Below are 57,383 nucleotides of genomic sequence, written 5' to 3' on the forward strand. Positions count from 1 at the left end.
GGAAAAGCCGCTGGGCGGATAATATCATGATTGAACGGTGGTTCCGCAGCTTTAAGTATGAGGAAGCCTACTTGACCCAATACAATAATATCAGAGAAGCGCGGGTCGCCATCGGACACTACATCCATACCTATAATTTTGAGCGGTGCCACTCCTCCTTGGATTATAAAAGACCTGCTGAATGTTACTACCCTGCCATGCTTCTGCCTTATGTTGTTTGATTTATTTAGCCGTATCAAGATCTCATTTGTTTGCCTTCCCACACCTTACTAACACACCTGCCTATTATTCATTATAAATCCTTCGGATTTTTGTCTTGACAAGCGCACCATTATATTACACCCCTATATGTTAGTATTTCAAAGATGGTAGAGGTACTACGTGTTGGGAATAATACTCATTTAGATGATGAGTTTCTTGAATTTAAAAAAAGCCTAAAAAATCTGACTGATATTTTAGAATGTGTGTGAATCTTAAATAAAGTCATTTCTGTCAATGTTTAAACAATAAAATATTATTTTTGAACAAGTGCTCTTGGATGGAGCAAATAGTTGGTGTATAGTTAAAACATCGGCTAAAGTAGGAAAGAAAACTGATGTTTGTTTGGGTTTTAAGGAAAGTATTAAAACCTGAGAGGCGCTGAATTCAGCGCTTTTTTTATTTTAAGATAAAAAATCGAGTTGTTCGTATTTTTCAAGGCAGTTTTTTTCCAAAAGATATGGTTCTCCATACAGCAATTCATGGGCAGCGTTAATATCAAAGAGCCATTGATCGGTCTGTGAATTGGGAAGGATAACAGGCATACGATTATGAACTGAAGCTGGTGTTCCTGCGGCAGGTCGGGTTAAAACAACAAAATGAAAAAAGTCATCGTCCACAGGATGAAAAATACCACAAAGATAGGCATCCGCAACTTTGGGTGAAAATAAGTAAAGATTTTTTTTGAAATCCCACTCATAAAAGCCAGCCATCGGTAGAAGACATCGTCGATATTTAAAATCCGATGAAAAAATCGGCTTTTTTTGAATTGTTTCGCTTCTTGCATTAATGATTAATCCAGAGGGTGTGGTTGATTGATATCCCCAGCGCATGAGAACGGTTTTTTTGACACCCCCTTGTAGAATCAAACCCAGAGTAAGATCCTTGGGATGAATATCTCCTTCATGGATTGGGATGTTGTGCCGCTGCGAATCATCTAAAAGGGTCTTTAATTCAGGAATTGTCGTTCTAAAGATATATCTGCTGCACATACTGACATCCTTTCTGAATAAAAACATCCACGTAAAAAAGCCTCTACCATGTGATAGAGACCCATATTTTCAAAATGGTGCGGATGAAGGGATTCGAACCCCCACATCGAAAGATACTAGATCCTAAATCTAGCGCGTCTGCCAGTTCCGCCACATCCGCAGGACTTGTCTGAAAGGTCTTATCTATGCGGTTTTCATGGTTATCCCAATCAAAATCTAGATGCTAGAGCTTTGAAGACATTAATTTTTCGAATTATTTGCATTATACCTTTTTTATTAAAAATTGTCAATTAAATTGTAAAATCACTGTAGAATTTCAGTTTTTTCATTATAAGATTTAAGATTTTATTTGAATTATCCATAAATTCTCACATCCATTATTTTATGCGCAAGCAATTCATGTATAATGTCACCATAGAGGTGGATAATGCCACAGAGTGAAAATATCATTTAATAAATCTATCTCAAATTTGTTTATAAAAAATTAAGAGGGAATACAATGGGATTTAATATAATAAAGCAAAATGAATGGAATCGAAAAAATACATACAATGAATTTTTCAATAATTCGCCTTGTACGTATAGTATGACTGTAAATATTGATATAACATCTCTTTATAAAACGGCTAGATGCCATAACTTAAAGTTATTTCCAACAATTTTATTTGGACTTTCTCATATTGTGAATTCAGAAAGAGCCTTTCGAATGGATTTGGATGGGAATGGTCAACTTGGTTATTATGATGTGAGCAATCCTTACTATACTATTTTTCATAATGAAACTGAAACTTTTACCAATGTCTGGACAGAGTATACTCCTGACTATATTGCTTTCATAGAAAATTATAATCAAGATATGTTGAAATATAAGAATGATTGCATAAATTCTAAAACCACTTTAGGTACAAATCTTTTAATGTTTCCTGTATCCCTTGGACTAGTTTCACAGGATTTAATTTGAATTTGCAGAAGGGATACGACTATTTTCCGCCAATCTTTACCATTGGAAAGTTTTACAAAGAAGGGAAAAAATATATTCTTCCTCTAGCAGTACAAGTTCATCATGCTGTTTGTGATGGGTTTCACACGGCGAAATTTGTAAATGAATTTCAAAAATGGGCAACTACATTTGGAATATGAATTTATTGAAAACAATTTACTATATTACGAGAGGAAACAAAATACAATTGCTAGAATGGCTTTTGTGAAGTACGGATATAGGTAGTCGGTGCAGTTATTACCAAAATGCATATTTAAAATGGAAAGCTTAAAAAAAAATAAAATAGTTCTTAAAAATATATAAAAACACTTGCAAAAATGATGGGTATCAGCTAATATTATGTTAGCACTCAGAGATAGCGAGTGCTAATAATAACTCAAAATATAATGGAGGCGTTGATAATGAGTCTTAAACCATTGGGAGACAAAGTTGTTATTAAAGTGAAAGAAGAAGAAGTGACAACCGCTAGCGGTATTGTGTTGCCAGGTACAGCAAAGGAAAAACCCCAGCAGGGAACTGTTGTGGCTGTTGGCTCTGGTGAAGTTGTGGATGGCAAAAAAATCCCCCTGGATGTTGCCGTTGGGGATGAAGTTATCTACTCAAAATACTCAGGATCTGAAGTCAAAGTTGGCGAAGAAGAGTTTTTGATCATCAAACAGAATGATATTCTGGCAATTGTAGAATAATAAAAAAAGATCGCGTTACAAGGAGGCAATAAGAATGGCAAAAGATATCAAATTCCACATGGAAGCCCGCGAATCATTAATCGCTGGCGTTGATAAATTGGCAGATGCAGTAAAAGTGACCCTTGGACCTAAGGGGAGAAATGTTATTTTAGCAAAGAGCTATGGTGCACCCACTATCACGAATGATGGTGTCACCATTGCGAAAGAAATCGAGTTGGAAGATGCTTTTGAAAATATGGGTGCTCAACTGGTAAAGGAAGTCGCAACGAAAACCAACGATGTCGCTGGTGATGGAACAACCACCGCAACCCTGTTGGCCCAGGCTATCGTTCGCGAAGGAAACCGCAACGTTGTTGCCGGTGCCAATCCCATGGTTCTGAAAAAAGGAATCGAAAAAGCAGTCGATGTTGTTGTTGAAGGCCTGAAGGAACTGAGCCAACCGGTTGAATCTGCAGAATCAAAGGCACAGGTTGCTTCAATCTCTGCTGCCGATGCTGAAATCGGACAGCTCATTGCAGAAGCTATGACAAAGGTTGGAGATGACGGTGTCATCACTGTTGAAGAAGGCAAGGGCATGGGAACCGAGCTGGAATTCACAGAAGGGATGCAGTTTGACAGAGGATACCTCTCCGGTTACATGGTAACCGACACTGAAAAAATGGTTGCCGAAATGGATAGCCCATACATCCTCATCACTGACAAAAAAATCAGCAATATCCAGGAAATTCTGCCCGTACTGGAACAAATCGTACAGCAGGGTGCAAAACTCTTAATCATTGCCGAAGATGTTGAAGGTGAAGCCTTAACGACTTTGGTACTCAATAAATTAAGAGGAACCTTCAATTGTGTCGCTGTTAAGGCCCCTGGCTTTGGTGATCGCCGTAAAGAAATGCTCCAGGATATCGCAATCCTTACCGGTGGCCAGGTCATTTCGGAAGAAGTTGGCTTAGAACTCAAGGAAGCCACCATCGATCAGTTAGGCCGTGCCCGTCAGGTTAAGGTTGACAAGGAAAACACCATCATCGTCGATGGACAGGGAGATCGCACCGCTGTTGAAGAACGGATTGGGCAGATCAAAGCTCAGATTCCTGAAACCTCTTCTGACTATGACAAAGAAAAATTACAGGAACGTTTAGCAAAACTTTCCGGTGGCGTTGCCGTTATCCAAGTTGGTGCTGCAACCGAAGTTGAGCTGAAAGAACGGAAATACCGTATCGAAGATGCTTTAAACGCAACCCGTGCCGCCGTTGAAGAAGGCGTTGTCCCTGGTGGTGGAACCGCATTAATCAACACCTTAGACAAAGTGGAAACCTTAGTCGACACCTTAGATGGCGATGAAAAAATCGGTGCATCCATCATTCGCCGTGCTATCGAAGATCCAGTGCGTCAGATTGCTGAAAATGCAGGTTACGAAGGATCCGTCATTGTCAGCGAACTCCGCAAAAAAGACAAAGGGATCGGCTTCAATGTTCTCAATGGCAACTATGTGAATATGGTGGACTCTGGAATCATTGATCCTACCAAAGTGACCCGTACAGCCATTCAGAATGCAGCCAGCATTACTGCAATGCTCTTAACCACCGAAGTAGCCGTTGCAGATCAGCCCGAAGAAAACGCCCCCGCCATGCCTGCCGGCATGGGTGGCGGAATGCCGATGATGTAACGCAAACTAAAGCCGTGCAAAGATAAAAAACATGCAGTTCTGACAGAAAGCTCGCTTTCTGTCAGGGCTGTATTTTTTTAGCTTCAGAGGGCGCAGCTCGATATGAGCATAGGGCGCAAAGCGCCCGGAGCGAATACACGGCTTTACAATTCTCCCAAAAACAAAAAGGTAGCGAGGATCAAGAGCGAAGCGACTTGATCCAGCATACAGCCCCCAAAGTAGCGAGGACCAGGTGCAACGCACCGAGGTCCAGCCTACCTCTCACTCCTTTCACACAATTTCCCCACATCCCCAAAAGAAAACACTAAACTCTTAAAGGACTTTGTGTTAAAATAAACCGTGAATAACTAAAGATAACCGAATTAATTAATTTCCATAAGCATACAAAGGAAAGGAGCATCTGATGAAGAAGAATTGTTGTGAAAAATGTGGTAAGGAATTGGGGTTTTTAGGACGAAAACACACCATCAATAATGACCGCATCGAGATTCATTACGATTCCCTTTGCAGTGATTGTTATCAGGTCATCAAAGGTGGCATCAATCAAATTGAGACGATGTACCAGCGCATGATTCAGAAGTTGAAGAAGGACTATGGCTTTGATAACATGGCATCGGTGGATATTGATACCTTGATCTTTTTGGCCGTCGAAGCCGTGATGGCGGTTGAGCCAAATTATGATGATGTGGGGACGTACTTAAATCAGACCATCATCAATCGGACTAGTCGGTCAGTCAACCCTATGGAAGATATGGCAAAGATTGTGGAACGCATTATTGATTACGGCTTTTCCCTTAACAAGAAAAATGCTCAGCTTGTTGATTTCCATGGCTATTTCATGCGGACGACCACCTATTTAGAGCAAATCGGGATGAACAGCAGTGATGATATTCCAAGATCCTATCATTACCTTTTTTTAAGTTGTCGAGGAATGATCGCAAAAAATATGGAAACCGGGCGGGTTTTATCCATTCCGGTTGAAGAGGACATGGAGGTGGAATACACCTTGCGTCAAGAAAATGGGGTGTTAGAAATCTTCCTGCGCAATGTCTTTTACCTGGAGGATGCCAATAAAAATCTGGTACTCTCAGCAGTGGATGAGGAACAGGTTAAAACGATCCGACGCATTTTAGATCAGTTTAATGAAGTGGCTAATCGCCGGAAGGATCGGCGGAAGCGCGATACCATGACTATTATTAAGCGCAATGTTTTTCGGGATTTAAGCAAGGTTCAGCCGGAAACTAAAACCGAGGATATCGCCCTGGATTGTATTCTGCTTTGCGTGGTTAAAAATCTGATGAACGATCCAGAAGGACGGAAATCGGAACTCTACGATCCCCAAGGCCTGGCCATTGAATTGCTGGAAGAAAACTTTGAAATCAATCTTAGGCTTTTGGGCCTGAATACCCGGGAGGATATTTTAGATTTTCTTACTAAAAATACCCTATTAGCCGAAGGCTTCAATGTTCGATATGAGGATGCCAATGAAAAGGCCTGGGCCTTCTTCACAACAAAGGGTTATATCCTGTGTTTCACAAAGACCCGGAAATTCATTTATATCTTTGAGGATCAATTCCCCAACGATATCTACTATCCCTGTAATGATCTCATTTATAAGGGGTATCGCTTCCTTCAGTTGGCGGAAAACCAGGAATCGGCTGAAGGCTCCGGGGATTACCGGACCTTTGACGGCATGATTTTCTACAGTGAAAATATTGAGCTCATGGGGAGAATGAATCGATTCTTCAGCTTGAATAATATCTTTTATGTGATGGACAAATACATTGAAGCGGAAACCCAGGTTTATCGGGATCGGGATAGCCTCATGGAAGTCAAGCGGGTGACGGACCGCCTCTTTGGTGATTTTAGCTATCTGCCCTTCTGTCAATACGATGAGTGGGCCGCCATCCGTGAGAAAATGAAGGAGGATGATTTCCTCCTGTCCCAGCTCATTGATGAAAAAACCGGTGGAAGGGATCGTCATCCTACGGGGGACACCACCTATACCATTCGGATTATGGATGCCTTTAACCGAGGGGCCCGGGAACTCAATAATGCCTTAAAATTTGGGGATCTGAGTGTGGCCAAGGGAATCCTTTGGGGATATTTCAATGAATCCCTGGTGGACACCTTATCCAGAGAATGGGTCCGTGTGGCAGGGGATATCGTCAGAGAAGGGGATTCCCTGGAGGATGCCTTTTCAAAATACTTTAACATGGCCGACATTGAGTCGGACAAGGCCTACTATCTGGGGTTATTCATTTATTACCTGATGGATAAGATGGTCTTACCGGCAGATGATTTTCTGGAAAACTACGAACGCTGTGTCCCAGTTTATAAGAATTTAGGCAAACGTATCCTGGAGGAGGAAGAAGAACCGGCCCCGGATTTGGAGTTTGTCAAAAAAGAGGATATTCAAGCTCCTGGGACAGTATCTGAGGACCCAAAGGAAGTAGTGGCAGAGGAAGCAGCCTCTGATATTGGAGAGGATGAGCCTGCTGCGGACACCGCCTTGGAAGATGAGGGATTGAAGGACCCGGCTGAAATCCTGGCTGAAAAAGCAGCGGCTGAGGCTCGGGTAGAAAAGCCCATCCGTCGCGTCATTGATGATGCCGCATCCCAGGAAAGCGAAGAATCCTGATGCGGGTATTATTAGTAGAAGATGAAGTATCCCTGGCCTCGGCCATTGGAAAAATCTTCGAGAAAAACAAGATCCTAGTGGATGTGGTCAATGATGGCATTGAGGGCAAGCTTTTGTCTGATAATGACGTCTATGATGTGATTATTTTAGATATCATGCTTCCGGGGATGAGTGGATTAGAAATTTTGCAGCATATCCGTTCCCAGGGGAAAAACGTCCCCGTCCTGCTGTTAACCGCAAAGGATAGTACAGCAGACAAGGTGGCTGGCCTCAATATGGGGGCAGACGATTATCTGGTAAAGCCCTTTGTGACTGATGAGCTCATTGCCAGGGTACGTGCCCTGGGACGGCGGCCCTGGGATGTCTACTCCGACAGTGTGTTGACCTATGCGGATCTGGCCCTGAATATCAACAATGGGGAGCTGACCATTGGGACCAAGCCGGTGCGCCTGACTTCCAAGGAGGCCCAGCTCATGGAGATGTTCATCCGAAATCCAGGTATAACGATTTCCAAGGAACAAATCCTCGATCGGATATGGGGGATTGAAAGCAACGCCATGGATAATTCCGTGGAGATCTATGTCCATTATCTGCGAAAGAAGATGAAGGATTCCCGGACCATCATAAAAACCATCCGAGGTCTGGGATACGTATTAAAGGAACCGGACAATGACCGGCCTCAATAAACTGCGCATGAATCTGACGGTGATGAATACCATAGTCCTATTGGGATTATCGGTGTTCATCGCTGTCGTGCTTTATGCCACCATCAGCCTAAATCGGGATTCGGATATCAATAACAGCTTGGAAATTTATTGCGCCCAGCTGGCTGGTAATTTGGATTATTTAGAATCGGAGGATCCGGAGTCGCCGGAGCTGGAAGAGGATCGGGTGAATTTTCAGGCTTTTTTAGAAGGCTTGAACAAAAATAACGTAACGTACATGGTTTGGAATGAGAATTTTGAAGCGGTTTCAGCATCAACTCATTTGAATATTGATCCCCAGGAGCTAAAAAATTTGATACTCCGGTACGTGGCGGAGAAGCAAAGCAAATACTGGGTGGCAAATTACCGTACGGATACCCAAAACCTAAAGGTTTGTACCTACACCATTATTGGGAAGGACGGTGGTTTAAAAACCTTTCAGGTGATTAAAGATATGTCCAGTGAATCCAGTGTGCTGGCCAATGCCGTCAATATCATGTCCATTGTGGTCATTATTGGGGCGGTAGCCTCGGGGTTGTGTGGCTATTTCTTATCGGGACGCTCCCTTGTCCCCATCAAAAAAGGGATGGAGCACCAGCAGGAGTTTCTGGCGGATGCCTCCCATGAGCTAAGAACCCCCATTGCCGTTATCCAAACGAATTTAGAGGTTGTACGGGGAGACGGGGAGGAAAGCGTTAATAGTCAGATGGAGTGGCTGAATAATGCCTACGACGAGACCAAACGAATGCACCGTATCGTAGAGGATCTGATGTTTCTGGCACGGGCAGATGCAGGGGAGGTCCATATTGAGGATTCAGAGGTCGATCTTGGATTCTTGTGCTGTGAGGTCGCAGAACGAATGCTGACAGTAGCCGCAGGGAAGCAGATCAATCTTTTGGTGGACGTCCCTGATACCCCATTAACGGTCTTTGGCGACGAAAGCCAACTCACCCAGCTGTTGGTGATTTTAATTGATAATGCCATCAAATATAGTGAATCCGGTACTTACATTACAGTGAGTGCTGAAAAGGCTGGAACCATGGTGGTGATGAAGGTGGTGGATCAGGGGATTGGTATCCCGGAAGCCGATTTAAAAAAAGTATTCCAGCGGTTTTACCGTGTGGATAAAGCCCGCTCCCGGGAAGAAGGTGGAACGGGACTGGGTTTGTCCATTGCCCAGTGGATTGTAGAGCGACATCGGGGCGTCATTGATGCCAGTAGTGAAGAAGGTCGGGGAACGACGATGGTGGTGAAGTTTACCGCTTACTCTTCAACAGATAAGGAGGCTAGTTGTGAAAGAACTGAAGTTTAATGGGAATAAAATGATTATTGGTCCAGGGTCCATTCAGGCGATTGAAGGTATCGAAGGCCAGCGCTTTTCCATTATCACCGGAAAGCGGGCCATGTTCGATAATGGAACCATTGATGGAATTACGGGGATTTTAAAGGCCCAGGGAAAAGCCTACGATGTGTATTCAGGCATTGGGGCTAACCCCACGGTGGCTGAGGTCGAGGAGGGGGCAAAGCGTCTGAAGGCCTTTGATCCTGATGTCGTGCTGGCAGTAGGTGGTGGCTCGGCCATCGATGCTGCCAAGGTGATGACCCTTCTGTGTGAGTATAAAACCTTAACCATAGAGGAAATTCGAAATGGCAAGGCCCCGGAGGCCCGCCGGAAGATAACCTTAGTGGCCGCGCCCTCAACATCGGGGACAGCCAGCGAGGTCACCCGGGCGGCGGTTGTGACCTTTGAAGATGAAAACATCAAGGTGGGCTTAAAAACCCTGGCCTTCATTCCGGATATTGCCATTCTGGATGGAAATCTGACCCTATCTATGCCAAAGAGCGTTGTTGCAGAAACGGGGATGGACGCCCTGACCCACGCTCTGGAAAGCTACATTAACCCTAACGCCGATGATTTCTGTAAGCCCATTAGCCGGGCGGCGGCGGAAGGTTTGTTTAAATGGCTGCCCCTCTCCTTCCAGGATGGGGATATCAAAAGCCGTCAAAAGGTCCACGATTTCCAGAGTCTGGCGGGAATGTCCTTCCAAAATGCTGGCTTGGGAATGAGCCATGGGATCGCCCATGCCTTTGGGGGAACCTTTGGTACCGGCCATGGTTTGCTGAATGCCATCGCTTTACCCGTGATCTTAGCCTATAATGCCCAGGATCCCCAGGTCAAAGCGGATCTTGATGCATTGGGACAAATCATTGGCGGGGATGTGATCCAGGAGATCCATCGTTTAAATGCCATTTTTGAAATACCCCAAACTTTTAAGGAAGCGGGAATCACAGAAGAAGAATTTGTTAAACACTACGACGGCTTGTTGGCAGGGTCCCTTAAGGGTTCTACCGCCAGAAACCCCATTCCCATGGATGAAAAGACCATGGATGGTGTGTTAAAGCAATTGTATTACGGAACAGAAAGAACAGAGGTAGAATGAGCTTACTAGACGGACTGAATACAAGGCAACGGGAGGCCGCGGCGACCACAGAAGGCCCATTACTGATTTTAGCAGGGGCCGGATCGGGGAAAACCCGAACCATCATCCATCGCATCGCCCATATTATTGAGGAGGGGATGGCCTGGCCATCCCAAATCCTCGCCATCACCTTTACCAATAAGGCAGCCGGTGAAATGCGGGAACGGATAGCGGCCATGAATATCGAAGAGAGTAATCGTATCTGGATTCACACCTTCCATGCCATGTGTGCGCGGATCATGCGACAGCACAGTGCCTGGCTGGGATACAGCGATAATTTTGTCATCTACGATACGGATGATCAGAAACGCCTGTATAAAACCTTGGCTAAGGAGATGAATCTCAATGATAAAATGTATCCCTTCAACTATATGGCCGGGGAAATTTCCAATGCTAAAAACGCTTTCCAGTCACCAAAGCAATACGCTAAGGAAGTCCAGGGTGATTTTAGGAAGGAAAAGGTTGCCGAATACTATAATCTTTACGAAGCGCGGATGAAGAGTAATAATGCCATGGATTTTGATGATCTAATTTTCAATACCCTGGTACTTTTTGAGGGCTATCCCGAGATTTTAGAACAGTATCAAAAGCGGTTTAAGTATATTCTGGTGGATGAATATCAGGATACCAACCACAGTCAGTATCAACTGGTCAATTTATTGGCCGCAGGACATCACAACCTGTGTGTCTGTGGGGATGATGACCAGAGTATCTATATGTGGCGTGGTGCGGATATCAGCAATATTTTGGACTTTGAGAAGGATTATCCCGATGCCAAGGTGGTGAAGCTAGAGCAAAATTATCGCTCCACCAGCGTCATTTTGGATGCGGCCAATGGCGTCATTGCCCATAACACCGGCCGAAAGGAAAAAAATCTATGGACGGATAATCCCGGGGAGGACAAGCTGGTGTTATCCTCCTACGACCAAGGCTACGACGAAGCCCGTTCTGTGGCAGATACCATTTCGAAGCTGCGCCGGGAGCAGCATTATAAATTTGGGGATTTTGCGGTTTTATACCGAACCAATGCCCAGTCCCGTCTTTTTGAAGAAGCCCTGCTGCGCAGTGGCATGCCCTATCAGCTCATTGGCGGCACGGGGTTCTATTCCCGGCTGGAAATCAAGGATATCATTACCTATCTCCATGTGCTGGTCAATCCGGCGGATGACTTGGGCTGTGTGCGGATCATTAATACTCCCAAGCGGGGAATCGGTGGGGTCACCATTGAAAAGGTCATGGAGTTCGCCAATTTTAAGGGATGGAGCCTCATGGAAACCATCTATCATTATCGAGAAATTCCAACCCTTGGGGCCGGCGTTTTAAATAAAATCAAGGATTTTGCAGAAACCATGACAGAGCTCAAGGAATGGGCGGAAACCGAGGGGGTTGCAGACCTCATCCAGCGTGTCATCGACCGCACCGGATACATGGAAATGCTGAAGCTGGGTAAAATGGAAAACTCAGAAAGCCGCATTGAGAACCTGGAGGAATTGGTCTCCTCGGCGGTGGAATTTGAGCGAACCAGCGATGACCAGAGCGTAACGGCCTTTCTGGAAACCGTAGCCTTAGCCTCGGAGACGGATAAATACGATGGGGATGAGGGAAAGGTTCTGCTGATGACCCTTCATAACGCCAAGGGCCTGGAATTCCCAGTGGTATTCCTTCCCGGGATGGAGGATGGCATCTTCCCTCATATGCGTTCCCTGAACTCTGGGGACGACGAGCAGCTTGAGGAAGAACGACGCATCTGTTATGTGGGGATTACCCGTGCCAAGGAACGGCTATACCTGTCCTGGGCCGCAGAACGAACGGTGTTCGGCCAGCGGCGGCCCCAAATCCAGTCTCGGTTTTTAAAGGAAATCCCCAAGGACTGCTTGGAAGTCAACGAGGCCCAGACCCGGAGCACCACCGTACGTGATGCCGGAATAAAGGAAAAACAGCGTCAAAGCTTCGAGCAGCATATAAACCTTGGGAAGAAGGCTTATCAATCAGCCATTCCGGTGCGACCGGCCAGTGCGGCTGGCTTTGCCCCGTCGGATAAGGTCAAGCATAAAAAATTTGGGATCGGGACCATCGTTGAAGTCAAGACGAACCAGCTCTCCATCGCCTTTCCGGGGGTAGGTATTAAAAAATTGGACCCGGGATTCGTAACGAAGGTAGACTAAAATGGATACACCGAAGCAGGCAAAACAGCGTATTGCAGAATTAACAAAATACCTGGAAACCCAGAATCGTCACTATTACGAGGAGGATGCCCCCCAGGTATCGGATTTTGATTATGATCAGGCCATGGGGGAGCTCCTTTCTTTGGAAGAAGCTTATCCCCAGTGGGCGGCGGCGGATTCCCCCACAAAGCGCGTAGGGGGGCGCCCTCTGGAAGCCTTTCAAAAGGTGGTGTACCAAACCCCGAAGCTCAGTCTGTCCAATGCCTTTAACGCTGGGGAACTCATTGAGTTTGATCAACGGGTCCGAAAAATCTGCCCAGATGTGGTGTATTGCCTCGAACAGAAATTTGATGGCCTGACCGTTGTTTTAAACTATGAGGAAGGGCTTTTCGTTCGGGGTTCCACCCGGGGAGATGGCCAGATTGGAGAGGACGTCACCGAAAATTTACGGACGATTCCTTCCATTCCATTAAGGCTGACAGAGCCCGTTACCCTGGAGGTTCGGGGGGAAGTGTTAATGGATAAGGCTGGCTTTGAAAAGCTTAATGAGGCCCGTGCACTGGCCGATGAGCCCCTTTTTGCAAATCCACGAAACGCTGCGGCTGGGTCCATCCGCCAGCTGGATTCCAAGCTGGCAGCTTCCCGTCCCTTAAAAATCTTTGTTTTTAATTTGGAGCGGATTGAGGACCGACAGTTTGAAACCCATGAAGAAGCCTTTTCTTTTTTAAGTCGTTGCGGCTTTCACACCAGTCCCATTACGCGATGCAGTACAATGGATGCGGTGATCACACATATTGAAGCCATGGAAGCCGGTGGACGCAATGCCCTTCCCTATGAAATTGACGGAATGGTGATTAAGGTGGACGACCTTCGGGATCGGGAAGAATTGGGCGACACCTCAAAAAGTCCAAGATGGGCCATTGCCTATAAGTTTCCACCGGAGCAGACGGCGACGAGGCTGCGGGATATTACTGTTCAGGTTGGACGTACCGGGGCATTAACCCCAGTCGCGGAGCTGACCCCGGTTCCTTTAGCGGGGTCTGTTATTGCAAGGGCAACACTGCACAATGCGGATTACATCACCGAAAAGGATATTCGAATCGGAGATGAGGTTATTATTCAAAAGGCCGGGGACGTCATTCCAGAGGTCGTTCGCTCCGTTGCGGATAAACGCAATGGATCAGAGAAGATTTTCGAGATGCCGGCCCATTGTCCGGTCTGTGGATCGCCGACCTTTCGGTTAACCGGAGAGGCCGTGACTAAGTGTGTGAATTTTGATTGTCCGGCCCAGGTGTTTCGGCGGATGGCACATTTTGTATCCCGGGATGCCATGAATATTGACGGCATGGGCCCGGCCATCATCCGTCAGATGATGGATGCAGAGCTTTTAACTAATGTGGTGGATATTTACCATTTAAAGGAGCATCAGCCAGAGCTGATAGCACTGGAAAAAATGGGTGAAAAATCCGTTGATAACCTTTTGGCAGCTATTGAAGCCTCCAAGGCCCAGCCCCTTTCTAAATTAATTTTCGCCCTGGGCATTCCCCTGGTAGGGGCCAATGGTGCTAAGCTTTTGGCCCAGGCCTTTGGCAGTATGGATACCTTCATGGCAGCGGACGAAGAGGCCCTGCTTTCGGTGGAGGATGTTGGGACGAAGATGGCGGCAGAGGTCCGGGATTTTTTTGCAACGGAAGCTAACCGGAAAATGATTGCGGCTTTGAAAGCGGCCAAGGTCAATATGACAGAAAAAAGTGAAAGCACGTCTAGTATCTTGGAGGGCCGGACCTTCGTTCTGACAGGAACACTGCCGACCATGGGACGGCGGGAGGCAAAGGCCTTGTTGGAAGCCAATGGCGCCAAGGTTTCAGGCTCCGTTTCGAAGAAAACGGATTTTGTGCTAGCTGGCGGTAAGCCAGGTTCCAAAGAGGCGAAAGCCCAGGAACTTGGTATTCCAATTATTGATGAGGAAGCATTGATGGCAATGCTTGCACAGCCTTAGGCCCAGGACTTTGACCAGGGCTTAGAAGGGAGGATGGCAGGATGAACAGAACGCGAATGATTCATGGGGCAAAACATGAGATACCCGCAGATTTGGTCATTAAAAATGGCCGAATTGTCAATGTGTTTACCAAAGAAGTTCTAGAGGGTGATGTGGCTATTGTGGATGGGAGCATCGTCGGCATTGGAACCTATGAAGGCCTTAAAACTATTGATGCCAAAGGACAATACCTGATTCCAGGGCTTATCAATGCCCATGTCCATATCGAATCGAGCATGATGACCCCCTCGGGTTATGCGGGTTTGATTGCACCCCGGGGAACAACAACCATCATTGCAGACCCTCATGAAATCGTCAATGTTGCAGGGGAAACAGGGCTGTCTTTCATGCTGGAGGACAGTGCAAATTTAGCGGTGGATATGTTTTTCATGATCCCCTCCTCGGTACCGGCTACAGCCCAGGAAACCAACGGTGCTGGTGAATTTTCGGCAAAGGATATGTCCCCCTTCCTGGACCATTCCCGGATTCTTGGCCTTGGCGAGGTGATGTGCATCGATGATGTCCTCCAGGCGAAGGCGCATATCCTCGATAAAATCCAAAGCTGTGAGGGACGGGTGATCGACGGCCATGCCCCGGGTTTATCCGGTGCTGCCCTCCAGGCTTATCGGGCCGCTGGGATTGAAACGGACCATGAAGCGGTAAATGGTGAGGAAGCTGTGGAACGCCTGCGGGCAGGCTTTTATCTACAGGTTCGGGAGGGATCAGCGGCCCATGATTTGGTGCCAATCCTAGAAGCCGTGAAAGGTCAGAACCTTCCGACAGAGCGTATCCTTCTGTGTACTGATGACCGCCATAGCAGTGATATTCGGACTCAGGGTGATATGGATCATTGCGTCCGTTTGGCCATGGCAGTAGGCTACGATGCCATCACGGCAATCCAGATGGCCACTATTAATACCGCCCAGGCCTATGGATTAAGACGGCATGGCGCCATTGCACCAGGCTATCAGGCCGATATTCTTTTCTGTGACGACTTAGCATCATTCCACATCACGGCGGTGTATAAAAAAGGAAAGAACATCCAGCCCCTTTTATCGGAAACCAAGATTTTGGCGGCTTGTCCAACCTTGTTAAATAGTGTTGTGCTGGATGGGATTAAGCCTTCCGATTTTGCCTTCCCTGTGGAAGCTGGTAAAGAAAGTCTTGGCATTGAGATCATCCCGGGAGATATTCGGACCCTTGCCTTTGAAGCCGAATTGCCGGAGGAAGACGGCCTTTTCAAAGCCTCTAAGCTTTACTCCAAGCTGGCGGTCATTGAGCGTTATGGCAAAAATGGCAATCGAGCGGTTGCACCCATTAAGGGCTATGGTATAGAGGGGGGCGCTGTGGCCATGACCATCGCCCACGATTCCCATAATATCATTGTCTGTGGTGATAACGATGGGGATATGGCTGTGGCCGTGGAAAAGATCCATGAGATCCAAGGGGGAATTGTAGTGGTATCGAAAGGCACGGTGTTGGGCAGCCTGGCCCTTCCCGTAGGGGGCCTGATGTCCACCGCCTCCTGGCCTGAAATGGAGGAGGCGCTGACAGAGCTCCTGATGTTAGCCCATGATCTGGGGGTACCGGAGACCATTGATCCCTTCATCACCCTGAGCTTTATGGCGCTTCCGGTTATTCCGGAAATCCGCCTGACGGATCAGGGATTGGTGAGGGTTTAGGGATAAATTGTCCCATGAATTGCTGGATTGTAATTTACATTACAATCCCTTTCCATTATAATAAAAGAATCAACGATAAAATCATAACATAAATGTAATTTTTTCAGGATTGGAGATAGAGTATGAGTATTTCGAGAGAAGAAGTCACCTATGTGGCTGACCTCGCGCGGATTGAGTTTGATGGAACGGAAACTGATCGCCTGGCCGATGAGCTGGGTGCCATCCTCAATTATATGGAAACATTAGATCAATTGGATACATCCGGAGTAAAACCCACGGAGCATATCCTCCCGGTACAGAATGTATTTCGCAAGGATGAGGTTAAACCCTCCCTCCCCATTGAAGAGGTCCTTGCCAATGCACCAGTAGTTGAAGCGGGATGCTTCAAGGTCCCCCGGGTTGTGGAATAGGAGGGGATTATGGAACTGACACATTTAACGATACATGAAACAAAGGATGCCATTGCAAAAGGGGACACCACCGCTTTTGAGGTGACCAAGGCTTATGCCAAGCGGATCAATTCGGTGGAAAAGAAAGTAGATGCTTTCCTTCAGATCAATACAGAGGCAGCTTTGGAACAGGCGAAAGCCATGGATACCACTGATGGTCCCCTGGCTGGAATCCCATATGCCCTGAAGGATAATCTATGTACACGGGGAATCCGGACCACCTGTGCGTCTAAAATTCTCGATAACTTTGTACCACCTTACAATGCAGATGTGTACGATCGCCTGCAGGCCCAGGGTGGCATTTTGTTGGGGAAGGTCAATATGGATGAATTTGCCATGGGCTCCTCCACGGAGAACTCGGCCTATCAGCAGACTAAAAATCCATGGGACTTAAGCAAGGTCCCCGGTGGTTCCAGTGGCGGCTCAGCTGTTTCAGTGGCCGCTGATATGGCATGCTACGCCCTAGGTTCGGATACGGGCGGTTCCATCCGTCAGCCAGCCTCCCATTGTGGTGTGGTTGGTATGAAGCCAACCTACGGACTGGTTTCCCGTTATGGCCTGGTGGCCTATGCTTCCTCCCTGGACCAGATTGGTCCGGTGACTAAGGATGTGGAGGATGCCGCCATTGTCTTAAATGCCATTGCCGGCCATGATGCCAAGGATAGTACCTCCCTTACCGTTCCCCAGGTGGATTACACCCTGGGTCTGAAGGATGGCGTAAAGGGTATGAAAATCGGCGTGGCACCTGCTTTTGCTGGTGAAGGAATCCAACCCGAGGTCCAGGCCGCCATGGACGATGCTCTAAACGCCTTAAAGGATGCCGGCGCTGAAATTGTCAATGTCGAGTTTTCCCTTTTGGATTATGCCTTAGCCGCTTACTACGTTATTGCCTCTGCTGAAGCCAGCTCAAACCTGGCCCGTTACGACGGCATTCGCTATGGTGTCCGCGCGGAAGAGTATGAAGGCTTAGTGGATATGTACCGGAAAACCCGGACCCAGGGATTTGGGGACGAGGTCAAACGGCGGATTATGCTGGGAACCTATGCCCTAAGCTCCGGATATTACGATGCCTATTACAAGAAAGCCATGCAGGTACGGACCTTGGTCATGGAAGAATACGCCACGGTGTTTAAATCCTGTGATGTCATGCTGACACCTACCAGTGCGAGCACCGCCTTTGGCCTGGGTGAAAAAATAGGGAATCCCCTGGATATGTATTTGTCCGATTTATTTACGGTTCCTGTGAATATTGCCGGGATTCCTGGAATCTCGGTTCCTGTGGCCCTGGACCAGAGTGGTATGCCCATTGGGGCACAGCTTATTGGCCCGGTACTCAGTGAAAGCCGCCTGCTTCAGGCCGCCTATGCCTTAGAGCAGCAGGTCAGCTTCAGAAGCCAGCACGCACCACAATTCAAATAGGAGGAGGAAGAATGGAATACGATATCGTCATCGGGATGGAAATCCATGCCGAGCTTGCTACAAAATCTAAAATTTTCTGCTCCTGTTCCACAGAATTTGGAGCGGATGAAAACACCCATGCTTGTCCAGTGTGTTTGGGGATGCCGGGGGTCCTGCCCGTCCTGAACGAGCAGGTGGTGGAATTTGCCACAAAGGCAGGGTTAGCCTTGAATTGCCATATTGCCAATTTCAGCAAAATGGATCGTAAGAACTATTTTTACCCTGACCTGCCCAAGGCCTACCAGACCTCCCAATTCGACTTGCCCATCTGTACCGGTGGGACGGTGGAAATCGAGGTCAATGGGGAAACCAAGCCCATCGGCATCACACGGATTCACATTGAAGAGGATGCTGGAAAGCTGCTCCACGAATCGGCAGATGGCACCCTGGTGGATGTCAACCGATGTGGCGTACCCCTTATTGAAATTGTCACCGAGCCCGATATTCGCGGGGCGGAAGAGGCCCGGGTCTTTGCGGAAAAGGTTCGAAATATCTTAGAATACGTTGGGGTTTCTGACTGTAAGATGCAGGAAGGCTCCATCCGTTTTGATGTCAATCTTTCCATTAAGGAAAAGGGGACCGAGGTACTGGGCACCCGGACAGAGATGAAAAACCTTAACTCCTTCCGGGCATTGCAGCGGGCGGTACAATATGAAAGCAAAAGACAGATCATCGAGCTCAAAAAGGGACACCGCATCATCCAGGAAACCCGTAAATGGGATGATGCCAAAGGGGCGAGTGCCTCCATGCGTTCCAAGGAGGAAGCCCAGGATTATCGTTATTTCCCAGAGCCGGATCTGGTTCCCATTGTCATTTCGGACGAACAGATCGAACGGACAAAATCGGAGCTGCCGGAGCTTCCGGAAGCCAAGCGCAACCGTTATGTGTCGGAATTAGGCCTGCCAGAATACGATGCCGCTGTTTTGACCACCTCTAAATTCACCTCTAAATATTTTGAAGATACCGTTGCCCTCTTCAATGAGCCGAAGTTGATCTCCAACTGGCTGATGGTGGATATTCCAGCCCTTCTGAAGGAAAATGAATTAACCATGGAAACCATCTCCTTCAGTCCTGAAAAATTAGCAGAGCTATTGACTCTGATTAAAGAGGGAACCATCAGCGGTAAAATTGGTAAAAGTGTCCTGGAAGAAATGTTTAAAACCAGCGCATCACCTAAAGAGATTGTTGAAAAGAATAACTGGGGACAGATGAGCGATACCAGTGAGCTTCAAGGGATTATTGAGAAAATCGTCGAAGAAAATCCCAAATCTTTGGAGGATATTGCTGCCGGGAATAAAAAGGCCTATGGCTTCTTAACCGGACAGGTTATGAAAGCCACCAAGGGACAGGCCAATCCCCAGGTTGCCAACGGGATTATCCGTCAGGTGGTCGAAGGGAAGCTCAATGGATAAGCCTGGCATTGAACGTATTGACGGGCGGCTTTACAATGAAGGCCGCCCTGTAAAGGTCACCCGGCATTTCACCAAGCACGCCCATGGCTCTGTGTTAATGGAGGTGGGTGAGACCAAGGTGATCTGCACCGCAATGGTCGAGGAAAAGGTTCCTTCCTTTATGCGGGGAGAGGGCCGGGGCTGGGTCACCGCAGAATATGAGATGCTCCCAAGCTCTACCGGCTCCCGGAAAAGCCGGGACCGGAACCGGGGGAAGGTGGATGGCCGCACTGTGGAAATCCAGCGTTTAATCGGCCGAAGCCTACGGTCAATTGTCGACTTAAAGGCCTTGGGGGAACGGACCATTTGGATTGACTGTGATGTTATCCAGGCCGATGGTGGTACACGGACCACTTCAATCACTGGGGCATTTATCGCCCTGTACGATGCGCTGCTCAATCTCAAGGACCAGGGAATGATTACAATCATGCCCCTTACTGGCTTTGTCGCGGCGACCAGTGTCGGTATTTGGCAGGACCATCCCATACTTGATTTATGCTACCATGAGGATTCAGCAGCAGCAGTAGACATGAACGTCGTTATGACCAGCTCTGGTGAAATCATTGAAATCCAGGGGACCGGTGAGGATCGTCCTTTTACACGCAGTGAATTTAATGATCTGATGGCCCTGGGAGAACAGGGAATCCAGGACCTCATCCGTATCCAAAAGAAAGCATTGGAGATAGAAGCATGAAAACCATCATATTGGCCACAGGAAATCCCAATAAAGCCATTGAGTTAAAGGAAATGCTGGATAACGCCTACGCGGTTAAAACCATGGGCGAGGTGGGCATTGATCTTGATATTATCGAGGACGGGGAGACCTTTGAAGATAACGCCCTCATTAAAGTGCGGGCCATTGCACCCTATGTCGGAGATCAGGACATTATTATGGCCGATGATTCCGGACTGTCGGTGGATGCTTTAAAGGGTGCACCGGGTGTTTATTCTGCCCGTTATGCCGGTGAACATGTCACTTATGCTGATAACAATGCCAAGTTGTTAAAGGAAATGGCCGCTGTACCGGATGGTGAGCGAGGAGCAGCATTTATTTGCTGTGTTGCACTCATCCTCCCGGGTGGAGAGGAATGGACCGGCCGGGGAACCGTTCGTGGAACCATCGCCCATGGGCTTCGAGGTGCAGAGGGCTTTGGCTATGACCCCTTATTCATTGAAGAAACCACGGGCCAAAGCTACGCTGAAATGGGTGATGCAGCAAAAAATAAAATCAGCCATCGTGGCCGGGCCATTGCCCTGGCCAAAGCGAAGCTGGATAGCCTGGCTTAGGAGGTGCTCATGCGTATAGGTGTTGTAAGTGACAGTCATGGCAATAGCCGGACCTTAAAGCAAGCTATCGATGCCATGGGGCCGGTGGCGGTTATTTTCCATCTGGGAGATTATGTATCGGACGGTGAATCCATCAAACGGATGGTGGATATCCCGGTCATTACCCTGAGGGGAAATATGGATATCGGCTATGAAGAGGGCGAGGATTTTGTGAAAACCCAATTTGGGGGAAAGACAATCATTGCCTGTCATGGTCATGAATTTGGAGTAAAGGGGTCGTTAAACACCCTCTTTTATAAAGCAAAAAGTGAAGGGGCGGATATTGTTCTCTACGGACACACCCATATGCCCCTGGTTGAAAAAGAAGAGGGAATCCTGTTTATGAACCCAGGAGCCCTAACCTATAGCCATCCCGGTGTCGATAAATCCTATGGGGTTCTTACCATTGAGGATGATGTGGTGAATGGAGAGATCCATTCCGTTAAATAGGAAAACCATAATTGACGGTTTCATTGTTAATTCGTGATAAAACAATTGACAAAGCGCCTGAAAAAAGGCTATAGTAGGACTATGATATTAAAAATTGCCAAATTGTAGATTTGGACGAGGAGGTTGGATTAATGGACGCGGACCCTGGAGAGAAAAGCACAAAAATGAACACAAAATATAAATTCAGGCGGTCATAGTTCAATCTCTGGCCGCCTTTTAGAGGAGGTCAGAATGCTAAATATCTACAAAAATATCGGTGGGCTGATTACAGAGGTGGATACCATTGAAAAGGACACTTGGATCAGTTTGGTGGCACCCACAGAGGAAGAATTACAAATCGTTGGAGAAACCCTCCACGTTGATGATGATTTTCTGAAAGCGGCGTTGGATGAAGAGGAAGTATCCCGTGTGGAGCTGGATGATGAAACCGGCCAATCCCTGATAACGGTGGATGTTCCCCTAGTTGACAAACATGAAGACTTGCTGCTGTACAGCACCCTTCCTGTGGGGATTATAGAAACCCAGGATAACATCATCACCGTTTGCCTGCAAAACAATACGGTACTGGATGATTTCGCCAGGGGGCGGGTTAAGCATGTCTTCGTCAATCTGAAAAGTCGATTCATCTTCCAGTTTTTATACCTGGTGGCAACCCGTTTTTTGATTTATCTGCGGCACATCAACCGTATCAGTAACCGGATTGAAAAAGAATTACACCGGTCCATGAAGAACAAAGAGCTGTTTCAACTTTTGGATTTGGAAAAGAGCTTGGTGTATTTTTCCACGTCCCTTAAGTCCAATCAGCTGGTGGTGGAAAAGCTCCAGCGTGGTCGGGTGGTTCAGCTTTACGAGGACGATCGGGATCTTCTGGATGATGTCCTCATTGAAATGGAACAGGCCATTGAGATGTCCAATATTTATGGCAATATCTTAAGTGGAACCATGGATGCCTTTGCGTCGATTATCTCCAATAATCTAAATATCGTTATGAAGATTCTAACGGCGATTACGATTTTAATGGCCATCCCCACGATGATTTCCAGTTTTTATGGTATGAATGTTACAGGGCTGCCCGTGGCGAGCTTCACCCCCGTCATTATCATGATTTTAGGGGCTACCGCCGTTTGCGCCTTTGTCCTGTACAAATTTAATATGTTTAATTAACAAAAAGGATAAAAAACGGACCGATGGAAGTGCCGAGACCTTTTCAAAGGGCCTCAGCGCTTCCATCGGTTCGCTTCATAATCGTTATAATTTTGCTTTGGAGGTAAGAATTTGGCATTAACTAAACAAGAACGCACACGGAATTTTTCCATTATTGCGCATATCGACCATGGCAAATCAACTCTGGCAGACCGTCTCATTGAAAAAACAGGACTACTGAGCAAACGGGATATGTCAGAGCAGATTTTGGATAATATGGATATTGAACGGGAACGGGGAATCACTATCAAGCTCCAGGCGGTACGTCTGTTGTATAAAGCCCAGGACGGCGAGGAGTACATTTTAAACCTTATTGATACACCGGGCCATGTGGACTTTACCTACGAGGTTTCCAGGAGTCTGGCGGCCTGTGAAGGAGCGATTTTAGTGGTGGATGGTTCCCAGGGGATCGAGGCCCAAACCATTGCCAATGTTTATTTGGCCCTGGACAACGATTTAGAGGTTTTACCGGTTATCAATAAAATCGACTTGGCCAGTGCCCGTCCCGATATGGTTAAGGAAGAAATTGAAAATATCATCGGGCTGGATGCAGAGAATGCTCCCTTAATCTCAGCCAAGGCCGGCATTGGTATTGAGGATGTGTTAGAGGATATCGTAAGGCATGTACCGGCACCAAAGGGAGACACAGAGGCACCCCTCCAGGCCCTCATCTTTGACTCCTATTATGACCAATACCGGGGTGTCATTGCCTCGGTCCGTGTGGTACAGGGGACCATTCGGGCGGGAATGAAAATTCACCTCATGGCGGTCGGCAAGGATTTTGAAGTGGACGAAGTGGGCTTTTTTGAAAATGCTCTGATCCCTGGAAAAGAGCTGACCGCTGGAGACGTTGGCTATGTGAGCGCCGGGGTTAAAAACGTCCGGGACACACGGGTAGGGGATACCATAACCGGAGCGGAGAATCCGGCAGCTTCCCCCTTGCCAGGATATAAAAAGGTCACCTCCATGGTATTCTGCGGGATTTACCCAGCAGATGGCGCACGATACGAGGATTTAAAGGAAGCGTTAGCCAAGCTGCAGCTCAACGATGCTTCCTTGCTTTATGAGCCAGAAACCTCTGTAGCTCTGGGCTTTGGATTCCGATGCGGATTTTTAGGACTCCTTCATATGGAAATCATCCAGGAGCGGCTGGAGCGGGAGTTCAATCTGGATTTAGTCACTACAGCCCCCAGTGTTATTTATAAGATTATAAAGAACGATGGAACGGAAATGTGGGTTGATAACCCCACGAATCTGCCGGATCCCACGGAAATCGATGTGATGGAGGAGCCCATCGTCGATGCGAATATCATGGTGCCCTCAGAATACTTAGGCTCTGTGATGGAGCTCTGCCAGGAGCGCCGAGGCATTTACATGAACATGGATTATATTGAGGAGAATCGGGTGAATCTTCATTATGAGCTGCCCCTCAATGAGATTATCTATGATTTCTTTGATGCCTTAAAATCCCGGACCCGGGGCTACGCATCCTTGGATTATGAAATTAAAGAATATCGCCCCTCGGACTTGGTGAAAATGGATATTCTCTTAAACAGTGAAATGGTGGATGCTCTTTCCTTTATCCTTCATCGGGATAAGGCCGCAGCCCGGGGCCGGGCCATTGCTAAAAAGCTAAAGGAAAGCATCCCCAGACAGATGTTCGAAATCCCTATCCAGGCCGCCATCGGTTCAAAAATCATTGCCAGACAAACCCTATCTGCCCTCAGAAAGGACGTTTTAGCCAAGTGCTATGGGGGGGATATCTCTAGAAAGCGCAAGCTCCTTGAAAAGCAGAAGGAAGGGAAGAAACGGATGCGCCAGGTTGGTAATGTGGAGGTCCCCCAGGAGGCCTTTATGGCAGTGCTTAAGCTGGATAGCTAAACTGCGGACTCTACGCTGCGTGGGTTGCAGGATGAAAGGTCTAAGGTTATCCTTTTAGTATCAAAAGAAATGTACCAATGAAGGGAGATAACCAATGACAGAGTATGTAACCGGAAAGACGATACGGCGGTTAAGGGAGGACAAGCACCTGACCCAAAGAGAATTGGCGGACCAAATCGCTGTCAGTGATAAAGCAGTTTCCAAATGGGAGACCGGGAGGGGATTGCCGGATATTACCCTCCTTGAGCCCTTAGCTTTAGCACTGGGGGTATCCGTGGCAGAGCTATTATCCGGAGAGTGTATGGTGAATCGCAATAAGCGCTCTAATATACGCCACAGCGGATTTTACGTCTGCCCGGTTTGTGGTAATATCATCCATGCCATGGGTGAAGGGGCGTACTCCTGCTGTGGCATCAGCCTGCCGAAGCTCGAAGCCGAGGCGGCAGATGATTGCCATGATATCCAGGTGAAGGCCATAGACGGTGATTGGGTGATTACCATGGAGCATCCCATGGGGAAGAAGCATTATATTTCCTTTTTTGCCCTGATGACCTACGATGGCCTGCAGATGGTCAAGCTTTACCCGGAACAGGAATCCCAGATTCGCTTTTCAGGCACACGCCCTGGGACGGTTTATGGGTATTGCAATCGCCATGGATTATTTAAATGGGATTTAAAGCGACAGAAAAGCCTTTAATTATGAAAAGAAAATAGAAAAATCGCCGTGATGAAGGAGGTGTACTCCCCATCACGGCGTTTTTTTAACGCTTGTACAATTGATTTAATGCTTTGATAAACGAAACGTCGATGCTCTTAAGGGCTTCCGGAGCGACCCGGAAAGCCCAATTTCCATCGGCCTGTCCGGGCTTGTTCATCTTGGTATCCCCGCCGAAGCCACAGAGGTCCTGGATCGGGACGATGGCGATGCTGGCGCCGCTTTGCCATAAGGCTCGGATAAAGGCACGGCAGGAGGGGCTTTTGGGCCCACCCACCTGCCAATCATCCCCCTGGCCGGTGTAGCCCACATAGGCCAGGGCGTTTTCTCGCTGGCAGGGGAGGAGCTCCCACAGCCAGCCCAGAAGTGTATTATTGTCGTGGGTGCCGGTGTAGGCAACGGTCTTTTTACTATAGTTATGGGGAAGGTGCTGGTTGTCCCCATCCTCTATAAAGCCAAATTGGAGAACCCCCATGCCAGGCAGTCCGGAGTCGGCCAGTAGGGAGATGACGCCCTCGTCCATAACCCCTAAATCCTCGGCAATGATTCGGGGCGTTGAGAAGTCAATGGCATCGGTAAAGGCATCAAAAAGCTTCATCCCCGGCCCAGGCAGCCATTTTCCCTCCCGGGCGGTTGGTGCATCCCCAGGGACGGCCCAATAGGCAGAAAAGGCCCGGAAGTGATCGATTCGGACGGCGTCGAAAAGGGTGAGGGTGTGTTTAAGCCGCTGAATCCACCAGGCATAGCCTGTTTTTTCCATATTTGGCCAATGGTACAGGGGATTCCCCCAGAGCTGGCCATCCTCACAAAAATAATCCGGAGGAACCCCTGCAACGCTGATGGGATGGCCCTCTGCATCAATTTCAAAAAGCTGGGGATGTACCCAGACATCTGCGCTCTCAATATCCACGTAGATGGGCATGTCCCCCATGATCTGGATGCCCTTAGTGCCGGCGTACTCCTTAATGGATTGCCATTGGGTAGAGAAAATATATTGGAGGAAATACTGAAAGTGTATCTCATCCTCCAGGCGTTTTGTGGCAGCGTCCAGTGCCTTGGGATCGCGCCGCTTTAAAAAATCATCGGTCCACTGGGTCCAGGGCCGTCCGCTTTGTTCTTTTTGGATGGCTTGACAAAGGGCATAGTCTGTCAGCCAGTGGTCATTGGCCTGGACAAAATTGGCAATATTCTCCTTGCGTTCTTCGGTCAGGCGGGTGTAAGCCAACCGAAAAAGGGACATCCGGGTTGCTTTGATGGTGGTATAATCCACGCTGTAGGGATTGTGGTTGATCTTTGCGCCTTCAACCTCCGCAGCAGTGAGCAGGCCTGCTTCTCCCAGGCCTTGGGGGTCGATAAAGTAAATGTTCCCGGCGAAGGCGGACAGGCTTTTATAGGGTGAGTTAAAGGCATCAATGGGCCCGAAGGGGAGGACCTGCCACCAGGTACAGCCCATTTCGGACAATTGATCGACAAATGCTCGGGCCTCCTTGCCAAAGGTGCCGATTCCAAAGTCTCCGGGGAGGGAAGAGACATGGAGAAGCACACCTGAGGATCTGGGGAATAATGTTGTTTTTGAAGATTCCTTTTTTCTTTTCATCTTTTCAAATCCTTTCCGTATTTATGGATTTTTATTCGTTCCCAGCAGCAAAGAAGGTCAGCAGATCCTGGACATCGCTGGCGGTAAAGAGGGGATGATAGGCCTTGGTATCCTCTGGGGTTTTAAAACCGTATCCGTAGGTGACGGCGATAAAGGGGATACCAGCGGACCAGGCGCCCTGGGCATCGTACTCGCTATCCCCAATTAAAACGGCATCCCAGGGGGTGCGGTCTAAGGTCGTGAGGGCGTCGGTGATGATATCGGCCTTTGTTTTCGATTCGGCCTGATCGATACCGCAGATGGCGTCAAAATAATGGGCGATCCCGGCGGCCTCAAGGGTCCGAATGGCAATATCCTCCCGCTTCAAGGTAGCCACCGCCAGCTGGTGTCCGGTTGCTTTAAGGTATTTTAATAAATCCACCAATTGTATGTAGGCCACAGCCTCTTTAAAGCCGTATTCATTTTGGTACCAGCGATGGTGAGTAACGCAGGCTCTGGCAGCTTCCTCATCCAGGCCGTAATGGGTACGATAGGATTTAAGGCTTGGAGGACCACAGAAGGCCGCCAGGGTGGAATCCGGCAATTGGGGCAGCCCCATGGTATCGGCGGTATAGCGAACGGCACTGATAATGCCCGGCGCCGTATCCAAAAGGGTGCCGTCTAAATCAAAAATAATGACGCGGTATTTATTCATCCTTCACTCCATCTCATAAAAAAAGGAAAATCCCAAATGGGTATTCCCAGGATTTTCCATTTTGGCCGTATTGGTGTTTGTGCGACTATGTGCTATAATGTAAACTGTCATTCATTATGAAAATTACATTATGCCTGGGATAGGGTAAAATGTCCAAGATCCACAGATTCATAGATTTGTTTCAATAGCTTCTTTGCTTCCTTGAGGATCTCACTTTCAGATAATGGCAACCGGATGTCGCGAACTTCGACGATTTCAAGGGGCTTGTCCTTGACGACCTTCGTCAGGGTGTAGCCATCATCGTATATTTTAGGAATAATCCGGACTTCAAAGGTTCCATTGCTTATGATGGTATCATTGCCGTTTTGAGACAGTGTTTCAAACATCGAATCACATCCTTTCTGTAGTACTTTCGTTATCTGATAGTATTATAGCAAATGTGGGGAGAATGAAAAAGGTTAAAGAGGTTAAAAAAACGAATTCATATAGAAATATTTCAGGAAAGCACTATGTTTGATCGAGATTCTTTAAAAAACATTCCCCATCAGCCGGGGATTTATATGTACCATAACCACGCCGGAGATATCATCTATGTGGGAAAAGCCAAGGATTTAAATAATCGGGTGCGTCAGTATTTTCAAAACTCTAAAAACCTTACACCCAAGACAGTTACCCTGGTTTCCCACATTGAATGGGTGGAGACCATTGTGGTGGACAGTGAGATGGAGGCTCTGATCCTGGAGTGTAACCTGATTAAAGAGCATCATCCAAAGTATAATATAATGCTGAAGGATGATAAAAGCTACCCTTACATCAAGGTGACCCTCCAGGACGAGTACCCCCGGATTCTCATGACCCGTAAGCATAAAAAGGATGGTGCCCGTTATTTTGGCCCCTTTACCAACAGCATGGCGGTGAAGCAGACCATTGAGGCCATTGGTAGGGTATACCCCCTGAGACGGTGTAATCGTCATGTGGCCTTTGGAAAACGCATTGGCCGTCCGTGCCTGAACTACCATATTGGGCAGTGCTGTGCACCCTGTACGGGGAAGGTACCGGTGCACGAGTATAGGGAAAGCATCCATGCTGTACTGGATTTGCTGGGTGGGAAGGATAAGGAAATGATTGGCCGTCTGACCCAGGAAATGGCGGCAGCGGCAGAGAACCTCGATTTTGAAACCGCCGCAAAAAAGCGGGATCAAATCCAGGGGATTCGCCATATTGTGGAGCGGCAGAAAATCATTACGAATAATGCCCAGGATCAGGATATTATCGCTTTGGCTTGGGAAGAGGACCTGGCCTGCGTCCAGGTTTTCAACGTGCGGGATGGGAAGATGCTGGGTAGGGACCATGTCTTTATGGAGGGGATTTCCGAATCTTCAGAGGGAGAGATCCTCACCCAGTTTGTCAAGCAATATTATTCCGGCAGGCCATTTATACCCAGGGAGATTATTTTAAGTGCCCCTTTACTGGCGGAAGAATCCGAAACCATCACCGCCTGGCTATCGGATATCCGTGGGGCGAAGGTGCACATTTTACTGCCCCAAAAGGGGCAGAAATCTAAAATGGCCAAAATGGTTGAGGAAAACGCCCGGCTGACCTTAGGCCAGTATTTATTGGAGCAGCGCCATAAGCAGGAGAAGAAAAAGAGCCGCTTAGACTCCCTAAGGGATTTACTCCACATGGATGACCTGCCCAAACGGATTGAGGCTTATGATATATCCAATATTAGCGGAACGGATAATGTAGGGGGGATGGTCGTTTTTACAGATGGTCGCCCCGATCGAAAGGCCTACCGACGTTTTAAGATTAAATCCGTTGAGGGTCAGAATGATTATGGCAGCATGCAGGAGGTATTATTCCGGCGAATTGAACGGGGATTAAAGGAGCAGGCTGAGGGAGTTGAACCTGGAAAAAGCAGCTTTTTACCCTTTCCCGAGATATTTTGTATTGATGGTGGGAAAACCCATGTCGATGCTGTTCGGAGTATTCTGGGAATGTACCCAGAGCTGGATATTGCGGTTACGGGGTTGGTCAAGGATGACCACCATCATCTGAGGGGGCTCATTTATAAGGATGAGGAATACCCCCTTCAGCATGGGACCCCCCTGTGTACCTTTCTCAGTGAGATATCCGAAGAGGTTCACCGTTATGCCCTGGGGTACCACCATCAATTGCGCAAGAAGGGGATGATGGCTTCAGAGCTGGAGGGAATCCCCGGTATTGGGAAAAAACGTCGGGAGGCCTTAATGCGGCATTTCGGACGGATTGAAAATATAAAAACTGCGACGGTGCAGGAGCTTTCCGCCATCCCGGGAATGGATGTGAGGGCGGCTAAGGCAGTGGTGGCATGGTCTACAGAAAACAACCAGACAGGAGAAAATCATGAATAGTAGAGAGAATCGAACAGAGCCCTTGTGTGTGATTAATATCAAAGACTTTTGTAAAGAAATGGATTTGGAAATCGTCCATTGTGAGTTTGAAACCTTCGAGCTTTACGACGGTGGGATTAACCGCCCAGGCCTCCAGCTCCATGGCTATTACGAATATTTTGATGCCAGCCGAATCCAAATTATCGGGAAGGTGGAGATGTCCTATCTGATGAGTCTGGACGAGCGCCTTCGGGAAAAACGGATTAACGACTTCTTCTCCTATAACTTCCCCTGTTTTATTGTGTGCTGGGATTTGCCCCAGGTACAGCTCTTTGAAGAGGCCGCAGAGAAGCAGAACCGTATCCTGTTAAAGAGCAAGGAAAAAACTACCTCCCTGACTTACCGCCTGGTGGATTATGTGGATACCCTGACCGCGCCCCGGACCGGTATTCACGGCGTATTGGTGGAGGTCCATGGGGTTGGGGTGGTCATCACCGGAGCCAGCGGAATTGGAAAGAGCGAAACCGCTCTGGAGCTTATTAAACGCGGCAATAGCTTTATTGCAGATGATGTGGTGGAGATTACCTGCCATCACAGCCATACCCTCATGGGAGAGGCTCCTGAGATGCTGCGGTATTATATGGAGGTTCGGGGGATCGGCATTATCGACGTGCGGATGCTCTACGGGGCAAAGTCCGTAAAACGATCTGTGGAAATCGATATGGTCATTCGTCTGGAAAATTGGAATGACCGGTCGCCCTATGACCGGTTGGGATTGGATGAAGAAACCACGGATATCCTCGGTGTGGAGGTTCCCCTGGTCACCATTCCTGTCTCCGGCGGGCGTAATTTGGCAGCCATCATTGAGACGGCGGCCATCAATAACCGGATGAAGGCCGCCGGTTTCCGCTCTGCTCAAATCTTCTGTGATAATATTGCACGACATAATGAAGAGGTTGCGGAGGAACGGCGTCGCAAGCAAGGTGACAAAAGTGAAACCGAAGCTCCTGATGCATTACTAGAAGAAAAGAAAGAGGACGAAAATGCGTGATTATTTAATGGATGCCCATGCCCACACCGTGGTCAGCGGCCATGCCTATAATACGGTACAGGAGCTGGTGGATATGGCCAATATCCGTGGCCTGGAACTGATTTGTTTAACCGAGCACGGACCAGCGCTTCCAGGGGCACCCCAGCCCATTTATTTTGCCAATTACCGGATTATTCCATCGGTTATTGACAATGTGCGGGTTTTAAAGGGAATTGAGGCAAATATCATGGATTTTGAAGGAACCTTGGATATACCCGAAAGGTGCGTGCCAAATTTGGAGGTCATTTCAGCATCCCTTCATGATATTTGCCTGGCACCTGGCAGCCAGTCGGAAAACACTTCGGCAGTGCTGGGGGCCATCGAAAACCCCTTGGTGGATTTTCTATGTCATCTGGGAAACCCAACCTTTTCCCTGGATTACGAGGCGATTTTACAAAGTGCTAAAAAGCACGATAAGATGATTGAAATTAACAATGGGTCCTTCTTCATACGCAAGGGCTGTGCGCCTAATTGCGTGGCTATCGCAAAACGTTGTGCGGAGCTGGATATCCCCATCGTTGTGGGAAGTGATACCCATTACCGATGTGATTTAGGGCATTTCCCATATGCTGATCGGGCCTTGGAGATGGCTGGGGTTCCAGATGAATTAATTGTTAACCTGGAACCGTGGAAATTTATGAATATTTTAAAGCATCATGGAAAAGTGATTGGAAGGGAAGCCCGAATCCCCCTGGAGGACGTGTTCAATTTTAATTGCGAAAGCTGAGATGCTTATGATATGATATAATTTCAAAGATAAATTGCAAGGATTGGAGAATGGTTCCATGACAATAAAGATTATAACAGATTCTGCCTGTGACATGCCAAAAGCACTGGTAGAGGAGTATGGCGTTGAAATCATGCCGCTCTACATTATGCAAGGGAACACGTCCTATAGGGACGGCATTGACATAACACCAGATCGGCTATATTCTGAAATGCGGAAGGGGGAGCACTTTAGTACTTCCCAGATCCCGTATTCCGATTTCGTTTCGACCTTTACCAGACATGCTGAGGCAGGTGAAGCTTTTATTAATCTAAGTTTTTCCAGTGGATTATCGGGCACATATCAAACGGCGATGCTTGCCTTACGGGATGTGAAGGAAAAATATCCGGAGGTCCCCATGGCGGTTCTGGATACTAAGGCGGTTACCGGTGGCCTTGGGATGATTGTGGCGAAGGTGGCAGAAGCGGCGCATAAAGGAGCGGATTTTGAATCCCTGGCAGCCTATACCAAGAAATTATCCACCCAGATCCGTCATGTTTTTACAGTGACCAATTTGGAGTATTTGTACCGCGGTGGACGGTTGAATAAGGGCACGGCCATGGTCGGGAATTTGCTTAATATCTACCCTTTGTTGGAGGTGGATGAAAGCGGTGAGCTTCAGAACATCGATAAGGCCAGGGGTGAAAAGAAACTGATTAAAAAAATGGTGGATTATGTGGCTAAAAACATGTCAAATCCTGGAAAACAGGATATGTATATTGCCCACGCGGATAATATGGCCTTGGTCGAAATGTTTATCAAAATTGCCCATAAACACCATATCGATCCTAAGATGATTGAAATTATGACATTAGCTCCTATTATTGGAACCCATACAGGGCCAGGGAGTTTGACGGTATTCTTTTTTGAAAATGAAATTATAGAGATGAGTTAAGAGGTTAGAGACAGGATGTTAGAAAAACTGGATTTTTTATCAGAAAAATATGATGATTTAAATCAGAAGATTTCCGATCCGGAAGTCATTGCAGATCAGGCTAAGTGGCAGAAGCTTATGAAAGAGCATGCCCATCTGGAGCCTATCATCGCCCATTATATGGCCTATAAGAAAGCCTCGGAGGGCATTGAAGAGAGCAAGGAAATGCTGTTGGATAAAGCTCTGGATAAAGAGTTTAAAGAGCTTTGTGAAATGGAATTATCAGAGTTGACAGAGGAAAAGGAACGCCTAGAGGAAGAACTGAAGGTCCTTCTGCTTCCCAAGGACCCCAACGATGATAAAAACGTTATTGTGGAAATCCGGGCTGGTGCCGGTGGCAGTGAAGCCGCCCTCTTTGCAGGGGATTTATTCCGGATGTTTACCCGTTATGCCGAGCGTCATCGGTGGAAAAGTGAAATCATGAATTCCAATATTCCGGATATTGGAGGGATTAAGGAAATCACCTTTGCCATTGAAGGGCAGGGAGCCTACAGCCGGTTAAAATATGAAAGTGGCGTCCATCGTGTTCAGCGGATTCCGTCAACGGAGTCTGGCGGCCGAATCCATACATCCACAGCGACGGTTGCTGTATTGCCAGAGGTAGATGATGTTGAGGTTGAAATTAATCCCAACGATATCCGAGTGGACGTTTATCGCTCCTCTGGGAATGGGGGACAGTGCGTCAACACCACCGACTCGGCAGTTCGTTTAACCCATGAGCCCACAGGACTGGTGGTGACTTGCCAGGATGAAAAATCCCAGCTTAAAAACAAAGAAAAGGCCATGAAGGTGTTAAAAGCCCGGCTGTATGAAATCGAAATGCAGAAACAGCAGAGCGAAATTGCCAAGGATCGAAAAAGCCAGGTTGGGACAGGGGATCGAAGCGAACGGATTCGGACCTACAATTTCCCCCAAGGCCGGGTAACCGATCACCGCATCGGGATGACCGTCCATCAACTGGATGCCTTTTTAGATGGGGAAATTGACGAAATGGTGGATGCTCTGATTACCTCAGATCAAGCAGAGAAAATGAAAGCGGGGCTTTAAGACTGGCTTTCCTCCCGGAGCTCTGCGTACATTTGCTTAAAGGCCTGACTGTACTGATAAAAGGAAATACTGAGCATAACGCCGGTAATAATCATCAGTAGGTTGGCATAAAGTGCTCCCATCTGTGGGAAGGAAACCAATAAAAAAGTCGTGACAAAAAACGTGGCAGTGGAGACCTTACCCGCCCAAAGGGCCCCGCTAAAGCGTTTTCCTTTTTTGAGGAGCTTAATGTCGTTAACAAGCATATAAATCTCCTTCACCATAAATAGGGCAACCAGCCATAGGATGGCAGGGAAACGCAGAATCAACATGAGTATGACTGCAAATTGTGTGAGCTTATCCGCCACAGGGTCTAAGATAATCCCCAGTTCTGTAATCATATTAAAGCGTCGGGCAATCAGGCCATCGAATAAATCGGTGAGTCCAGAGCCCAGAATAATCAGGCCAACGATTAAAAAATCTAGGGGTGATTCTGCTTTAAAGTAGAGATAGAGAAACATAGGAATCAAAAGTAAACGAATGATGCTCAGGATATTGGGGATACTCAAAATTTGTTTCGCTTCAATTTTCTTCATGTTGCTTCCTTTCATAGTGAAGATGATAAATACGATTGTAATTCTAAACATTCACTAAAACAATGTCAATTGATAAAATAGGATGAGATTAAGCTGGTCTAAAGGCTGTCGGGTTAGGATGAACTAATGAGTAAAAAAAGAAAGAAAAAACATCGTATAAAGACCCTAGGCTGTTTGTCCATTTTAGCTGTATTAGCCATCATCATTCTCATTGCATCAGGATGCCGTTATCTGACCTCTTATGCCCAAACGTTGTGGGAAAGCAATGTGTCTGGAGTGCTCACCTCGGCTGTGATGGATTATGAGCCGACAGTAAGGCAATACGCCAGAGAAAATGACATTGAGCCCTACACAGACATCTTGCTGGCCATGATGATGCAGGAATCCAAGGGCATGGGCAACGACCCCATGCAAAGCAGTGAAAGCACCCATAACACAGTCTATGAAAAGGCGCCTGGCGCCATTGAGGACCCAGACTATTCCATTATGGTGGGTGTTCGCTATTTTAGCGATTCTTTAGACCTAGCTGAGTGTAAGGGTCCCGAGGATTTAAGCCGCCTGGAATTGGCGATTCAGGGCTATAATTTCGGAAATGGCTACATTAGCTGGGCCAGGGAACGGAATGAGGGCTACACCGAAGAAAATGCGCGAATTTTCAGCAATGCCATGAAGGCAGAGCTGGGATGGGATGTTTATGGGGATCCGGAATATGCCAACAAGGTAATGCGTTATTATGAACAGATTCAAAGCAATCAGGATGAAAATGAATAAATGTAGTCAGGATGAAAATTCTGGCTATTTTTATTGGTTAAAAAAATAAGCGAATTGACTTGACTTGGAGCGTACTCCAAGTGTTATGCTAGAACAAAGTCATCCAGTCAAGGGAAAAGGATTGGGTGACGGATTATAAAAAACAGGAGATTGTAATGACACAGAAAAAATTAGGTTTTGGTTTTATGCGCTTGCCTTTAATGAGTTTGGAAGATCCGGCCAGTGTCAATATCCCAGTCTTGAAAAAAATGGTGGACACCTTTTTAGCCCGGGGATTTACATATTTTGATACGGCCTATATGTATCATGATTTTAAGAGTGAAATGTTTCTGCGGGAGGTTTTGGTGAAGCGCCATCCCAGGGATTCCTTTACGGTGGCCAGTAAGATGCCTACCATGCTTCTGAAATCTCAGAATCAGGTGACTGAGATCTTCGAGGAGCAGCTTGAAAAGTGCGGCGTCGATTATTTCGATTATTACCTGCTGCATAATCTTGGCATCAATAATTATGCCACGGCAGAAAAATATGGATGCTTTGAGTTTATACAGGAAAAGAAGGCAGAGGGGAAAATTAAGCATATCGGTTTTTCATACCACGACTCTGCAGATTTATTAGAAGACATTTTATCAGCCCATCCAGAGATTGAATTTGTCCAGCTACAGCTCAATTATCTGGACTGGGAAAGTGAGAGCATTCAATCCCGAAGGTGCTATGAGGTCGCCACAAACCATGGCGTTCCAGTCATCGTAATGGAACCGATCAAGGGGGGAACCCTTGCAGAAGTGCCAAAGGCAGCTGAAACGCTGCTAAAAGCCCAAAATCCTCATGGATCAATGGCATCCTGGGCCCTTCGATTTGCGGCCAGCCTTGATAATGTCATGATGGTCTTAAGCGGAATGTCCGATATGGATCAGCTCCTAGATAATATCAGCTACATGGAGAATTTTTTATCCCTATCCGAGGAAGAAGAAGCCACCCTCTGGAAGGCCGTTGACATGATTAATGCATCCATCGCCATTCCCTGTACAGCCTGTGGCTATTGTGTGGAGGGCTGTCCCCAAAAGATTGCCATTCCAAAATATTTTAGTCTGTACAACGCCGAAATTCAGTCGGATAACAAGGGCTTTTCAACCCATAGCGTTTATTTTAACAATTTGATCAAGGATTCTGGGAAGCCTTCGGATTGCATTGAATGTGGGCAGTGTGAAGAAGCCTGTCCCCAGCATCTTTCCATTATGGAGGATTTAAAACAAGTGGCCAAAACCTTTGAGGCACAATAGGGAGGGCATCGTGACGATTACTGAGGTTTCTGAAAAATATGGGATTTCAGCTGACACCATAAGGTATTATGAGCGCATCGGCTTAATTCCGCCCATTCATCGCAGGGATAATGGTATCCGAGATTTTACCGAGGAGGATTGTAATTGGGTCAGCTTTGCCAAATGTATGCGCAGTGCAGGACTCTCCATTGAAACGTTGATTGAATACGTCGGGATGTTTAGGCAGGGTGATGCGACAGCTGGCGCCCGAAAGGATTTGCTCATTGAACAGCGTGTCCAGCTGGCTCATCGGATTCAGGAAATGCAGGAAACGCTGCAGCGCCTTGATTATAAAATTGAGCGGTACGAAGAGATTACCTGTGGGTTTGAGAAAAAGATGCGATAATAAATAAAAAGAGTGATTTGAAAAGCGGTCCCAACAGACCGTTTTTTTTGTGGATAGGGAATGTGAAAAGCATAAAAAAAAGCCTTTCGGCTTTCATTAATGTTTAGATGGTGACCCATGGGCGACTTGAACGCCCGACACCCTGATTAAAAGTCAGATGCTCTACCAACTGAGCTAATGGGTCATATATAATTCTATCTCTCATCCACTGCGTACAGTCATAAAACGGGGAAGTCCGCCCGACTAAGCGATTCATACCAAATCAAAGATTTGGGTTCTCTGCTTATACCAACTGAGCTAATGGGTCATAATAAAAATGGCAGGGGTAGCAGGACTCGAACCTACGCATGCCAGAGTCAAAGTCTGGTGCCTTACCGACTTGGCTATACCCCTAAATAAAAAAATGGGGTGGACGAAGGGACTCGAACCCTCGACAACCAGAACCACAATCTGGCGCTCTACCAACTGAACTACGTCCACCACAAATCATAAATAATGGCGCGCCAACAGGGATTCGAACCCCGGGCACACGGCTTAGAAGGCCGTTGCTCTATCCGACTGAGCTATTGGCGCGTATTGATGGAGCGGGTGAAGGGAATCGGACCCTCGCGACTGGCTTGGAAGGCCAGGGCTCTACCACTGAGCTACACCCGCAACCTCGCTCCCAACGACTCGGTCGAGAACGAAATTTAGTATACTTGAAATCCAGGGTGTTGTCAACAACAATTTCATAAAAAAACCAAAAAAACATAAAAAACTTAGATTTCTATGAAATTAAACACCAAACTGATCCAAATGGGCCTCCATTCGGTCCTTCATTTCATCATCAATGATAATTTTTCCATCGACCTCATGGTTATGGAGATGGGTGATAATTTCCCGGACCGTCACAATGGGATAGGTTGTGATGCCAAATTCTTCAGCCACTTCCTGGATGGCAGTCTTGCCACCGGTTCCCTTTTCCATCCGGTCCACGGAAATAATGAGGGAATCCACTTTAACATCGGCAATGCCCTTCAGCAAGGGAACACTTTCACGAACCGATGAACCCGCCGTGATGACATCCTCAATAATCATGGCGATATCACCGTCCTGGGGCTTATAGCCGATGATATTGCCCCCCTCACCATGATCCTTGGCTTCTTTGCGGTTGAAACAATAGGGGATGTTGCACTGATGCTCATTATAAAGGGCTACCGAAGCGGTAATCACCAGGGGGATACCTTTATAAGCGGGGCCGTATAGAAAAGAGGTGCTCCCCAAATTTTCAGCGATACAGGCCGCATAATAGCTTCCCAGTTTAGCGATTTGCTCAGATGTACGATAATTTCCGGTATTGACGAAGTAAGGCGTTTTACGGCCGCTCTTTGTCACGAAATCCCCAAAGGTGAGGACGCCGGAACGGACCATAAAGTCGATAAATTCTTCTTTGTAACCCATGATATTCTCCAATTCTTTTTTCTTTAATTATACAATAGGGCCTTTGGGAGTCAAGGGAAAATGAATATGAAAGGGATGGATTGTTCCGATTATCTGAGCTCCTCCTTGACAAAGGAAATTCGGCTGAATTATAATAAAATGAATATAACCATGTAAACTTGGACATTTTGTCTGAAGGAGGATAACGGTACTATAGAATGGAATCCATAAAAGAACAACCCATTGTAGAGATCCAGGGCTTAGGGAAGACCTTTCACACCAAGTCTGGGGATGTCCGGGCACTGGATGATATCAACATCACCATCAATCGAGGTGATATCTTTGGCATCATCGGTATGAGCGGGGCGGGGAAGAGTACCCTGGTTCGCTGTATGAATTTATTGGAAAAACCCACCGAAGGTCGGGTTTTGGTGGACGGGCAGGATATTGCCAGCTTGCCTGAAAAAGAGCTGCGTCGGGTGCGCTACTCCATGGGAATGATTTTTCAGCAGTTTAATCTTCTGGAGCAGCGTACAGCCGAAAAGAATATCCTGTTCGCCTTGGAAATTGCTGGTTTTGATAAAGATCGGGCCAAGGATCGGGCAGCAGAATTATTGGAGCTGGTCGGGCTTTCTGATCGTGCACAGTCTTACCCATCCCAGCTTTCTGGTGGTCAGAAGCAGCGGGTAGCCATTGCCCGGGCATTGGCAAATGAACCGAAGGTGCTTTTGTGTGACGAGGCAACCTCAGCACTGGACCCTTCAACGACACGGTCGATTTTAAACCTTCTCAAAGATATTAACCAAAAACTGGGGATCACCATTATCATCATTACCCATGAGATGAGCGTGGTGGAGGAGATTTGCAGCCATGTGGCTATTATTGATAAGAGCCAGATTGCAGAGCAGGGAAGTGTTGAAAGCATTTTTACAAATCCTAGGACGACCATTGCTAAGAAGATGATTTTTCCGGAGGGTGAAAGCCTGATGACCAAGGTTGGTCAAAAATGCTGCCGCATTGTATTTGACGGAAGCTCGTCCTACGACCCTGTCATTTCAAAGATGATTTTGGAATGTAAGGCCCTGGTAAATATCATGTTTGCGGATATGAAGAATATCGACGGGACCGCCAGGGGACAGATGGTCATTCAGCTGCCAGAGGATTCAACATCGGCAACGAAGGTCCTGAGTTATCTGCGCTCCAATGGACTGAGTGTTGAGGAGGTGGCCGATTATGTGGGATAGTACAATGATCAGTATGATTTGGTGGGGGCTGCTTCAAACTTTGTATATGACCCTGGCCTCCACAATCATCGCCTACGCCCTGGGGATCCCCATGGGGGTCATCCTGGTGGTGTGCGATAAAAATGGCATTAAACCCCTTCCTGGTCTCCACAAGGTTCTGGATGTTTTTGTGAATATCACACGGTCCATTCCTTTCTTGATCCTGTTGATTGCCGTTATTCCCCTGACACGCCTCATTACCGGAACCACCATTGGTTCCAATGCTACCATTGTTCCTTTAGTCATTGCGGCGGCACCCTTTGTGGCCCGAATGGTGGAATCTTCTCTCAGAGAGGTGGATCAGGGTATTATTGAGGCTTCCCTTTCCATGGGAGCAAGCCCAATGCAAATTATTATGAAAGTGCTCCTGCCAGAGGCAAAGCCTTCACTCATCGTGGGGGCGGCCATTGCAACCACGACGATTTTGGGATATTCTGCCATGGCTGGTATTGTTGGCGGTGGTGGTTTAGGGGATATCGCCATTCGCTATGGCTATTATCGTTATGAAAATGGTGTGATGATTGTGACGGTTGTCTTGCTGGTGCTCGTTGTGCAGATTTTCCAGGAAGTGGGAATGAAGCTGGCCCAGAAGCAGGATAAGCGGAAGTCATAAAAAGTAAAGAGGAGGAAATTATGAAGCGTTTTACAAAAGTGTGTGCGGTTGTCCTTGCGGCAGGGTTGCTCATGACATCCCTAGCAGGGTGTGGGGGAGGCTCATCCAGTTCGACAGACGATAAGACCATTGTGGTGGGAGCATCACCAACTCCCCATTCCGAAATTCTCAAAGCAGCGGAAGAAGCTTTGAAGGAAAAGGGATATACCCTTGAGATCAAAGAATTTACCGATTATGTCCAGCCCAACCAGGCATTGTCCAACGGTGAGCTGGATGCCAATTATTTTCAGCACGCACCCTATTTGACCGATTATAACGAAAAAAATGGAACGGACCTAGTGTCTGCAGCTTCAATCCATTATGAACCCTTGGGTCTTTATGCGGGAAAAACAAAGGCTGTGACTGAACTTTCAGATGGTGCGACTATCGCCGTTCCTAACGACACTACCAATGAAGCTCGGGCGCTGTTGCTGTTGGAAAACCAGGGCCTGATCAAATTAAAAGAAGGTGTCGGATTGGCGGCAACACCAAAGGATATTGCTGAAAATCCTAAAAATTTAAAGGTCCAGGAATTGGAAGCCGCCCAGCTTGTCAGATCTCTGGGCGACGTGGACATGGCTGTCATCAATGGGAACTACGCCCTGGATGCCGATTTAAAGGTGAGCGATGCCCTGGCAAAGGAAGAAAAGGATTCTGAAGCGGCTAAAACCTATGCGAACATCGTGGCGGTTCGAAAGGGTGAAGAAAATTCCGATAAGACGAAAGCCTTAATCGATGCCTTAAAAAGCGAATCGGTTCAGAATTATATTTTAAATACCTATGGTGGCGCAGTGGTTCCCATGGATTAACCCGATGAGCTGGAGTTTTTACTCCAGCTTTTTTCGTTTTTGATTATTTAACTCTTTATTAAACCAGCTACTAAATCCACTTGTGAATCCTTGATGGCAATGATATAATACAAACAAAGGTGGTGCAGTATTCTAGTCGGCACTATCGATCACCAGGGCGGGCCTAAAAATCCGTCGAAGGGCATATCGATGAAGTCCCTTGTTCCTGCTTTCGACGCCCAGTCGAGGGTTCTTTCAGGGGGTTAAGGAGGATGGGGCGATCTGCAATGGCATGCAGGCGTAGACCCTGCCTCCGTGGAGACCGGCTTTTGCCGGGAAAACCTGCCAACGTGCCCCAGGCTGTAGTGGCCTGAAGGTTCTGACGCAGTGTAGCCTGCCTTGAGTGGCTTGGGTGGATGGTCTGACAGTTTCATACGGTTCAGGGCCCGAACGTTATGAAATAATGCGGCCGAAACCCAATCTGCAAAAGAGGCTAAGGGTCGATGGGTGCCGCCGGGGAAAACCCCTAGGCTGCTCAATCGTGTCATTCGTATAAGAGGCACAGTGGGGATTATAGTGCACACTTAGTGGTAATTCAGTCCCGCGCTTGGTGACAACGTGGACTACATGTAAAGGGAAACCGCTGGAATGGCGACGTTCCAGTCATGTTTTGGGAAATCCTACTGAACCTATGTTGCAAAGTTTACTCATTGTGCTACCACCTGTTTTGAGGAATTATGCCCTGCATAGTTCCTTTCTTTTTGATTATAGGAAAGTGAAAAAATGGGAGAAAATAGTAAAGATTGCGCTTCAAGTAAAGAAGCAGGAAAAAAGAAATCAAAAAAAGCAATTAAAGAGCATAAGCAAAGAATGTGGGTTTTCTGGGTTTCGTTGGGGACCTTTATTTCCACGATGATTATTAGCTATATTTCGGATGTGCTCTTATCCAATACCGCACTTGCTGTATCCTTCATCATTCTTCTGGTGATTGTTTTAATTGGTATTTTAGCGGATATTTTGGGAATTGCAGTAGCATCTGTTAATTTGGACCCCTTTAATGCCATGGCGGCAAAAAAAATTAAAGGGGCAAAGACTTGCGTAAACATGGTGAAGAATGCACCCCAGGTCTCCAATGTGTGCAATGACGTCATTGGTGATATTTGTGGGATTGTCAGTGGGGCGACCAGTGTGAGTATTGTTGCTCAGTTATTAAGCTATTTCCCCGTACTGAATGCGACGGTGGTGGGATTATTGGCCAGTGCTGCTGTTGCTTGTATCACCGTAGGTGGGAAAGCCGTTGGCAAAGGGATTGCTATGAAAAATGGAACAGCTATTATTCACGGCATCGCCGTTCCCATCGCCAGTGTCAAAATATTAGTTAAGGGTCACGAATAATCTAAAGGACAGGCAGAAGAGAAGAAGGCAGAGCATGAAAAAAATACGTTTAGATAAATGTCTTTGGGATTTGGGTTTATTTGATTCCAGAGAACAAGCTAAAAAAGCCATAATGGCTGGATTGGTGGAAGTGGATGGACAAATCCATACCAAAGCTGGGGATCAGGTTTCTGAGGAGATCACCATAAATCAGGTGGTCATCAAAGGAAATCTCTTTCCTTATGTTAGCCGTGGCGGGTTAAAACTCGAAAAGGGAATTGCTGTATTTCCTTTTCCCATCCAAGGGCGGGTTTTTCTGGATATTGGGTCCTCCACTGGGGGGTTTACCGATTGTCTCCTTCAAAATGGGGCACAGCGGGTTTATGCCATTGACGTGGGATATGGTCAGCTGGATTGGAAGCTTCGAAATGATGACCGCGTGGTCTGTATGGAACGAACGAATTTCAGATATTTAACACCAGAGGATATCGGGGAAGCAGCTGATGCGACGGTAATGGATGTTTCCTTTATTTCCATCCTAAAGCTTATTCCGACCATTGCAGGGCTAACGAAGGAAGGCAGCCTAGGAATTTGGCTAATCAAGCCCCAGTTTGAAGTCGGTAAGGAAAAAATTGGAAAGAATGGTGTCGTGCGGGAGGCAAAGCTCCATGAGGAGGTTCTGCAGACGACATTGTCCGGGATTATCAATGCGGGGTATACCATCAAGGGATTGGACTTTTCGCCCATTCGTGGACCCAAGGGAAATATTGAATTTTTGTGTTTTACCCAGAAGGGGACGGCTGAAGATGGCATTGTGAATTGGGATGAGGCCATTAAAGCCGTTGTTTCCGATGCCCATGCAGCAGGGAAGGAGGCGGACCATGGCAGTCATGAATGAAATAGGCATTTATCTCAATTGTGATAAACGCAATAGTATCGAAATGGCCACTCGGTGCGTAGCGTATTTGAGCGCACAGAATGTAAAAGTCGTGATGCTCAGTAAACAGCTGCAAGAAACCGGGATCTCTGGGGTTACGGGGTATTTAAAAGATGAATTTTTCAGTAAGCCCCAGTGTATCGTCACCCTTGGCGGTGATGGAACCCTTTTGGGGGCGGCCCGTCATGCCAGCACCAATGGTGTTCCCCTTTGTGGGATTAATCTGGGGAAGCTTGGCTTTCTGACAGAGGGAGAGGCGGAGGATTTAGAGCCGGTGCTTGAACGCCTATGCGCAGGGCAGTTTACCCTGGAACCGCGAATGATGCTTCAATGTCGGATTACCTTTGCAAACGGTCTGGTGGAAGAGCATGTGGCACTCAATGATGTCTTAGTTAAAAATGCGGGATTTCGGATGATGGAGCTTCGAGCCTTTATTGATGATGAGGAAGTGGATGCCTTTCGGGCAGACGGTTTGATTATTGCCAGCCCCACAGGGTCCACGGCCTATTCTCTGGCAGCTGGTGGTCCTGTGGTCGTCCCGGGGACGCAGGTCATGCTTTTAAACCCTATCTGCCCCCATCGTCTTCATGACCGGGCCTACGTGGTTTCCCATAAAAGCACCATTCGTTTGGAGTTTAACCAAAGTGCCCGGGATCTGGTGGTCTGTGCGGATGGACAGATTAGTGTTCCCATTGGTGGGCGGGATCGGGTGGAGGTCACCACGGCAAAGCGATCGGCCAATTTGATCCGGATCAGTGATATTGGATTTTTTGATCGTCTTCGGCGAAAGCTTTCAAATGATTCCCAGGTATTTACAGGAGAAAAGAGATGAAGGTATCACGACAGGCAAGAATATTAGAAATCATTGAAAATAAAAATATTGAGACCCAGGAAGAACTCTTAAGAGAGTTAAATGCAGCGGGTTATAAGGTGACCCAGGCAACGGTTTCCCGGGATATTAAGGAGCTAAAGCTCATTAAGGTAACGGGAAAGGGGGGACGACAATCCTATGCAACCATGAAAAACATCGGGACTATTTTTGACGAACGGGTGGCCACCGTTTTTCGGGAATCCGTGCTGACTGTAGACACCACCGCCTTTTTAATCGTCCTGAGGACCCTGCCGGCCATGGCCCAGGCCGCAGCCTTGGCCATTGATGCCATGGAATGGACGGAAATCGTGGGGACCATTGCAGGGGACGATACGATTTTTGTCGCGGTGCGGGAAGAGAAGGATGTTACCGTCATTGCCAATAAATTTAGGCGCTTGATGAAGGAAAACCAGTCTTAAATGGGGGAAGGTCAATGCTGCAACGTATTAATATCAAAAACTATGCTCTGATTGAAAATCTTGATATCGAATTTGACGATGGTCTCAATGTCATCACCGGGGAGACCGGCGCAGGGAAATCCATTATCATCGACGCCATCACCCTTTTGTTGGGACAGCGTGGCAATCGGGATAACATCAGAAAGGGTGCGAAAAAGATGGTGGTCCAGGGTGTGTTTGACGTTCTGGGCAATGATCCGATGTTAAAGCACCTGGAGGAGCTGGAAATTGAAATTGAAAACGGAGAGTTGCTTTTGTCCCGATCCATCGATGAACGGGGAAAGAATATTTGTCGGGCCAACGGGGTGTTGGTGACCGTTACCCAGCTAAAGACCATAGGTGAGAACCTCATTGATATTCATAGTCAGCATGAGCATAACAGCCTTTTTCGGACAGAAAGTCATCGCATTTTATTGGATACCTTTGGAGGACAGCCCATTGCACAGCTCTTAGAAAAAACGACCCAAATGGCCGGGGAGTTAAAGATACTTCGGACAAATATTTTGGAAACAGAACGGGATCAGCGAGAGATTGAACGTCAAAAGGAAAATTATCAATTTGAACTTAAAGAAATCAGTGAAGCCCATTTAGAGCCGGGAGAAGATGAGTATCTGACCCAGGAAAAAAATATTCTTGAAAATAGCGAAAAGCTTTTTACCAATGTCAATGAGGCCTACCAAATCCTCAATGGGGGAGAGGAACTGGATACCACCACTATTCTTTCAGAGCTTTCACGGATGGGGGAATACTTAGCTGTACTGGGTACCATTGATCCGATTTTTAAGAGTTTTGAAAAGACAGTAGAGGAAGCCTACAGCGATTTGGAAAACCTTTCAGGTGAGCTTTACACTTATATTGATCACATTGATTTTGATATGGACACTTTAGATGAGGTGGAAAAACGTTTGATTGTCATCGCGGGATTAAAGCGTAAGTATGGTGAAACTGTCGATGAAATCATTACCTATGGTGCAGAGGTCGCCCGGGCCCTTTCCCAAATTACTAATCAGGATGAGTATAAAGACCAACTCAAGCAACAATATCTGGAAGTTTGGGATGCATATAAAATCGTTGCCATGGAGCTGAATACAAAGCGTCATGACATTGCAGAACAGCTGGCAGAGATCATGGTGCAGGAACTTAAGGACCTGGCCATGGAAAAGGCAGTCATCAAGGTTGATATTCAACAGGACGATAAACGTATTTCTCCCACAGGGCAAGACCATGTGGAGTTCTTAATCTCAGTGAATCCTGGGATTGCGCCCAAACCCATTCGCAAGGTGGCATCTGGGGGGGAAATCTCTCGAATTATGTTAGCACTCAAGGGTGTCTTTGGTGGGATGGATACCATCATTACCATGATTTTTGATGAAATTGATACCGGCATTAGTGGCCGGACGGCCCAAGCCGTTGCTGAAAAAATACTAAAGCTGAGCCGAAATCGGCAGATTATCTGTATCACCCATTTACCCCAAATTGCAGCAATGGCTGATCGACATTTTCGGGTGGAAAAGGATTTGGATGAGAATTCTGTGGAGGTCCATTTTGAGGAGCTGACCGATGCAGAACGAACAGAAGAATTAGCCCGGATGCTTAGTGGTGCTGAAATCACACAAACGACTTATGACCATGCCAAGGAAATGTTGGAAATGACAAAAAATCTTAAGCATTCATAAAAATATTCAATGTTCACCTCTAATTAAATATGATACCATAGCCCTACTGTTTGAAACAGTTTGAAGTTACAATTGAATAACTCAGGAGAATCGGAGATCAGAGGAGGAATTATGAACAAAAAAACAGTTAAATTGGGATTATCCAGCAAGCATATCCATATTACCAAAGAAGATTGCAATACTTTATTTGGTGTGGGGTACGAGTTGAATCGTTTTAAATGGATGGGGCAGCCCGGACAATTTGCGACGGTGGAAAAGGTGGATATCATCGGACCTAAGGGAACCTTAAAGGGCGTCCGTATCATCGGACCGGTACGTCCGGAATGTCAATTGGAGATTAGCGTTTCTGATACCTATAAATTGGGTATTGATGCCATCATTAAAGACTCTGGTGATATCGAAGGAACACCAGGCTTTACCATTGTTGGCCCAAAAGGGGAAGTGGTTAAAGAAAAGGGGGCCATCGTCGCAGCACGTCATGTCCATCTATCTACTGAAGAAGGCAGAGAGTATGGCCTTTCGGATGGAGAGTTGGTATCCGTTTTAATTCCAGGAAAGCGAAGCATCATTCTTAATAACTGTACGGTTCGTGTGGGGGATTCCCATAAAAAAGAAATGCACATCGATGTGGAAGAAGGTAACGCAGCGGGTGCAAAGAATGACCAGCTCGGCATTATTCTTTCCCAAGACGACGTGATAAATGGCGATATGGTGGAGGTATTCTTTAAATCCTTCGAATAAAATGTAGAATAGGAGATTCATATGCAGGCACCGGACCCCATTGCGTTTACCCTCTTTGGTTTAGAGGTGCGTTGGTATGGCGTTTTGATTGCGGCAGCACTGGTTATTGCGCTTTTAATGGCGCTGCGACGAAGCAAACGCTACGGTATTAACCAAGACGATATCCTTGATTTTTTTCTATTTCTGACACCGGCCATCATTATTGGTGCCCGTGCCTATTATGTTCTCTTTGAATGGCGTTATTACGCGGTTCACCCGGATCAAATCTTTGCCATTTGGAATGGTGGTTTGGCGATTCATGGTGGGATCATTGCGGGTCTGATTGTGGGCGCTATTTTGTGCCGGATCAAGAAGATTCAGTTCTTTACCTTGGCGGATACGGTTATCCCGGGCTTACCCCTGGGGCAGGCTATCGGCCGTTGGGGAAACTTTTTTAATCAGGAGGCCTACGGGGTCCAGACAAATTTACCCTGGGCAATTACGGTGCGTGACTCGCAGATGGGGTATATTAAAGTGCACCCGACGTTTTTATATGAATCTATCTGGGATTTATGTATTTTCGGATTCCTTTTAATCTATGAGCGTCGCTGGAAGAAAAATAATGGAGAGCTTTTATTCCTTTATTTAATGCTCTATTCCGTGGGACGCTTCTTCATTGAAGGGCTGCGGACGGACAGTCTGATGTTCTTGGGTCTGCGGACCGCTCAAATAGTTAGCCTTATTTCTATTCTTATTGGAGGGCTGGGGCTGTGGTGGCTAAGACGTCGTAAAGTATCATAAAAATCAGGACCACCGGCTTAGCCGGTGGTTTGCACTCGCCCTATAAGGGCTCTTTACCAGCAGCGCCTGATGGCGCCTCGAATGGTCTGCCAGTCGCATCTTCTTCTCTGGCTGGCCCTAAAGGGCCCTTTGTTATTTGCCTTTTTTCACTGGCTTACCCGTAAACGGGTCCGTGTACTCTTTCATACTAATTTGATCTGCTGTTGCGTCTTCTCTCAGTTGGTTTCGTATATACTCTTCTATTTTCTTTGCATTTTTTCCAACGGTATCCACATAATATCCACGACACCAAAAGTGCCGATTTCCATATTTGTATTTCAAATTTGCATGCCGATCGAAGATAATCAACGAACTTTTTCCTTTTAGATACCCCATTATTTCAGATACACTATATTTTGGTGGTATTCTGATTAACATATGAATATGATCTGGACATAATTCTGCTTGTATGATCTCTATTCCTTTTCGTTCACACAACTCTCTCAGGATTGTCCCAATATCTGCTTTCAATTTTCCGTAGATTTCTTGTCTTCGGAATTTTGGTGCAAATACAATATGATACTTACATTCCCAACGTGTATGTGCTAAACTGTTTTTATCCATCTGGATAACATCCTTTGCTTCTTTGATACGGTTGGCAAACCCTCATCATTTTATCATTGGATGTCTTTTTCTTTCATCTAAAGATTTCTTCCCTCCCCCGGCATAGCCGGGGGTTTATTTGATTTTGTCCCAAAATCACACTAAAGTGTACAAATAAAAAAACGCCGATTGAAGTCATTTCACTTCAATCGGCGTTTTATTTTCCAGGTTTATAATGTGTGAAATGTTGGTGGAGCCGGTGGGAGTCGAACCCACGTCCGAAAACAAATTCACTGAAGCTTCTCCGAGCGCAGCCATCGGATTAATCTTACTCCAGGCACCTTCCGATGACCGAGGTGTTTGGAGCCAGCCTCTTAGTCGCTAAAGGGACGAGGCAATGCCCAGTAGCGGTTCCCTGCTAGTTATGAACGCCAAGCTTACCAGCGCAGGTCTTGGAAAGGGGCGTGCGGCAATTAGGTGCCGCGGTTGAGTTCAGTTTGACTTAACTGCAATTAAGCAGCTAAAGCCATTCCGTAACTTCTGTTTTCTTTTGCGTTTATATTTAGTTGCCGTTTTTTACGATGTCCGACACATCGGCTCGCTACTCCAGCTTCACTATCCCCGTCGAAACCTTTACGGCCCCGGAAAATAATCATCGTTCTAGTAATGGTCGCGTATGCTGCGCTGCATACGGCGTTTAGCGTCTTTTTCTGCAATGGTATGGCGCTTGTCGTATAACTTTTTACCCTTTGCTAAAGCAAGCTCCAGCTTGACCTTACCTCTAGAAAAATATAAGGATAAGGGGACCAGGGTATAACCATCCCGTTGTTTTAACCCAATGAGCTTGCGGATTTCAGATTTATGCAAAAGCAGCTTTCTGGGACGCAGGGGGTCCTTGTTGTAAATATTTCCCTGTTCATAGGGAGAAATATTCATTTGAAAGACAAAAACCTCGCCATCCCGAATATCGGCATAGCTCTCCTTCAGGCTGACCTTGCCCTGGCGCAAAGACTTCACCTCAGTACCATATAGTGCGATACCGCACTCATAGGTTTCTTCGATAAAATAGTCATGCCGCGCTTTTTTATTGTTTGCAATATTTTTTTTTAACTCAGCCATTGAGACACCTCTACTAGAATGTTTTCAATTGTAACACACTTAACTTAAGGGTTCAAGACGTAAAAAAGGAATTCGCATTCAAATTTATTGGCACCAAATTGCTTATTTTAGGGATGAATGCTTGTCTGTCCTGAGATTTGTGCTATAATATTAAAGTTAAATCAATAGTTAGTGTTTGGGAGGAATTATGGCGAAGTATTACAACAAAAGTGTATTAGTTTCAATTTTAAAGGAGAAGGCAGCTGTGCTGGGGCGGACTCCGATGCCGGAGGATATGGTCGATCCGGGGGCACAGGTTTTTCTGAATTACTTTAAGAAATGGGATAAGGCGATTAGAGCAGCTGGGTTGAAGCAAAAAATGACAGTGGATATCACCACTCCTCTCAACGATAAAGTCGAACCCGCTATTGAAGAAGTTGTGGCGCCAAAACCCGCAGCCATGAAAGTGGAAGAAGTGACTCCACAAGAGGATGTGCCAAGTCAGCGACGTTATTCAAAGTCTATCATCAGTAAGATGTTGGTGGAGGAGTTCAACCGCTTAGGGAAAAAACCAACGCGAAAAGAGATCGACGCCAATAAGGAATTACCCACCGTGGCAACCTGTTTAAAATATTTCAATACCACACGCATTGGTGATGTGTGGGAAGAAGTATTAAAGGATGAAGCATAAAAAAAATTATAAGTGAAGCTTACACAATAAAGGGGCTGTCACATAGAGAAAAAACTATGTGACAGCCCCTTTTCATCATCCATATTAGCCTTCAAGTTGAAAGGGAATCTGCGCAAAAACAGCCTCCATTTCGGGTTGCTCGGCGTGGAAAATCTTTAAAATTAAGCCATTGATACTTCCGATAATGGCTTGGCTATCGACAGTGCCGTCATTGGCGGGTTTGGCAGCGTAGAGCATACAGAGCATTTCGTTTCGGGTGGTGCCTTTAATGTCTTTAAACAGGGTGTTGAGTATTTGCTTTTCTTCAGTACTTAAGTCCATGGATTGGTCCCTCTCTTTCATGTAGTGTCATTATACCGGAAGGGGTGGTTAAATTCAATCCTCTTCGAGCTGAAGTGCTAAATCTTCCCATTGTTGTATAATATTTTCGTTATCAGCCTTGAGTGCATGGTAATCATCGGTTATCTTTTGGGCATAAACCATATCGTCATAGAATGAAGGTTGACACATATCCGCTTCGTATGCCGCAATCCGCTCGTCGTTGGACTCCATCTGTTCTTCCAGCTGCGCCAGGGCCTTCTTTTGTCGGCGTCGTTCAGCTTCCAGGGCCTTGGCCTGCTGCCGCTCCTGCTTTCGACGGGTTTTATTTGTCTGTGGGGTATGGTTTTGTGCCAAGAGGGCCTCTCGGTCGCTTTGGTTTTGCTTTGTTCTGGCGTAGTCATCGTAGTTACCAATGGTTTCCTCAATGCCCCCGGGGGTGAGCTCGAAAATCCGATTGGCCACGCGGTTTAAAAAATAACGGTCGTGGGAGATAAAGAGGAGGGTTCCCTCATAGACACAGAGGGCATCTTCTAGAATTTCCCGGGTGGACATATCAATATGGTTGGTGGGTTCATCCATCAACAGAAAATTGGATTCAGACACCATGAGCCGGGCCATATTAAGCCGTGCTTTTTCACCGCCGGATAAATCTCCGGAATGTTTAAAGACCGTTTCCCCTGTGAAGAGGAAGGATGCCAGGATATTGCGGATATCTCCATCGGTTAAGTGGCTGTCAATGTCCCGGATGGCATCGATGAGGGTTTCATTGGGTGCCAGGAGGGCCTCGTCGGGCTCCTGGGCGTAGTAACCAGGATAAACCTTGCGGCCAAAGACAACCCGCCCGGAATCGGGTTTGATCTGCTTCATGAGGATTTGGAACAAGGTTGTTTTACCGATACCGTTTCTGCCGATGATGCCTATCCGATCACCCCGGTGGATTTCGAAACTAACATCTTTAAAGAGCTGGCGGTCCCCAAAGGATTTTTCAAGCTCCTCTACCATGAGGACATCATTGCCGCTGATGACTTTAGGACTGAAGGAAAAATGAAGGCTGCGCCGGTCCTGCCGACGCTCCACGGGTTTTATGCGCTCAATGGCTTTTTCCCGGCTGGCGGCACGGCGGCTGCTTTGGACCGAATTATAGTCCCTCAGGCGATCAACAATTTTTTGCTGGCGGGTGAGTTCCTTCATTTGCTTATCGTAGGCTGCATCCATGGCACGGTCCCGTTTTTCCTTTTTATCGAGGTACTGGGTATAGTTACCGGTGTAGCTGACCATGCCATGATCTTCAATTTCGCAAATGCGTGTACAGACACGGTCCAGGAAAAAGCGGTCATGGGAGACGATGATAAAGGCATTTTTATAATTATTTAAGAAAGATTCCAGCCAGTTCAGGGCTTCAAAATCCAGGTAGTTTGTCGGTTCATCCAGAAGGAGAAGGTCTGGGGATTGAAGCAAAAGACAGCCTAAAGCAATTCGGGTCTTTTCACCACCGCTGAATTTTCCAAAGGCCTTTTCCAGATCCTCTAATTGAAAGCCAAGGCCGATGGTAACGCCACGGATCCGGCTGTGGTATTCAAAGCCACCACGGTCGGCATATTGCTCCTGAAGCTCTGCCAGTTGATGGACCAGGCGCTGCTGTTCTGTGGCCTCGGCGGTATCAATGCGCTGCTGGAGGCTTTGAATTTGGCCTTCCATCTCAATGAGGTCCTGAAAGACTGCGGTAAAGATGGCTCCGACAGTCTCATGCTCAGACGCCTTAAATTCCTGGCTAAGGAGTCCAAGGGTCAGACCATTTTTTTTGTCAAGGGTCCCGGTATCACGGTGGCATTCGCCAGTGAGAAGTTTGAAGAAAGTGGATTTCCCACAGCCATTTCGGCCAATCAGGCCTAAATGCTCGGTATCATCGATTCGAAAGTCTAAGTTGTTAAAAATACTATGGACACCATAGCTGAAAGATAATTGATTGATATTAATTAGCATATTATTCCTCGTTTCGTATAAAACAATGATACCAAAAATAACCACAGATTTGAATAGAAATTAGTTTGATTTATTTTTCACAAACTGTTATAATTTAACAATACTATGAGGGAGATGGAGGCGTCATGCAAAAGTTTTCGAAAAAAGTCTCAATGACGGTAGTGAAGCGTTTGCCGAAGTACTACCAATATTTGAGTGACTTACAAGATAAAAACATTGAAAAAATTTCATCAAAGGAACTGGCGGATATGATGGGCCTGACGGCATCTCAAATTCGCCAGGACCTTAACTCCTTTGGGGCTTATGGCCAACAAGGGTATGGTTATAAGGTCCAGGAGCTGCGGGAAGCCATTAAAAATATTTTGGGGCTTAACAATACCTATAACTGCATCATCATTGGGTCCGGGAACCTGGGCCGTGCCATTTCGAACTATGAACGTTTTAAACGGGAAGGCATTCATATTAAAGCGATGTTTGATGCGGATAAAGGAAAAGTTGGAAGCCTAGTCGGTGAACTGGCCATCCACGATATGGATGATTTAGAGGATTTCGTCCGGGACCATGACATCAATATTTGTATTTTATCTGTTCCCCGGGAGGTTGGACAACCGACGGCTGACCGTGTTTGCCAATTAGGGATAAAAGCCATTTTAAATTTTGTTCCCCTGGATTTGACGGTGTCTGAGGATGTTGTCGTTGAAAATGTGAATATCACCGACAGCTTGTTTACCTTGACCTATCTGTTGAGTGAATAATAAAGAAGGCTCAAAGCGCGTTGCTTTGGGCCTTTTGCTATGTTTTAAAGGGTTTGGATGTTTGGGGATGACAGGTGATGGATAGGGGTATCCTCTGGAAGAATCTTAAGATCGGTGAGTACATCTTCTGAAATACGTGAGGCTGCTTCACCGTAGTACATTTTTTTGAGGGCAGTTTTCATGGTATATTGCTTAAATTCATTACCCTTGAGGTGTTCAATGGCAAGGCGAAGCTCCAATGGATTTTCTGCAACGATGGCAGCACCCTGATTTTTAAACCACTGGGCGTTTTCGCCCTCCTGGCCGGGAGTGGGCTTGTAGAGAATGGTTGGTAAGCCGGTGACCACAACTTCACTTAAGGTAATGCCGCCGGGTTTAGTCACCATCATATCCGCTAAATAGTAAAGTTCGTGGATATCGGACACGAATCCCAGGATGGTGGTGTTTTGAAAGCGCTGGGCGGAAAGCTCGTTGTAGAGATGTTTATTGCGTCCGCAGATCACAATGGTCTGCAAATCGTCATGGCGCTGTATATCCGCACAAATGGAGCCCAAATCCTTTAGAACACCGTGGGTTCCTGCGCAAATCAGAAGGGTTTGGCGCTTTGGGTCCAGGCCGTACTTCCTGGCAATCTCGGCTTTATCGCAGGGATGATAAAATGCGGAACGGACGGGGATACCAGTTTTGACAATATGATCAGAGGGGGTGCCATGGGACACCAAGGTATCCTCTACATTTTGACAGGCCACATAATACTTCGTTGTCGCGGGATGCATCCAGGCCGCGGGAATACAGAAGTCGGTAACGACGGTATAAATTGGCAATTTCAAATAATCCTGTTCCTTCAGGATAGTGGTGATGGTGTACATGTAGGTATTGACGATACAGTCAGGCTGCACCTCGTTGAGGATTCGGATGAGGGCACGTTGGGTTACCTTCCATAGCTTCTTCAAGGAGTTTTGGGAAGCTTGCTTTTCAAAATCGTAGTATATCCATTTATAAAAACCACGACCAATGTTGTAGGATAAGAGATAGGATTTCTCCAGAAATACATTAATAGGGTGGCTCATCTCGTTGAATAAATCCCGAACGAAAACATTGCAGCCTCTGGATTCAAAGCAGTCTTTCAAGGTTTCAGCGACCATTCGGTGACCCGATCCGTGGGAGCAGGTCAGGATTAAAATACGCTTTTTTTCCATGGCAGAATCCCTCCTTCGTTTTAATGATTTAAGTTTATCCTTTATGGATTAGAGTTCCATTAGAAGAGTGTGGGACAATTTTTCTTTAAGGTATTTGTGGAATTATAATAAAAAAATCCTGTAAAAAATAATCAAAAAAAGGGATTGTGCTTTATCGTTTGCACCTGTATAATAAAGGTAACAACGTAGAAAGAGGTGTCTTATAATGATTGAATTTGTATATGGAGCTAAAGGTAGCGGCAAGACCAAGAAAATGATTGAAATGGCCAATGCTGAGGTCGCAGGGGCTAAAGGTGAAATTCTATTCATTAATGACAGAGATAAGTATCGCGTAACAGTGGACACTAAGATTCGATTTGTGAATTCCGATGATTTTGATATAAGGGGCATTAAAGAGCTCTATGGTTTCGTATGTGGCGTTATCGCTGGTAATTACGATGTTGATGTTGTTTATATCGATAATTTATTAAGAATTATTGAAGCTGACGGACCGGCAGATATCGAACCGTTATTGGAAAAATTAGATTTGGTACAAAAGGGCCAGAACATTAAATTCGTCCTCAGCTTAAGCTGTGACGAGGATGCTATACCGGATTGCGTGAAAAAATATCTCAACTAAAGATGACGACTAAGACGTCTTTCTGGCCGATTGCCATGGCAATCGGCTTTCTTACGTATTATGGAGCGTATAATGTCTGAACCGATGAACACCCAACCCCTTTATCAGGTCTATTCCCAGTGGCTGAAAGAACATTATGGCGAAAAGGTTTATAAGCTTCCGGTCAATATTCCTTTGACCTGTCCCAATCGGGATGGCACCGTTGGTCAGGGAGGATGCATTTATTGTGGGGCCAAGGGGGGCGGCCTGGAAACGCTGTCCGATACCCTCTCCATTACGAAACAGCTGGAGAAAAACCGAGCCTATATAGAAAAACGTTATAAAGCCCATAAATTCATTCCTTTTTTTCAGAGCTTCTCGAATACCTATATGCCCATTGAGCAGTTCAAAGCCGCGGTTAGGGAGGCCTGTCAGCAGAAGGATGTTGTGGCGCTTTCCATTGCAACCCGGCCGGATTGTCTTTTTTCAGAGCATTTAGACTTTTTTAAGGAAGTACAGGCGGATACTGGGATCGATATTGTTATTGAGCTTGGCTTACAAACGGCCAATGATCATACCTTGAAAATCATCAACAGAGGCCATGATCTGGCGGACTATATTGCAGCGGCCCATGGGGTTAAAAGCCATGGACTCCAACTTTGTACCCACGTCATCCTGGATCTGCCCTGGGACGACCATCAGGATGTCAAAACAACGGCGGGTATCCTTTCTGCGGTTGCCTCAGATTTTGTCAAATGCCATGCCTTATACATCGAGCGGGGGACGGTCCTGGCACAGATGTACGCATCGGGGGCAGTAGCCCTTCTTGACCAGGATGAGTACATCCAGCGGTGTATTCTCTTTTTAGAACATTTGGACCCGATGATGGTGGTTCAGAGAATTATTGGAAGGGCACCAGCAGAGGATAGCATTACTACCAATTGGAACACCAGCTGGTGGAAGGTTCGGGATGCACTGGAAGATCAGATGCGCTCGGGCGGACATTATCAGGGACGGCTTTACGGATTGCGCCGGCAAGAAATCAGACGTAAAATCATTTAGTAGAAGTAAGGAGGGGTGAGAAATGACCATTGAAAATTGGCAGGAATTTCTTTTCCCATATGAGCAGGCAGTGGATGAACTGCTTTTAAAGTTCAAGAGTATTAAAAAACAGACGACGGATCGGGGAGAAATCAGCCCCATCGAATCTATTTCGGGAAGGGTCAAATCCATATCCAGTATCCTTGAAAAAATCGACAAATACGGTATCCGTACCCATGACCTGGAGGATGAAATTCTGGATATTGCCGGAATCCGCATTATTTGCCAGTTCGTAGAGGATATCTATGAGGTGGTGAATATGATCTGTGAACGGGATGGCAAGGATCTGACCATTGTGAAGGTTAAAAACTATATGGCCGGAGAGGACTTATCGGTCCTTAAATCCGGGGTCGGGCAGCCTAAAGAGAGTGGCTATCAAAGCTATCATATCATTATCAAATACCCTGTCATTACATCTCTGGGGTATAAAGAGCTTAATGTGGAAATCCAAATTCGAACTCTTGCCATGAATTTTTGGGCGATTATTGAACATTCCTTAAAATATAAATACAAAGAGGGCTTACCCGGTGAGCTGCAAAACCGCTTAGTTTCAATGGCTGAGGCGGTAACGGATCTGGATCAGGAGATGTCAGCGATTCGAGATGAAATTTTAAATGCTCAGCAACTCTTTAGGATGAAATCTGGTACGATTAATGATATACTGGATAATATAAAAATTCTGAAAAAGCTAAACCATGGAGAGAAGGCTTCTGAATACGAAAATCTTTTTAATGCGCTTTCAGATGATCAGGAAAGCATCGTGCGGCTATTCCTTTTGAATCGTGAGATTCAGACCGAAATTGGCCGCATCAAAGGTGAAGCTTAGAAAGGAGACAAAGAATGACTCAAGTAATACGTTTGGAGCAGGGAGAATGTACCCAATGCCCCGAAGGTAATTGTGAATTGATTAATGGGGTGGTCTATGAAAAAGCCGCTTTGGATGATAAAGGGGTAGGTGCTGTACGCTATTTGCACGCTGCATACAGCAAATTCAGATTAGCACACCGTCCACTGGATAAGGTGGCAGACCCACAGGCAGAGTTGGTTCTTCCTCAGCTGGAAAACACCATCCTCAAGCCTGAAATCGCGGTAACTGTCAACGGGATGGAATTTCCCCAATGGGTTGTTGAATTTGCAGATGATAATAATGAAGAAATTTCATATCTTCTGAAGCCAGCCCTTTATCGGGATGCGGGTGTGACGGAATACTGGGTCATTGATCCGGATCGAGAAGTCATCCTTATTTATTCCTTTGAAAGAAGTGGATTGGTGCCATTGATTATTGAGGGACCCCAACGCATCCGGGTATCCATTTATAAAAAT

At 46.6% G+C, this 57,383-nt stretch carries 54 protein-coding genes, 6 tRNA genes, 1 other RNA gene and 1 pseudogene (1 of these 62 running past the window's edge); 44 read left to right on the forward strand and 18 right to left on the reverse strand.

Annotated elements, in window-relative coordinates; genetic code table 11:
• Positions 1–221, forward strand: a 221-nt coding sequence (locus BLW33_RS06950; protein ID WP_143032599.1) for an integrase core domain-containing protein, incomplete at its 5' end; no start/stop codon positions are given.
• A 441-nt stretch (positions 222–662) separates the two neighbouring features.
• Here BLW33_RS06950 and BLW33_RS06955 read toward each other — a convergent pair.
• Complete coding sequence (locus BLW33_RS06955) at positions 663–1,250, reverse strand: SOS response-associated peptidase (protein WP_090306857.1); 588 nt, start codon at positions 1,248–1,250, stop codon at positions 663–665.
• A 75-nt stretch (positions 1,251–1,325) separates the two neighbouring features.
• Positions 1,326–1,410 (reverse strand) — tRNA-Leu (locus tag BLW33_RS06960).
• Between the two features lie 339 nt (positions 1,411–1,749).
• Between BLW33_RS06960 and BLW33_RS06965 the strand changes: the two are divergent.
• The 19 genes and pseudogenes from BLW33_RS06965 to BLW33_RS07055 all read left to right on the forward strand — a co-directional run bounded on the left by BLW33_RS06965 (position 1,750) and on the right by BLW33_RS07055 (position 25,224).
• Positions 1,750–2,390 (forward strand): annotated as a pseudogene (locus tag BLW33_RS06965) (CatA-like O-acetyltransferase).
• Positions 2,391–2,651: 261 nt separating this feature from the next.
• On the forward strand, positions 2,652–2,936 hold the full coding sequence (gene groES / locus BLW33_RS06970; RefSeq protein ID WP_090242666.1) for a co-chaperone GroES: 285 nt from the start codon (positions 2,652–2,654) through the stop codon (positions 2,934–2,936).
• A 34-nt stretch (positions 2,937–2,970) separates the two neighbouring features.
• Positions 2,971–4,599, forward strand: a complete 1,629-nt coding sequence (gene groL, locus BLW33_RS06975; protein WP_090306859.1) for a chaperonin GroEL — start codon at positions 2,971–2,973, stop codon at positions 4,597–4,599.
• 403 nt (positions 4,600–5,002) lie between these two features.
• Entirely contained in the window at positions 5,003–7,240 is a 2,238-nt protein-coding gene (locus tag BLW33_RS06980) for a hypothetical protein (RefSeq protein ID WP_090306862.1), read from the forward strand.
• Positions 7,240–7,926: a response regulator transcription factor gene (locus BLW33_RS06985; RefSeq protein ID WP_090306866.1), complete on the forward strand. Its 687-nt coding sequence runs from the start codon at positions 7,240–7,242 to the stop codon at positions 7,924–7,926. Before BLW33_RS06980 ends, BLW33_RS06985 begins: the two co-directional genes overlap by 1 nt.
• Complete coding sequence (locus BLW33_RS06990; protein ID WP_090306869.1) at positions 7,910–9,256, forward strand: sensor histidine kinase; 1,347 nt, start codon at positions 7,910–7,912, stop codon at positions 9,254–9,256. Before BLW33_RS06985 ends, BLW33_RS06990 begins: the two co-directional genes overlap by 17 nt.
• Positions 9,237–10,385, forward strand: coding sequence for an iron-containing alcohol dehydrogenase (locus BLW33_RS06995; RefSeq protein WP_090306875.1), 1,149 nt, complete (start codon positions 9,237–9,239; stop codon positions 10,383–10,385). Before BLW33_RS06990 ends, BLW33_RS06995 begins: the two co-directional genes overlap by 20 nt.
• The gene (gene pcrA / locus BLW33_RS07000) at positions 10,382–12,589 is read left to right on the forward strand and encodes a DNA helicase PcrA (protein WP_090306877.1); all 2,208 of its coding nucleotides are present in this window, start codon (positions 10,382–10,384) and stop codon (positions 12,587–12,589) included. Before BLW33_RS06995 ends, pcrA begins: the two co-directional genes overlap by 4 nt.
• Before the next feature lies 1 nt (position 12,590).
• A complete protein-coding gene (gene ligA, locus BLW33_RS07005) occupies positions 12,591–14,588 on the forward strand; it encodes an NAD-dependent DNA ligase LigA (protein ID WP_090306879.1) in 1,998 nt (665 codons plus the stop codon).
• A gap of 41 nt (positions 14,589–14,629) precedes the next feature.
• Positions 14,630–16,309, forward strand: coding sequence for an adenine deaminase (gene ade, locus BLW33_RS07010; RefSeq protein WP_090306882.1), 1,680 nt, complete (start codon positions 14,630–14,632; stop codon positions 16,307–16,309).
• A gap of 122 nt (positions 16,310–16,431) precedes the next feature.
• Positions 16,432–16,719 (forward strand): Asp-tRNA(Asn)/Glu-tRNA(Gln) amidotransferase subunit GatC, encoded by a 288-nt coding sequence (gatC, locus tag BLW33_RS07015; RefSeq protein WP_090306885.1) that lies wholly within the window; start codon positions 16,432–16,434, stop codon positions 16,717–16,719.
• A gap of 9 nt (positions 16,720–16,728) precedes the next feature.
• Positions 16,729–18,177 (forward strand): Asp-tRNA(Asn)/Glu-tRNA(Gln) amidotransferase subunit GatA, encoded by a 1,449-nt coding sequence (gene gatA / locus BLW33_RS07020; protein ID WP_090306888.1) that lies wholly within the window; start codon positions 16,729–16,731, stop codon positions 18,175–18,177.
• Between the two features lie 11 nt (positions 18,178–18,188).
• Positions 18,189–19,628 (forward strand): Asp-tRNA(Asn)/Glu-tRNA(Gln) amidotransferase subunit GatB, encoded by a 1,440-nt coding sequence (gatB, locus tag BLW33_RS07025; RefSeq protein ID WP_090306890.1) that lies wholly within the window; start codon positions 18,189–18,191, stop codon positions 19,626–19,628.
• Positions 19,621–20,361 carry a ribonuclease PH gene (gene rph, locus BLW33_RS07030; RefSeq protein ID WP_090306891.1) on the forward strand — a complete coding sequence of 247 codons (741 nt, stop codon included), beginning with the start codon at positions 19,621–19,623 and terminating at the stop codon, positions 20,359–20,361. The genes gatB and rph overlap by 8 nt, the downstream gene beginning before the upstream one ends.
• Complete coding sequence (rdgB, locus tag BLW33_RS07035; RefSeq protein WP_090306894.1) at positions 20,358–20,954, forward strand: RdgB/HAM1 family non-canonical purine NTP pyrophosphatase; 597 nt, start codon at positions 20,358–20,360, stop codon at positions 20,952–20,954. Before rph ends, rdgB begins: the two co-directional genes overlap by 4 nt.
• 9 nt (positions 20,955–20,963) lie before the next feature.
• Positions 20,964–21,443 (forward strand): metallophosphoesterase family protein, encoded by a 480-nt coding sequence (locus tag BLW33_RS07040; protein WP_090306898.1) that lies wholly within the window; start codon positions 20,964–20,966, stop codon positions 21,441–21,443.
• A 231-nt stretch (positions 21,444–21,674) separates the two neighbouring features.
• A complete protein-coding gene (locus BLW33_RS07045) occupies positions 21,675–22,607 on the forward strand; it encodes a magnesium transporter CorA family protein (protein WP_090306900.1) in 933 nt (310 codons plus the stop codon).
• A 111-nt stretch (positions 22,608–22,718) separates the two neighbouring features.
• Positions 22,719–24,527, forward strand: coding sequence for a translation elongation factor 4 (gene lepA / locus BLW33_RS07050; RefSeq protein WP_090306903.1), 1,809 nt, complete (start codon positions 22,719–22,721; stop codon positions 24,525–24,527).
• Positions 24,528–24,621: 94 nt separating this feature from the next.
• A complete protein-coding gene (locus tag BLW33_RS07055; RefSeq protein WP_090306905.1) occupies positions 24,622–25,224 on the forward strand; it encodes a helix-turn-helix domain-containing protein in 603 nt (200 codons plus the stop codon).
• A 64-nt stretch (positions 25,225–25,288) separates the two neighbouring features.
• On the opposite strand, the gene malQ is transcribed toward BLW33_RS07055, so the two are convergent.
• The 3 genes from malQ to BLW33_RS07070 form a co-directional block, all read right to left on the reverse strand.
• Entirely contained in the window at positions 25,289–26,839 is a 1,551-nt protein-coding gene (gene malQ / locus BLW33_RS07060) for a 4-alpha-glucanotransferase (protein ID WP_090306908.1), read from the reverse strand.
• A gap of 31 nt (positions 26,840–26,870) precedes the next feature.
• Positions 26,871–27,533, reverse strand: a complete 663-nt coding sequence (locus tag BLW33_RS07065) for an HAD family hydrolase (protein WP_090306911.1) — start codon at positions 27,531–27,533, stop codon at positions 26,871–26,873.
• 128 nt (positions 27,534–27,661) lie between these two features.
• The gene (locus BLW33_RS07070) at positions 27,662–27,919 is read right to left on the reverse strand and encodes a hypothetical protein (protein WP_090242706.1); all 258 of its coding nucleotides are present in this window, start codon (positions 27,917–27,919) and stop codon (positions 27,662–27,664) included.
• 123 nt (positions 27,920–28,042) lie between these two features.
• On the opposite strand from BLW33_RS07070, the gene uvrC reads away from it, so the two are divergent.
• Genes uvrC through prfA form a run of 5 tightly spaced genes read left to right on the forward strand, consistent with a single transcriptional unit; the run spans position 28,043 to position 33,742 of the window.
• Positions 28,043–29,926, forward strand: a complete 1,884-nt coding sequence (uvrC, locus tag BLW33_RS07075; protein ID WP_090306914.1) for an excinuclease ABC subunit UvrC — start codon at positions 28,043–28,045, stop codon at positions 29,924–29,926.
• Positions 29,919–30,956 carry an HPr(Ser) kinase/phosphatase gene (gene hprK / locus BLW33_RS07080; protein WP_090306917.1) on the forward strand — a complete coding sequence of 346 codons (1,038 nt, stop codon included), beginning with the start codon at positions 29,919–29,921 and terminating at the stop codon, positions 30,954–30,956. The genes uvrC and hprK overlap by 8 nt, the downstream gene beginning before the upstream one ends.
• Positions 30,949–31,722 carry a phosphatase gene (locus BLW33_RS07085; protein WP_090306920.1) on the forward strand — a complete coding sequence of 258 codons (774 nt, stop codon included), beginning with the start codon at positions 30,949–30,951 and terminating at the stop codon, positions 31,720–31,722. Before hprK ends, BLW33_RS07085 begins: the two co-directional genes overlap by 8 nt.
• A 58-nt stretch (positions 31,723–31,780) precedes the next feature.
• Positions 31,781–32,656: a DegV family protein gene (locus BLW33_RS07090; RefSeq protein WP_090306923.1), complete on the forward strand. Its 876-nt coding sequence runs from the start codon at positions 31,781–31,783 to the stop codon at positions 32,654–32,656.
• A 15-nt stretch (positions 32,657–32,671) separates the two neighbouring features.
• Positions 32,672–33,742 carry a peptide chain release factor 1 gene (gene prfA / locus BLW33_RS07095; RefSeq protein ID WP_090242718.1) on the forward strand — a complete coding sequence of 357 codons (1,071 nt, stop codon included), beginning with the start codon at positions 32,672–32,674 and terminating at the stop codon, positions 33,740–33,742.
• On the opposite strand, the gene BLW33_RS07100 is transcribed toward prfA, so the two are convergent.
• Entirely contained in the window at positions 33,739–34,317 is a 579-nt protein-coding gene (locus BLW33_RS07100) for a CDP-alcohol phosphatidyltransferase family protein (RefSeq protein ID WP_090306926.1), read from the reverse strand. The genes prfA and BLW33_RS07100 overlap by 4 nt on opposite strands.
• A 126-nt stretch (positions 34,318–34,443) precedes the next feature.
• Between BLW33_RS07100 and BLW33_RS07105 the strand changes: the two genes are divergently transcribed.
• The 3 genes from BLW33_RS07105 (at position 34,444) to BLW33_RS07115 (ending at position 36,753) form a co-directional block, all read left to right on the forward strand.
• Complete coding sequence (locus tag BLW33_RS07105) at positions 34,444–35,088, forward strand: lysozyme family protein (RefSeq protein WP_090306929.1); 645 nt, start codon at positions 34,444–34,446, stop codon at positions 35,086–35,088.
• A 155-nt stretch (positions 35,089–35,243) separates the two neighbouring features.
• Positions 35,244–36,368 (forward strand): aldo/keto reductase, encoded by a 1,125-nt coding sequence (locus tag BLW33_RS07110; RefSeq protein WP_090306932.1) that lies wholly within the window; start codon positions 35,244–35,246, stop codon positions 36,366–36,368.
• Positions 36,369–36,378: 10 nt separating this feature from the next.
• The gene (locus tag BLW33_RS07115) at positions 36,379–36,753 is read left to right on the forward strand and encodes a MerR family transcriptional regulator (protein ID WP_090306935.1); all 375 of its coding nucleotides are present in this window, start codon (positions 36,379–36,381) and stop codon (positions 36,751–36,753) included.
• A 108-nt stretch (positions 36,754–36,861) separates the two neighbouring features.
• Here the strand turns inward: BLW33_RS07115 and BLW33_RS07120 are convergent.
• From BLW33_RS07120 to pyrE, 6 genes are all read right to left on the reverse strand, one after another.
• Positions 36,862–36,937: transfer RNA gene (locus BLW33_RS07120), tRNA-Lys, on the reverse strand.
• A 133-nt stretch (positions 36,938–37,070) separates the two neighbouring features.
• Positions 37,071–37,146 (reverse strand) — tRNA-Gln (locus BLW33_RS07125).
• An 11-nt stretch (positions 37,147–37,157) separates the two neighbouring features.
• Positions 37,158–37,233: transfer RNA gene (locus BLW33_RS07130), tRNA-His, on the reverse strand.
• 16 nt (positions 37,234–37,249) lie between these two features.
• Positions 37,250–37,326, reverse strand: a tRNA-Arg gene (locus BLW33_RS07135).
• A 7-nt stretch (positions 37,327–37,333) separates the two neighbouring features.
• Positions 37,334–37,407, reverse strand: a tRNA-Gly gene (locus BLW33_RS07140).
• A 120-nt stretch (positions 37,408–37,527) separates the two neighbouring features.
• Positions 37,528–38,193 carry an orotate phosphoribosyltransferase gene (gene pyrE, locus BLW33_RS07145; RefSeq protein WP_090306937.1) on the reverse strand — a complete coding sequence of 222 codons (666 nt, stop codon included), beginning with the start codon at positions 38,191–38,193 and terminating at the stop codon, positions 37,528–37,530.
• Positions 38,194–38,390: 197 nt separating this feature from the next.
• Here pyrE and BLW33_RS07150 point away from each other — a divergent pair, with 197 nt between their 5' ends.
• The 10 genes from BLW33_RS07150 to lgt all read left to right on the forward strand — a co-directional run bounded on the left by BLW33_RS07150 (position 38,391) and on the right by lgt (position 47,732).
• Complete coding sequence (locus BLW33_RS07150; protein WP_176966657.1) at positions 38,391–39,416, forward strand: methionine ABC transporter ATP-binding protein; 1,026 nt, start codon at positions 38,391–38,393, stop codon at positions 39,414–39,416.
• A complete protein-coding gene (locus tag BLW33_RS07155) occupies positions 39,406–40,068 on the forward strand; it encodes a methionine ABC transporter permease (RefSeq protein WP_090306939.1) in 663 nt (220 codons plus the stop codon). Before BLW33_RS07150 ends, BLW33_RS07155 begins: the two co-directional genes overlap by 11 nt.
• A gap of 20 nt (positions 40,069–40,088) precedes the next feature.
• Complete coding sequence (locus BLW33_RS07160; protein WP_090306942.1) at positions 40,089–40,916, forward strand: MetQ/NlpA family ABC transporter substrate-binding protein; 828 nt, start codon at positions 40,089–40,091, stop codon at positions 40,914–40,916.
• 891 nt (positions 40,917–41,807) lie between these two features.
• Positions 41,808–42,290 carry a hypothetical protein gene (locus BLW33_RS07165; protein ID WP_242911621.1) on the forward strand — a complete coding sequence of 161 codons (483 nt, stop codon included), beginning with the start codon at positions 41,808–41,810 and terminating at the stop codon, positions 42,288–42,290.
• A 34-nt stretch (positions 42,291–42,324) separates the two neighbouring features.
• A complete protein-coding gene (locus BLW33_RS07170) occupies positions 42,325–43,167 on the forward strand; it encodes a TlyA family RNA methyltransferase (RefSeq protein ID WP_090306949.1) in 843 nt (280 codons plus the stop codon).
• Positions 43,151–44,038 (forward strand): NAD(+)/NADH kinase, encoded by an 888-nt coding sequence (locus tag BLW33_RS07175; protein WP_090306953.1) that lies wholly within the window; start codon positions 43,151–43,153, stop codon positions 44,036–44,038. Before BLW33_RS07170 ends, BLW33_RS07175 begins: the two co-directional genes overlap by 17 nt.
• The gene (gene argR, locus BLW33_RS07180) at positions 44,035–44,496 is read left to right on the forward strand and encodes an arginine repressor (RefSeq protein WP_090306956.1); all 462 of its coding nucleotides are present in this window, start codon (positions 44,035–44,037) and stop codon (positions 44,494–44,496) included. The genes BLW33_RS07175 and argR overlap by 4 nt, the downstream gene beginning before the upstream one ends.
• 14 nt (positions 44,497–44,510) lie before the next feature.
• Positions 44,511–46,211, forward strand: coding sequence for a DNA repair protein RecN (gene recN, locus BLW33_RS07185; protein ID WP_090306957.1), 1,701 nt, complete (start codon positions 44,511–44,513; stop codon positions 46,209–46,211).
• 111 nt (positions 46,212–46,322) lie between these two features.
• Positions 46,323–46,952 carry a phosphate propanoyltransferase gene (gene pduL, locus BLW33_RS07190; RefSeq protein ID WP_090306960.1) on the forward strand — a complete coding sequence of 210 codons (630 nt, stop codon included), beginning with the start codon at positions 46,323–46,325 and terminating at the stop codon, positions 46,950–46,952.
• Positions 46,953–46,973: 21 nt separating this feature from the next.
• Positions 46,974–47,732 carry a prolipoprotein diacylglyceryl transferase gene (gene lgt, locus BLW33_RS07195; protein ID WP_090306965.1) on the forward strand — a complete coding sequence of 253 codons (759 nt, stop codon included), beginning with the start codon at positions 46,974–46,976 and terminating at the stop codon, positions 47,730–47,732.
• Positions 47,733–47,864: 132 nt separating this feature from the next.
• Here the strand turns inward: lgt and tnpA are convergent, their stop codons facing one another.
• The 3 genes from tnpA to smpB form a co-directional block, all read right to left on the reverse strand.
• Positions 47,865–48,335 carry an IS200/IS605 family transposase gene (gene tnpA / locus BLW33_RS07200; RefSeq protein ID WP_090306968.1) on the reverse strand — a complete coding sequence of 157 codons (471 nt, stop codon included), beginning with the start codon at positions 48,333–48,335 and terminating at the stop codon, positions 47,865–47,867.
• A 227-nt stretch (positions 48,336–48,562) separates the two neighbouring features.
• Positions 48,563–48,957, reverse strand: a transfer-messenger RNA (tmRNA) gene (gene ssrA / locus BLW33_RS07205).
• Between the two features lie 17 nt (positions 48,958–48,974).
• Positions 48,975–49,433 carry an SsrA-binding protein SmpB gene (gene smpB, locus BLW33_RS07210; protein WP_090306971.1) on the reverse strand — a complete coding sequence of 153 codons (459 nt, stop codon included), beginning with the start codon at positions 49,431–49,433 and terminating at the stop codon, positions 48,975–48,977.
• A gap of 187 nt (positions 49,434–49,620) precedes the next feature.
• Between smpB and BLW33_RS07215 the strand changes: the two genes are divergently transcribed.
• The gene (locus BLW33_RS07215; RefSeq protein WP_090306974.1) at positions 49,621–50,103 is read left to right on the forward strand and encodes a homing endonuclease associated repeat-containing protein; all 483 of its coding nucleotides are present in this window, start codon (positions 49,621–49,623) and stop codon (positions 50,101–50,103) included.
• Positions 50,104–50,187: 84 nt separating this feature from the next.
• On the opposite strand, the gene BLW33_RS07220 is transcribed toward BLW33_RS07215, so the two are convergent.
• Positions 50,188–50,424 carry a hypothetical protein gene (locus tag BLW33_RS07220; RefSeq protein ID WP_090306977.1) on the reverse strand — a complete coding sequence of 79 codons (237 nt, stop codon included), beginning with the start codon at positions 50,422–50,424 and terminating at the stop codon, positions 50,188–50,190.
• 54 nt (positions 50,425–50,478) lie between these two features.
• The gene (locus BLW33_RS07225) at positions 50,479–52,407 is read right to left on the reverse strand and encodes an ABC-F family ATP-binding cassette domain-containing protein (protein WP_090306980.1); all 1,929 of its coding nucleotides are present in this window, start codon (positions 52,405–52,407) and stop codon (positions 50,479–50,481) included.
• 125 nt (positions 52,408–52,532) lie between these two features.
• Here BLW33_RS07225 and BLW33_RS07230 point away from each other — a divergent pair, with 125 nt between their 5' ends.
• On the forward strand, positions 52,533–53,162 hold the full coding sequence (locus BLW33_RS07230) for a redox-sensing transcriptional repressor Rex (protein ID WP_090306983.1): 630 nt from the start codon (positions 52,533–52,535) through the stop codon (positions 53,160–53,162).
• 44 nt (positions 53,163–53,206) lie between these two features.
• On the opposite strand, the gene BLW33_RS07235 is transcribed toward BLW33_RS07230, so the two are convergent.
• The gene (locus tag BLW33_RS07235; RefSeq protein ID WP_090306986.1) at positions 53,207–54,361 is read right to left on the reverse strand and encodes an MGDG synthase family glycosyltransferase; all 1,155 of its coding nucleotides are present in this window, start codon (positions 54,359–54,361) and stop codon (positions 53,207–53,209) included.
• 205 nt (positions 54,362–54,566) lie between these two features.
• Here BLW33_RS07235 and BLW33_RS07240 point away from each other — a divergent pair, with 205 nt between their 5' ends.
• The 4 genes from BLW33_RS07240 to BLW33_RS07255 all read left to right on the forward strand — a co-directional run.
• Positions 54,567–54,980 carry a hypothetical protein gene (locus tag BLW33_RS07240; protein ID WP_090306990.1) on the forward strand — a complete coding sequence of 138 codons (414 nt, stop codon included), beginning with the start codon at positions 54,567–54,569 and terminating at the stop codon, positions 54,978–54,980.
• 72 nt (positions 54,981–55,052) lie between these two features.
• Positions 55,053–56,021 carry a tRNA modification radical SAM protein MnmL/YtqA gene (gene mnmL, locus BLW33_RS07245; RefSeq protein ID WP_242911622.1) on the forward strand — a complete coding sequence of 323 codons (969 nt, stop codon included), beginning with the start codon at positions 55,053–55,055 and terminating at the stop codon, positions 56,019–56,021.
• A gap of 22 nt (positions 56,022–56,043) precedes the next feature.
• A complete protein-coding gene (locus BLW33_RS07250) occupies positions 56,044–56,886 on the forward strand; it encodes a GTP pyrophosphokinase (RefSeq protein ID WP_090306992.1) in 843 nt (280 codons plus the stop codon).
• A 14-nt stretch (positions 56,887–56,900) separates the two neighbouring features.
• Positions 56,901–57,383: the 5' portion of a Uma2 family endonuclease gene (locus BLW33_RS07255; RefSeq protein WP_090306995.1), read on the forward strand. It continues 51 nt past the right edge of the window; 483 of the gene's 534 nt are visible here — the first part of the coding sequence; it begins with the start codon at positions 56,901–56,903; its stop codon lies beyond the right edge, outside the window.

Source organism: Eubacterium aggregans (assembly GCF_900107815.1).
Lineage (GTDB): Bacteria > Bacillota > Clostridia > Eubacteriales > Eubacteriaceae > Eubacterium_O > Eubacterium_O aggregans.

What these genes read in the sequence shown, in the direction of transcription:
- BLW33_RS07070 (WP_090242706.1), bottom strand. Translation starts at nt 27,919, where the DNA reads ATGTTTGAAACACTGTCTCAAAACGGCAATGATACCATCATAAGCAAT.
- BLW33_RS07220 (WP_090306977.1), bottom strand. Translation starts at nt 50,424, where the DNA reads ATGGACTTAAGTACTGAAGAAAAGCAAATACTCAACACCCTGTTTAAA.
- prfA (WP_090242718.1), top strand. Translation starts at nt 32,672, where the DNA reads ATGTTAGAAAAACTGGATTTTTTATCAGAAAAATATGATGATTTAAAT.
- mnmL (WP_242911622.1), top strand. Translation starts at nt 55,053, where the DNA reads ATGTCTGAACCGATGAACACCCAACCCCTTTATCAGGTCTATTCCCAG.
- smpB (WP_090306971.1), bottom strand. Translation starts at nt 49,433, where the DNA reads ATGGCTGAGTTAAAAAAAAATATTGCAAACAATAAAAAAGCGCGGCAT.
- BLW33_RS07090 (WP_090306923.1), top strand. Translation starts at nt 31,781, where the DNA reads ATGACAATAAAGATTATAACAGATTCTGCCTGTGACATGCCAAAAGCA.
- uvrC (WP_090306914.1), top strand. Translation starts at nt 28,043, where the DNA reads ATGTTTGATCGAGATTCTTTAAAAAACATTCCCCATCAGCCGGGGATT.
- groES (WP_090242666.1), top strand. Translation starts at nt 2,652, where the DNA reads ATGAGTCTTAAACCATTGGGAGACAAAGTTGTTATTAAAGTGAAAGAA.
- gatB (WP_090306890.1), top strand. Translation starts at nt 18,189, where the DNA reads ATGGAATACGATATCGTCATCGGGATGGAAATCCATGCCGAGCTTGCT.
- BLW33_RS07040 (WP_090306898.1), top strand. Translation starts at nt 20,964, where the DNA reads ATGCGTATAGGTGTTGTAAGTGACAGTCATGGCAATAGCCGGACCTTA.
- rdgB (WP_090306894.1), top strand. Translation starts at nt 20,358, where the DNA reads ATGAAAACCATCATATTGGCCACAGGAAATCCCAATAAAGCCATTGAG.
- malQ (WP_090306908.1), bottom strand. Translation starts at nt 26,839, where the DNA reads ATGAAAAGAAAAAAGGAATCTTCAAAAACAACATTATTCCCCAGATCC.
- hprK (WP_090306917.1), top strand. Translation starts at nt 29,919, where the DNA reads ATGAATAGTAGAGAGAATCGAACAGAGCCCTTGTGTGTGATTAATATC.
- tnpA (WP_090306968.1), bottom strand. Translation starts at nt 48,335, where the DNA reads ATGGATAAAAACAGTTTAGCACATACACGTTGGGAATGTAAGTATCAT.
- BLW33_RS06980 (WP_090306862.1), top strand. Translation starts at nt 5,003, where the DNA reads ATGAAGAAGAATTGTTGTGAAAAATGTGGTAAGGAATTGGGGTTTTTA.
- BLW33_RS07215 (WP_090306974.1), top strand. Translation starts at nt 49,621, where the DNA reads ATGGCGAAGTATTACAACAAAAGTGTATTAGTTTCAATTTTAAAGGAG.
- pduL (WP_090306960.1), top strand. Translation starts at nt 46,323, where the DNA reads ATGAACAAAAAAACAGTTAAATTGGGATTATCCAGCAAGCATATCCAT.
- groL (WP_090306859.1), top strand. Translation starts at nt 2,971, where the DNA reads ATGGCAAAAGATATCAAATTCCACATGGAAGCCCGCGAATCATTAATC.
- BLW33_RS07105 (WP_090306929.1), top strand. Translation starts at nt 34,444, where the DNA reads ATGAGTAAAAAAAGAAAGAAAAAACATCGTATAAAGACCCTAGGCTGT.
- lgt (WP_090306965.1), top strand. Translation starts at nt 46,974, where the DNA reads ATGCAGGCACCGGACCCCATTGCGTTTACCCTCTTTGGTTTAGAGGTG.
- BLW33_RS07230 (WP_090306983.1), top strand. Translation starts at nt 52,533, where the DNA reads ATGCAAAAGTTTTCGAAAAAAGTCTCAATGACGGTAGTGAAGCGTTTG.
- BLW33_RS07100 (WP_090306926.1), bottom strand. Translation starts at nt 34,317, where the DNA reads ATGAAGAAAATTGAAGCGAAACAAATTTTGAGTATCCCCAATATCCTG.
- BLW33_RS06990 (WP_090306869.1), top strand. Translation starts at nt 7,910, where the DNA reads ATGACCGGCCTCAATAAACTGCGCATGAATCTGACGGTGATGAATACC.
- BLW33_RS07055 (WP_090306905.1), top strand. Translation starts at nt 24,622, where the DNA reads ATGACAGAGTATGTAACCGGAAAGACGATACGGCGGTTAAGGGAGGAC.
- gatA (WP_090306888.1), top strand. Translation starts at nt 16,729, where the DNA reads ATGGAACTGACACATTTAACGATACATGAAACAAAGGATGCCATTGCA.
- BLW33_RS07235 (WP_090306986.1), bottom strand. Translation starts at nt 54,361, where the DNA reads ATGGAAAAAAAGCGTATTTTAATCCTGACCTGCTCCCACGGATCGGGT.
- ade (WP_090306882.1), top strand. Translation starts at nt 14,630, where the DNA reads ATGAACAGAACGCGAATGATTCATGGGGCAAAACATGAGATACCCGCA.
- BLW33_RS07045 (WP_090306900.1), top strand. Translation starts at nt 21,675, where the DNA reads ATGCTAAATATCTACAAAAATATCGGTGGGCTGATTACAGAGGTGGAT.
- BLW33_RS07150 (WP_176966657.1), top strand. Translation starts at nt 38,391, where the DNA reads ATGGAATCCATAAAAGAACAACCCATTGTAGAGATCCAGGGCTTAGGG.
- BLW33_RS07160 (WP_090306942.1), top strand. Translation starts at nt 40,089, where the DNA reads ATGAAGCGTTTTACAAAAGTGTGTGCGGTTGTCCTTGCGGCAGGGTTG.
- BLW33_RS07065 (WP_090306911.1), bottom strand. Translation starts at nt 27,533, where the DNA reads ATGAATAAATACCGCGTCATTATTTTTGATTTAGACGGCACCCTTTTG.
- BLW33_RS06955 (WP_090306857.1), bottom strand. Translation starts at nt 1,250, where the DNA reads ATGTGCAGCAGATATATCTTTAGAACGACAATTCCTGAATTAAAGACC.
- BLW33_RS07250 (WP_090306992.1), top strand. Translation starts at nt 56,044, where the DNA reads ATGACCATTGAAAATTGGCAGGAATTTCTTTTCCCATATGAGCAGGCA.
- BLW33_RS07240 (WP_090306990.1), top strand. Translation starts at nt 54,567, where the DNA reads ATGATTGAATTTGTATATGGAGCTAAAGGTAGCGGCAAGACCAAGAAA.
- BLW33_RS07175 (WP_090306953.1), top strand. Translation starts at nt 43,151, where the DNA reads ATGGCAGTCATGAATGAAATAGGCATTTATCTCAATTGTGATAAACGC.
- pyrE (WP_090306937.1), bottom strand. Translation starts at nt 38,193, where the DNA reads ATGGGTTACAAAGAAGAATTTATCGACTTTATGGTCCGTTCCGGCGTC.
- BLW33_RS07170 (WP_090306949.1), top strand. Translation starts at nt 42,325, where the DNA reads ATGAAAAAAATACGTTTAGATAAATGTCTTTGGGATTTGGGTTTATTT.
- BLW33_RS06985 (WP_090306866.1), top strand. Translation starts at nt 7,240, where the DNA reads ATGCGGGTATTATTAGTAGAAGATGAAGTATCCCTGGCCTCGGCCATT.
- BLW33_RS07155 (WP_090306939.1), top strand. Translation starts at nt 39,406, where the DNA reads ATGTGGGATAGTACAATGATCAGTATGATTTGGTGGGGGCTGCTTCAA.
- ligA (WP_090306879.1), top strand. Translation starts at nt 12,591, where the DNA reads ATGGATACACCGAAGCAGGCAAAACAGCGTATTGCAGAATTAACAAAA.
- recN (WP_090306957.1), top strand. Translation starts at nt 44,511, where the DNA reads ATGCTGCAACGTATTAATATCAAAAACTATGCTCTGATTGAAAATCTT.
- BLW33_RS07110 (WP_090306932.1), top strand. Translation starts at nt 35,244, where the DNA reads ATGACACAGAAAAAATTAGGTTTTGGTTTTATGCGCTTGCCTTTAATG.
- argR (WP_090306956.1), top strand. Translation starts at nt 44,035, where the DNA reads ATGAAGGTATCACGACAGGCAAGAATATTAGAAATCATTGAAAATAAA.
- BLW33_RS07085 (WP_090306920.1), top strand. Translation starts at nt 30,949, where the DNA reads ATGCGTGATTATTTAATGGATGCCCATGCCCACACCGTGGTCAGCGGC.
- BLW33_RS07225 (WP_090306980.1), bottom strand. Translation starts at nt 52,407, where the DNA reads ATGCTAATTAATATCAATCAATTATCTTTCAGCTATGGTGTCCATAGT.
- gatC (WP_090306885.1), top strand. Translation starts at nt 16,432, where the DNA reads ATGAGTATTTCGAGAGAAGAAGTCACCTATGTGGCTGACCTCGCGCGG.
- BLW33_RS07165 (WP_242911621.1), top strand. Translation starts at nt 41,808, where the DNA reads ATGATTATTAGCTATATTTCGGATGTGCTCTTATCCAATACCGCACTT.
- pcrA (WP_090306877.1), top strand. Translation starts at nt 10,382, where the DNA reads ATGAGCTTACTAGACGGACTGAATACAAGGCAACGGGAGGCCGCGGCG.
- rph (WP_090306891.1), top strand. Translation starts at nt 19,621, where the DNA reads ATGGATAAGCCTGGCATTGAACGTATTGACGGGCGGCTTTACAATGAA.